Annotated in this window: 51 protein-coding genes and 3 pseudogenes (1 of these 54 cut by a window edge); 40 read left to right on the top strand and 14 right to left on the bottom strand. The window is 71.1% G+C overall.

From position 1 onward, the window contains the following. From ACWD3C_RS07175 to ACWD3C_RS07160, 4 genes are all read left to right on the top strand, one after another. Window positions 1-426 carry the 3' portion of a TetR/AcrR family transcriptional regulator gene (locus tag ACWD3C_RS07175; RefSeq protein ID WP_451140968.1) on the top strand. It extends 234 nt beyond the left edge of the window, so the window shows 426 of its 660 coding nt (coding positions 235-660); its start codon lies off the left edge, out of view; it ends in the stop codon at window positions 424-426. Between the two features lie 219 nt (window positions 427-645). Beyond that, complete coding sequence (locus tag ACWD3C_RS07170; RefSeq protein WP_451140966.1) at window positions 646-2,103, top strand: APC family permease; 1,458 nt, start codon at window positions 646-648, stop codon at window positions 2,101-2,103. Between the two features lie 295 nt (window positions 2,104-2,398). After that, complete coding sequence (locus ACWD3C_RS07165) at window positions 2,399-3,889, top strand: aldehyde dehydrogenase (RefSeq protein ID WP_451140964.1); 1,491 nt, start codon at window positions 2,399-2,401, stop codon at window positions 3,887-3,889. Next, complete coding sequence (locus ACWD3C_RS07160) at window positions 3,886-4,605, top strand: gamma-glutamyl-gamma-aminobutyrate hydrolase family protein (protein ID WP_451140962.1); 720 nt, start codon at window positions 3,886-3,888, stop codon at window positions 4,603-4,605. Before ACWD3C_RS07165 ends, ACWD3C_RS07160 begins: the two co-directional genes overlap by 4 nt. Window positions 4,606-4,623: 18 nt before the next feature. On the opposite strand, the gene ACWD3C_RS07155 is transcribed toward ACWD3C_RS07160, so the two are convergent. Continuing rightward, window positions 4,624-5,196 (bottom strand): MarR family winged helix-turn-helix transcriptional regulator, encoded by a 573-nt coding sequence (locus tag ACWD3C_RS07155; RefSeq protein ID WP_451140960.1) that lies wholly within the window; start codon window positions 5,194-5,196, stop codon window positions 4,624-4,626. A gap of 184 nt (window positions 5,197-5,380) precedes the next feature. Then, the gene (locus ACWD3C_RS07150) at window positions 5,381-6,406 is read right to left on the bottom strand and encodes a response regulator transcription factor (protein WP_451140958.1); all 1,026 of its coding nucleotides are present in this window, start codon (window positions 6,404-6,406) and stop codon (window positions 5,381-5,383) included. A 304-nt stretch (window positions 6,407-6,710) separates the two neighbouring features. Here ACWD3C_RS07150 and ACWD3C_RS07145 point away from each other — a divergent pair, with 304 nt between their 5' ends. From ACWD3C_RS07145 to ACWD3C_RS07125, 5 genes are read left to right on the top strand one after another with little or no spacing between them, the layout of a single operon-like run. Further along, on the top strand, window positions 6,711-7,745 hold the full coding sequence (locus ACWD3C_RS07145) for a sugar ABC transporter substrate-binding protein (RefSeq protein ID WP_451140956.1): 1,035 nt from the start codon (window positions 6,711-6,713) through the stop codon (window positions 7,743-7,745). 17 nt (window positions 7,746-7,762) lie between these two features. Beyond that, the gene (locus ACWD3C_RS07140) at window positions 7,763-9,700 is read left to right on the top strand and encodes a sugar ABC transporter ATP-binding protein (RefSeq protein WP_451140954.1); all 1,938 of its coding nucleotides are present in this window, start codon (window positions 7,763-7,765) and stop codon (window positions 9,698-9,700) included. Next, window positions 9,697-10,677, top strand: coding sequence for an ABC transporter permease (locus ACWD3C_RS07135; RefSeq protein ID WP_451140952.1), 981 nt, complete (start codon window positions 9,697-9,699; stop codon window positions 10,675-10,677). The genes ACWD3C_RS07140 and ACWD3C_RS07135 overlap by 4 nt, the downstream gene beginning before the upstream one ends. Window positions 10,678-10,719: 42 nt before the next feature. Further along, window positions 10,720-12,417: an amidohydrolase gene (locus ACWD3C_RS07130; RefSeq protein WP_451140950.1), complete on the top strand. Its 1,698-nt coding sequence runs from the start codon at window positions 10,720-10,722 to the stop codon at window positions 12,415-12,417. 33 nt (window positions 12,418-12,450) lie between these two features. Beyond that, entirely contained in the window at window positions 12,451-13,395 is a 945-nt protein-coding gene (locus ACWD3C_RS07125) for an LLM class flavin-dependent oxidoreductase (RefSeq protein WP_451140948.1), read from the top strand. 23 nt (window positions 13,396-13,418) lie between these two features. Here ACWD3C_RS07125 and ACWD3C_RS07120 read toward each other — a convergent pair whose 3' ends face one another. Continuing rightward, window positions 13,419-13,898: a hypothetical protein gene (locus ACWD3C_RS07120; RefSeq protein WP_451140946.1), complete on the bottom strand. Its 480-nt coding sequence runs from the start codon at window positions 13,896-13,898 to the stop codon at window positions 13,419-13,421. 267 nt (window positions 13,899-14,165) lie between these two features. Here ACWD3C_RS07120 and ACWD3C_RS07115 point away from each other — a divergent pair, with 267 nt between their 5' ends. The 3 genes from ACWD3C_RS07115 (at window position 14,166) to ACWD3C_RS07105 (ending at window position 15,968) form a co-directional block, all read left to right on the top strand. Continuing rightward, on the top strand, window positions 14,166-14,759 hold the full coding sequence (locus ACWD3C_RS07115; protein ID WP_451140944.1) for an RNA polymerase sigma factor: 594 nt from the start codon (window positions 14,166-14,168) through the stop codon (window positions 14,757-14,759). Between the two features lie 47 nt (window positions 14,760-14,806). Beyond that, window positions 14,807-15,076: an anti-sigma factor family protein gene (locus tag ACWD3C_RS07110; RefSeq protein WP_451140942.1), complete on the top strand. Its 270-nt coding sequence runs from the start codon at window positions 14,807-14,809 to the stop codon at window positions 15,074-15,076. 631 nt (window positions 15,077-15,707) lie between these two features. After that, window positions 15,708-15,968: an anti-sigma factor family protein gene (locus tag ACWD3C_RS07105; protein ID WP_451140940.1), complete on the top strand. Its 261-nt coding sequence runs from the start codon at window positions 15,708-15,710 to the stop codon at window positions 15,966-15,968. A gap of 88 nt (window positions 15,969-16,056) precedes the next feature. Here the strand turns inward: ACWD3C_RS07105 and ACWD3C_RS07100 are convergent, their stop codons facing one another. Next, window positions 16,057-16,302: a hypothetical protein gene (locus ACWD3C_RS07100; protein WP_451140938.1), complete on the bottom strand. Its 246-nt coding sequence runs from the start codon at window positions 16,300-16,302 to the stop codon at window positions 16,057-16,059. Window positions 16,303-16,420: 118 nt separating this feature from the next. Here ACWD3C_RS07100 and ACWD3C_RS07095 point away from each other — a divergent pair, with 118 nt between their 5' ends. Then, window positions 16,421-16,858 (top strand): RDD family protein, encoded by a 438-nt coding sequence (locus ACWD3C_RS07095; RefSeq protein WP_451140936.1) that lies wholly within the window; start codon window positions 16,421-16,423, stop codon window positions 16,856-16,858. A gap of 23 nt (window positions 16,859-16,881) precedes the next feature. On the opposite strand, the gene ACWD3C_RS07090 is transcribed toward ACWD3C_RS07095, so the two are convergent. Genes ACWD3C_RS07090 through ACWD3C_RS07080 form a run of 3 tightly spaced genes read right to left on the bottom strand, consistent with a single transcriptional unit; the run spans window position 16,882 to window position 17,994 of the window. After that, entirely contained in the window at window positions 16,882-17,238 is a 357-nt protein-coding gene (locus ACWD3C_RS07090; protein WP_451140934.1) for a hypothetical protein, read from the bottom strand. Continuing rightward, complete coding sequence (locus ACWD3C_RS07085; RefSeq protein WP_451140932.1) at window positions 17,235-17,639, bottom strand: hypothetical protein; 405 nt, start codon at window positions 17,637-17,639, stop codon at window positions 17,235-17,237. Before ACWD3C_RS07085 ends, ACWD3C_RS07090 begins: the two co-directional genes overlap by 4 nt. 40 nt (window positions 17,640-17,679) lie before the next feature. Further along, window positions 17,680-17,994, bottom strand: a complete 315-nt coding sequence (locus ACWD3C_RS07080) for an anti-sigma factor family protein (RefSeq protein ID WP_451140930.1) — start codon at window positions 17,992-17,994, stop codon at window positions 17,680-17,682. Window positions 17,995-18,078: 84 nt separating this feature from the next. Here ACWD3C_RS07080 and ACWD3C_RS07075 point away from each other — a divergent pair, with 84 nt between their 5' ends. From ACWD3C_RS07075 to ACWD3C_RS07050, 6 genes are all read left to right on the top strand, one after another. Further along, window positions 18,079-18,633, top strand: coding sequence for an RNA polymerase sigma factor (locus tag ACWD3C_RS07075; RefSeq protein ID WP_451140928.1), 555 nt, complete (start codon window positions 18,079-18,081; stop codon window positions 18,631-18,633). Continuing rightward, window positions 18,630-18,935 carry an anti-sigma factor family protein gene (locus tag ACWD3C_RS07070; protein ID WP_451140926.1) on the top strand — a complete coding sequence of 102 codons (306 nt, stop codon included), beginning with the start codon at window positions 18,630-18,632 and terminating at the stop codon, window positions 18,933-18,935. The genes ACWD3C_RS07075 and ACWD3C_RS07070 overlap by 4 nt, the downstream gene beginning before the upstream one ends. A 394-nt stretch (window positions 18,936-19,329) precedes the next feature. Further along, window positions 19,330-20,190, top strand: a complete 861-nt coding sequence (locus tag ACWD3C_RS07065; RefSeq protein ID WP_451140924.1) for a phosphatase PAP2 family protein — start codon at window positions 19,330-19,332, stop codon at window positions 20,188-20,190. A 153-nt stretch (window positions 20,191-20,343) separates the two neighbouring features. After that, window positions 20,344-21,024, top strand: coding sequence for a response regulator (locus ACWD3C_RS07060; RefSeq protein WP_451140922.1), 681 nt, complete (start codon window positions 20,344-20,346; stop codon window positions 21,022-21,024). Then, entirely contained in the window at window positions 21,021-23,327 is a 2,307-nt protein-coding gene (locus ACWD3C_RS07055) for a GAF domain-containing protein (RefSeq protein ID WP_451140920.1), read from the top strand. The genes ACWD3C_RS07060 and ACWD3C_RS07055 overlap by 4 nt, the downstream gene beginning before the upstream one ends. Window positions 23,328-23,620: 293 nt before the next feature. Next, window positions 23,621-25,501 carry a glycoside hydrolase family 15 protein gene (locus tag ACWD3C_RS07050; protein WP_451140918.1) on the top strand — a complete coding sequence of 627 codons (1,881 nt, stop codon included), beginning with the start codon at window positions 23,621-23,623 and terminating at the stop codon, window positions 25,499-25,501. Window positions 25,502-25,870: 369 nt separating this feature from the next. On the opposite strand, the gene ACWD3C_RS07045 is transcribed toward ACWD3C_RS07050, so the two are convergent. The 4 genes from ACWD3C_RS07045 to ACWD3C_RS07030 form a co-directional block, all read right to left on the bottom strand. After that, entirely contained in the window at window positions 25,871-27,154 is a 1,284-nt protein-coding gene (locus tag ACWD3C_RS07045) for a glycoside hydrolase family 5 protein (RefSeq protein WP_451140916.1), read from the bottom strand. Further along, window positions 27,151-27,516, bottom strand: coding sequence for a response regulator (locus ACWD3C_RS07040; RefSeq protein ID WP_451140914.1), 366 nt, complete (start codon window positions 27,514-27,516; stop codon window positions 27,151-27,153). Before ACWD3C_RS07040 ends, ACWD3C_RS07045 begins: the two co-directional genes overlap by 4 nt. Before the next feature lie 209 nt (window positions 27,517-27,725). Further along, entirely contained in the window at window positions 27,726-28,691 is a 966-nt protein-coding gene (locus ACWD3C_RS07035; RefSeq protein WP_451140912.1) for a glycoside hydrolase family 6 protein, read from the bottom strand. A gap of 106 nt (window positions 28,692-28,797) precedes the next feature. Next, entirely contained in the window at window positions 28,798-29,934 is a 1,137-nt protein-coding gene (locus tag ACWD3C_RS07030; RefSeq protein WP_451140910.1) for a S8 family serine peptidase, read from the bottom strand. 536 nt (window positions 29,935-30,470) lie between these two features. On the opposite strand from ACWD3C_RS07030, the gene ACWD3C_RS07025 reads away from it, so the two are divergent. The 7 genes from ACWD3C_RS07025 (at window position 30,471) to ACWD3C_RS06995 (ending at window position 38,419) form a co-directional block, all read left to right on the top strand. Then, on the top strand, window positions 30,471-30,830 hold the full coding sequence (locus ACWD3C_RS07025; protein ID WP_451140908.1) for a GtrA family protein: 360 nt from the start codon (window positions 30,471-30,473) through the stop codon (window positions 30,828-30,830). Next, a complete protein-coding gene (locus ACWD3C_RS07020; protein WP_451140906.1) occupies window positions 30,827-32,116 on the top strand; it encodes a glycosyltransferase in 1,290 nt (429 codons plus the stop codon). Before ACWD3C_RS07025 ends, ACWD3C_RS07020 begins: the two co-directional genes overlap by 4 nt. After that, window positions 32,106-33,782, top strand: coding sequence for an ArnT family glycosyltransferase (locus ACWD3C_RS07015; RefSeq protein ID WP_451140904.1), 1,677 nt, complete (start codon window positions 32,106-32,108; stop codon window positions 33,780-33,782). Before ACWD3C_RS07020 ends, ACWD3C_RS07015 begins: the two co-directional genes overlap by 11 nt. A 207-nt stretch (window positions 33,783-33,989) precedes the next feature. Further along, entirely contained in the window at window positions 33,990-35,300 is a 1,311-nt protein-coding gene (locus tag ACWD3C_RS07010; RefSeq protein WP_451140902.1) for a hypothetical protein, read from the top strand. A gap of 67 nt (window positions 35,301-35,367) precedes the next feature. Then, window positions 35,368-35,805 carry a hypothetical protein gene (locus ACWD3C_RS07005; RefSeq protein WP_451140900.1) on the top strand — a complete coding sequence of 146 codons (438 nt, stop codon included), beginning with the start codon at window positions 35,368-35,370 and terminating at the stop codon, window positions 35,803-35,805. Continuing rightward, window positions 35,802-37,721: a PAS domain S-box protein gene (locus ACWD3C_RS07000; protein ID WP_451140898.1), complete on the top strand. Its 1,920-nt coding sequence runs from the start codon at window positions 35,802-35,804 to the stop codon at window positions 37,719-37,721. Before ACWD3C_RS07005 ends, ACWD3C_RS07000 begins: the two co-directional genes overlap by 4 nt. Further along, entirely contained in the window at window positions 37,718-38,419 is a 702-nt protein-coding gene (locus tag ACWD3C_RS06995) for a response regulator (protein ID WP_451140896.1), read from the top strand. The genes ACWD3C_RS07000 and ACWD3C_RS06995 overlap by 4 nt, the downstream gene beginning before the upstream one ends. Before the next feature lie 241 nt (window positions 38,420-38,660). Here the strand turns inward: ACWD3C_RS06995 and merA are convergent, their stop codons facing one another. Beyond that, window positions 38,661-40,097, bottom strand: coding sequence for a mercury(II) reductase (gene merA, locus ACWD3C_RS06990; protein WP_451140894.1), 1,437 nt, complete (start codon window positions 40,095-40,097; stop codon window positions 38,661-38,663). A 131-nt stretch (window positions 40,098-40,228) separates the two neighbouring features. Between merA and ACWD3C_RS06985 the strand changes: the two genes are divergently transcribed. The 3 genes from ACWD3C_RS06985 (at window position 40,229) to ACWD3C_RS06975 (ending at window position 43,797) form a co-directional block, all read left to right on the top strand. Next, entirely contained in the window at window positions 40,229-40,600 is a 372-nt protein-coding gene (locus tag ACWD3C_RS06985) for an ArsR/SmtB family transcription factor (RefSeq protein ID WP_451140892.1), read from the top strand. Window positions 40,601-40,709: 109 nt separating this feature from the next. Continuing rightward, window positions 40,710-43,214 (top strand): heavy metal translocating P-type ATPase, encoded by a 2,505-nt coding sequence (locus ACWD3C_RS06980; RefSeq protein ID WP_451140890.1) that lies wholly within the window; start codon window positions 40,710-40,712, stop codon window positions 43,212-43,214. A 166-nt stretch (window positions 43,215-43,380) separates the two neighbouring features. Then, window positions 43,381-43,797 (top strand): heavy metal-responsive transcriptional regulator, encoded by a 417-nt coding sequence (locus ACWD3C_RS06975; protein ID WP_451140888.1) that lies wholly within the window; start codon window positions 43,381-43,383, stop codon window positions 43,795-43,797. Window positions 43,798-43,821: 24 nt separating this feature from the next. Here the strand turns inward: ACWD3C_RS06975 and ACWD3C_RS06970 are convergent. Continuing rightward, a pseudogene (locus ACWD3C_RS06970) lies at window positions 43,822-43,998 on the bottom strand (imidazole glycerol phosphate synthase subunit HisF); the annotation flags it as partial. Between the two features lie 76 nt (window positions 43,999-44,074). Here ACWD3C_RS06970 and ACWD3C_RS06965 point away from each other — a divergent pair. The 11 genes and pseudogenes from ACWD3C_RS06965 (at window position 44,075) to ACWD3C_RS06915 (ending at window position 55,051) form a co-directional block, all read left to right on the top strand. After that, window positions 44,075-45,208 carry a sensor histidine kinase gene (locus ACWD3C_RS06965; protein ID WP_451140886.1) on the top strand — a complete coding sequence of 378 codons (1,134 nt, stop codon included), beginning with the start codon at window positions 44,075-44,077 and terminating at the stop codon, window positions 45,206-45,208. 119 nt (window positions 45,209-45,327) lie between these two features. Beyond that, window positions 45,328-46,212 (top strand): ABC transporter ATP-binding protein, encoded by an 885-nt coding sequence (locus tag ACWD3C_RS06960; protein WP_451140884.1) that lies wholly within the window; start codon window positions 45,328-45,330, stop codon window positions 46,210-46,212. Further along, window positions 46,205-46,957, top strand: coding sequence for an ABC transporter permease (locus ACWD3C_RS06955; RefSeq protein WP_451140882.1), 753 nt, complete (start codon window positions 46,205-46,207; stop codon window positions 46,955-46,957). The genes ACWD3C_RS06960 and ACWD3C_RS06955 overlap by 8 nt, the downstream gene beginning before the upstream one ends. 114 nt (window positions 46,958-47,071) lie before the next feature. After that, a complete protein-coding gene (locus ACWD3C_RS06950) occupies window positions 47,072-47,200 on the top strand; it encodes an aborycin family tricyclic lasso peptide (RefSeq protein WP_451140880.1) in 129 nt (42 codons plus the stop codon). A 57-nt stretch (window positions 47,201-47,257) separates the two neighbouring features. Then, window positions 47,258-47,442, top strand: a pseudogene (locus tag ACWD3C_RS06945) (hypothetical protein); the annotation flags it as partial. 293 nt (window positions 47,443-47,735) lie between these two features. After that, complete coding sequence (locus ACWD3C_RS06940; RefSeq protein WP_451141106.1) at window positions 47,736-47,867, top strand: hypothetical protein; 132 nt, start codon at window positions 47,736-47,738, stop codon at window positions 47,865-47,867. Further along, window positions 47,864-48,913 carry an ABC transporter permease gene (locus tag ACWD3C_RS06935; protein WP_451140878.1) on the top strand — a complete coding sequence of 350 codons (1,050 nt, stop codon included), beginning with the start codon at window positions 47,864-47,866 and terminating at the stop codon, window positions 48,911-48,913. Before ACWD3C_RS06940 ends, ACWD3C_RS06935 begins: the two co-directional genes overlap by 4 nt. Before the next feature lie 141 nt (window positions 48,914-49,054). Continuing rightward, window positions 49,055-49,729: a response regulator gene (locus ACWD3C_RS06930; protein WP_451140876.1), complete on the top strand. Its 675-nt coding sequence runs from the start codon at window positions 49,055-49,057 to the stop codon at window positions 49,727-49,729. Window positions 49,730-49,748: 19 nt separating this feature from the next. Next, a pseudogene (locus ACWD3C_RS06925) lies at window positions 49,749-49,970 on the top strand (ISAzo13 family transposase); the annotation flags it as partial. A gap of 251 nt (window positions 49,971-50,221) precedes the next feature. Next, entirely contained in the window at window positions 50,222-51,898 is a 1,677-nt protein-coding gene (locus ACWD3C_RS06920) for an SWIM zinc finger family protein (protein ID WP_451140874.1), read from the top strand. A 780-nt stretch (window positions 51,899-52,678) separates the two neighbouring features. After that, a complete protein-coding gene (locus tag ACWD3C_RS06915) occupies window positions 52,679-55,051 on the top strand; it encodes an NB-ARC domain-containing protein (RefSeq protein ID WP_451140872.1) in 2,373 nt (790 codons plus the stop codon). Window positions 55,052-55,111: 60 nt separating this feature from the next. Here the strand turns inward: ACWD3C_RS06915 and ACWD3C_RS06910 are convergent, their stop codons facing one another. Continuing rightward, entirely contained in the window at window positions 55,112-56,440 is a 1,329-nt protein-coding gene (locus tag ACWD3C_RS06910) for a hypothetical protein (protein ID WP_451140870.1), read from the bottom strand. Window positions 56,441-56,566 lie beyond the last annotated feature (126 nt).

Genomic DNA, 56,566 nt, shown 5'->3' with positions numbered 1-56,566 from the left:
ACCTCGCTGAGCACCAGCGCGCTCGAACCGGGCACCGGCGAGGTCGCGGACTTCTCGGTGGGCCTGTCCGACATGGTCACGGAGGACCCGGGCACCCAGGCGTTCCAGTACGAGCTGCTGCTCGAAGCGCGCCGCAGGCCCGAGTTGCTGCCGCAGATCCGCGCCCTGTACGACGAGTACTTCGACGCCACCGAGCGCGAGCTGAACCGCATACTCCCCGGCGATGCGAACCGCGCCCTGACCCGGCTGGTCTTCGCCGCCCTCGACGGCCTCGTACTCCACCAGCTCGTCTTCGGTGAGCCCGAGAGCACCGACGCCGCCGTGGGGGAGCTGCGCTCACTGCTGCGGTCGCTCGCAGCCGACGGGGACGCGGACGGCAAGGGCACCGGGACCGTCGCCGGGGACGGCGCCGGGGCGCACGGCTGACGGGCTCCGTGCGGGTGGGCTCCGGGCGGTGTTGCACCGTGGCCGGGCGGTGTTGCACCGAGGGCGGGCCGCGTCTCGCCGAGGTCACGGACCCGTAAGGAACCGCACGTGCCGCGAGAAACCTCTCGCAGCCCCTTGTCAGACGGATAGTTCCAGCCCACTATGGGGCAACTCGTTTGGCCTGAAACGAAGCCCTCTCCCCTCTGGCAGGTGATTCGAGTGGACAGTCAGACGGCGGTCGGAAACCAGACCGCGGCCGACGCCTCCACCGCAGGCAAGCTCAAGCCCAACTCCCTCGGCGTCCTGGGCATCCTCTTCTTCGTTCTCTCCGCCCAGGCGCCGCTGACCGGCGTCGGCGGCGCCGTCCCGATCGCCGTCGGCATCGGAAACGGGCCCGGAGTGCCCGTCGCCTATCTCGCGGCCGGTCTGATCACCCTGCTGTTCGCGGTCGGCTACGTGGCCATGAGCCGGCACGTGGTGGACGCCGGTGCCTTCTACACGTACATCGGCAAGGGCCTGGGCAGGCCGCTCGGCATCGGCAGCGCCGGGGTCGCCCTGTTCGCCTACTGCGCGATCCAGGCCGCCATGTACGGGCTGTACGGGGCCATCGTGAGCGGTCTGGTCACCGGCCACACGGGCCTCGACCTGCCGTGGTGGGTCTGGGCGCTGGTCACCATGGCGGTCGTCCAGGTCCTGGGGGCCGCGGGGATCGAGATGGGCGCCAGAGTGCTGGCCGTCTTCGTCCTGGCGGAGTTCAGCATCCTGACCGCCTTCTCCCTGGTGACCTTCTTCAAGGGGGGCGGGCCGGAGGGGCTCGCCTTCACGGAGTCCTTCTCGCTGGGGGCCGCCCTGGAGGGGGCGCCGGGTGTGGCGCTGATGTTCGCCGTGGCGTCGATGGTCGGTTTCGAGGCCACGGCCATCTACGGCGAGGAGGCGCGTGAGCCCCGCAAGACGGTTCCCCGGGCCACGTATCTGGCCGTCGCCCTCGTCACCGGCTTCTTCGCCTTCACCTCATGGATGCTGATCTCCGCCCACGGTGCCTCGAAGGCCGGCGCGGCCGCCGGTGCGGCGCTGGAGAGCGGTGACTCGACGGCCTTCGTCTTCGCCCCGGTCGCCGCCCAGTTCGGGGCCTGGGTGAACGACGTCCTGCCGATCCTGCTGGCCACCTCGCTCTTCGCCGGCATTCTCGCCTTCCACAACTCCGCCAACCGCTATCTGTTCTCGCTCAGCCGCAACGGGCTCCTGCCCCGGAGGCTGTCGTCGATCAACCGCCGGCACTCGCCCGGCGTGGCCGGTCTCGTCCAGACGGGCATCGCCGCCCTGCTGGTGGTCCCCTTCGCGCTGGCCGGCAAGGACCCGGTGCTGACCCTGTTCTCCTGGTTCAGCTCGGTGGCGGTCCTGGGGATCATGCTGATGTACTTCCTGACCTCGGTCTCCGTGATCGCCTTCTTCCGGCGCGAGCGTCTGGACACCCGCCCCTGGAACACGCTGATCGCTCCGGCGCTGGGCGCACTCGGCGTCATCGGTGCGGTCTGGCTGATCGTCGCCAACTTCACCACCCTCATCGGAGGCGACCGGGCCACCGCCGTCTGGCTCGCACTCACCGTTCCGGCCGTTCTGATTCTGGGGGTCGCCGCCGCCCGGCTGACCCGTGGCAGGGCGACGGCCGACACCTGAGCTCCACCGCGCGAAGGGGCCTGGCGGGGGCCCGGCCGCTTCGCGCGGTGGGGGTGCCGGGCGGTAGGCGCAGCGGTCGTAGTGCCGAGGGGGAGGTCGTATCCGCGCTCGGTGAGCTGGTCTCCCGTCAGCGCGGGCTCTGTCGCATGCTCGTGCCGGATCACGAGTGCGTACGGCGATCGTACGGCCTCAAACGGCATGTCTGCTTCTGCGTCGGAGCCCTTGTGGCGCCCTCCTCGTCTACATATCGTTTGACTCCAAACATAATTTTGGTGCCGTGACCTGGAGGCCGCGCATGCTGGACATCACCCACGACGAGTGGCTGCGCCGTGCCAAGGCCCTGGAGGTGTCCGGCGCGCACCACATCGACGGTGCCGACGAACCCGGCTCAGGGGCGACGTACGCCGCCGTCTCGCCCCGCGACGGCCAGGTGCTGGCACAGGTCGCCGACGGCGGCGCCGCGGAGGTGGACGCGGCCGTCGCCGCCGCGCGGCGGGCCTTCGACTCCGGGCCGTGGCCGCGCCTGGCGCCCGCGGAGCGGGGCCGGGTCCTCGTCCGTCTCGCCGACCTCCTCGAAGAGCGGCGCGAGGAACTGGCGCTGGCCATCAGCCTGGAGATGGGCAAGCCCATCACGGACGCGTACGCCATCGAACTGCGCGCCGCGATCAGCACCTTCCGCTGGTACGGGCAACTGGCGGACAAGCTCACCGACGAGTCCCCGCACACCGCGCCGGACGCCCTCGCCCTGGTCACCCGGGAGCCGGCGGGGGTCGTCGGCGCGGTCGTGCCCTGGAACTTCCCGCTGACGCTGGCGAGTTGGAAGGTCGCCCCGGCGCTGGCCGCGGGCTGCACGGTCGTACTGAAGCCGTCGGAGAACTCCCCGCTGTCGGCCCTCCTGCTCGGCCGGATCGCCACCGCGGCCGGACTCCCGCCCGGCGCGCTCAACGTGGTGGGCGGCAACGGACCGGTGGCCGGACGCGCCCTCGGACTCCACCCCGACGTCGACGTCCTCGCCTTCACCGGCTCCACCGCCGTCGGCCGCCACTTCCTGCACTACGCCGCCGACTCCAACCTCAAACGGGTCTGGCTGGAGCTGGGCGGCAAGTCACCCAACATCGTCCTGCCCGACGCCCCCGACCTGGAGAAGGCCGCCGCCACCGCCGCCTGGGGCATCTTCTTCAACCAGGGCGAGATGTGCACCGCGCCCTCCCGGCTGCTGGTCCACTCCTCCGTCGCCGATCAGGTCACCGAGGCCGTCGTACGGCGGGCGAGGGAACTGCGCGTCGGCGACCCCCTCGACCCCGCCACCGAGATGGGCGCTCTGGCCGGTGAGAGCCACCTGGGCCGCGTACTGGAGCACATCGCCGCCGGCCGTGACGAGGGGGCACGGTTGCGCCACGGCGGCGGCCGCACCCTCACGGCCACCGGAGGCACGTATCTGGAGCCGACCGTCTTCGACCGGGTGGACCCGGGCATGCGGCTGGCCCGCGAGGAGATCTTCGGCCCCGTCCTGTCCGTGCTCGCCTTCGACGGCCTGGACGAGGCGGTACGACTGGCCAACGCGACCGAGTACGGCCTCGCCGCGGGCCTGTGGACCTCCGACCTGTCCACCGCCCACCAGGTGTCCCGGGCCCTGAAGGCCGGAACCGTCTGGGTCAACTGCTACGAGGAGGGCGACCTGACGGTGCCCTTCGGCGGCATGAAGCAGTCCGGCAACGGCCGCGACAAGTCCGTACACGCCATCGAGAAGTACACCGAGCTCAAGACGACCTGGATCCAGCTGTGACGACGTCCCCACGACCTCTGATCGCCGTCCCGGCCCGCTTCTCCGCCACCACGTCCGCCCTGCGCTACGCCGCCGAAGTCGGCGCCCGCGCGCTGATCGAGGCGGTGTGGCGGGCGGGCGGCGAACCGGCGACCATCCACCCGGCCGACCCCGCCGCCACCGACGTGTCCGCCCGCCTCGCCCGCTTCGACGGCGTCCTCCTTCCCGGCGGCGGCGACCTGGCCCCGCACCGCTACGGCGCCACCGACGCCCACGACAGCGTGTACGACGTCGACGACCTCCAGGACGCCTTCGACCTCGAAGTCGCCCGCCGGACACTGGACCTGGGCCTGCCCCTGCTCGCCATCTGCCGCGGCCTGCAGGTCGTCAACGTCGCCCTCGGCGGAACGCTGGAGCAGGACATGGGCGGACCGGAGCGCGAGCACCGCCATCTCGTGCACCCGGTGGCCGTCCGGCGCGGCACCCTGCTGGAGCGGGCGACAGGCGTGGAGAAGACGGACGTCTCCTGCTATCACCACCAGCGGGTGGACCGCACCGGAGCGGGTCTCGCGGTCACCGCACGCGCGGCGGACGGCACCGTGGAGGGGCTCGAACTCCCCGGTACCCCGGGCTGGTTCACGGCCGTTCAGTGGCACCCCGAGGACACCGCGCACGAGGACCCCGCCCAGCAGGGCCTGTTCGACGCCCTCGTACGCGCCGCCGGTGACGGACGCTGACCTGCCACCACCCGGAACTCAGTCCTTCGGCCGGCGTCCGCTGCGGCGCGGCGCCGGCGGGGCGCCGTCGAGGAGGGTGAGGCGGCGTTCCTCACCGTGCTCCTCGACCTGGAGCACCACCTGCCGCAGTGTCTCCGCGAGGCCCCGGCACTCCTCGGCACTGAGCCGCTCGGTGACGAAGGCTTCCTCGTCGTTGAACGCCGGGAACACCTGCCGCATCAGCGCCTCGCCCTCGTCGGTGAGGCTGAGCAGCACCAGCCTGCCGTCGGTGGGGTGCGGGGACCGCCGGACCAGGCCCCGCCGCTCCAGCGTCCGCGAGACCCCGGTGAGCGTCCCCTTCGAGATGCCCGCCTCCTCCGCCACATGCCGGGTCTCCGACTCGCCCCAGACCCAGACCACCCACAGCACCACGAAGGCCGTCCAGGTCAGATCGGCGCCGCGCAGGACGGAGTTCTCCAGGTGCTGCCGGACCGCCGAGGCGGCACGGTAGATGTTGGCGACTGCGGCCATCTGCTCCCGGCGCAGCGGAAAGCCACCGAGCTTGGCCGCGGCCAGCTTCTCGGCTTCGGCGATCGATCGTTGGCCGGGCATGGGCTCGCTCCTTCGACGCTTGAGGCGTGGTGCGCCGCGTCTCTGTGTTTCCCGGGTGTCGTTGTTCCCAGGTGTCGTTCGGAACCAAATTGTACGAAGCGCCGAGTGCCGCACGCCGGGCGGACGCCGGGCAGTACTCGGCTGCCTGCCTCAGCGGCTCGGCCGCCCAGAGGCTTCCGCCGGCTCAGCGCTCGACGAAGAACGCGAGGTGGTCCGGTGCCGGGCGGAGGAGGCCGTCGCGGACCGCGAGGGCGGTGGCCTCGGCGCGGGAGGCGGCGCCGGTCTTGCGGAGCATGTGCTCGATGTGGCTGTGCACGGTCCGCGGGGACAGGAACAGCGCCTGGGCGATGGCCCGGTTGGTCTGTCCCGTGGCCGCGCGGGTGAGCACCTCCAGCTCCCGCGGGCTGAGTCCGTACGGCAGTTCCGTGGGCGTCTCGTGGATCAGTACCGCGTCCGCCGTGATCCCCGGGCCCGGCCGGTGCCGGAGGAGGGCGACGCGGTACCAGGTGCCCTCCGTCGGCCACAGCAGCCGCACCCGGTGTCCGGCCGTCCCGGCGAAGGCGCGGAGCAGGCTGTGCACCTCCTCGTCCCGCAGCACCCGGGGACGTTCCCGGCCGGGCAGGTCGATCACCGCGTCAGCAGTCACGAGGCTCGCCCTGCCGTCCGCGGGGAGGTCGTGCCGGCCGGCGGCGCGGGCCACCGGGTCGGCGAGCGCCGCGAGGGCCGGCATGACGGAGGCGAGCAGGTGGCGCGCCTCGGCGTCGTAGGCGTCCGGCCTCTCCGTAGACAGGTGCACCAGGCCGACCAGGCGGTTGCCGTGCCGCAGGGCTCCGGTCACTCCGTCGCGGATCCCGGCCGGGCGGACCCGCTCGGCGTAGAACCAGCCCTGGCGGAAGCGCGGTCCGAACTCCTCCGGGTCCTCGGCGTCCGCGGAGATGGACGGCGGCAGCTCCCGCCGTACGACATTGCGGTACCACGGCGTCGTCACGAACTCCTCGGCCAGGGCCTGCGAGGTCTCGGCCGAGTAACCGATGCCCGCCAGCTGGCGGTGGGCGCCGGTCAGCGGGTCCAGCGCGAGCAGCGTGGCCGCGTCCAGGGGGAGGGCGTGGGCGAGTTCGCGCAGGGCCTCGTCGCAGGCCGAGGCGGTGTCGTGTTCGCGGGTGAGCATGCCGATGCGGGTGGCCGCCGCGATCTGGTGGTGGCTGAGCATTGCGAGCCTCCGGGGAGCGGCTCGGGACCACGATGGTCGTTTGGGCCCCAACGATAGGGGCGTGGTCCGTGCCGGACAAGGCGTTCACCGCTTCGTGACGCGATGGAGATCCCCCGCCGACGGGGGGAACACCGACGTAGGGAAGACCGACGTAGGGAAGACCGACCGGGGGGAACTCGCCGAGTCGGTATTTGTACGGATGGTGGAGCGGGGCGCCGAGGTCTTTCCTGTTCGGCACAGCCGGACCCAGTTCGGCACAGCCGGACGCCCGCCGGAAGCGGGCCCGCCCCTCGGAGAGCCCGCCATGAACACAAGCAGGTCCGCCGCCGTCCCCTCGGCCTCACGCAGACAGTTCCTCGCCTACTCCGGCGCCGCCGTCGCGGCCACCGCGCTCACCGCCGCCGGCTGCTCGGCGCCGCAGAGCGCGTCGACCTCGGCCGGTCCCTCCGCCTCGGTCGGCACGCGCCTGACGAAGATCGGCCTGGACTACCCGTTCACCCAACTCCCCCTCTACAGCACGCTCGTCAAGCTCTCCACCGCCGCCGCGAAGCAGCACGGCATCTCCCTGCTGACGACGAACGACGGGGCCAGCGCCGACACGCAGGCCACCAACCTCAACACGTGGGTCGCCCGGAAGGTGCCCGCGATCGTGTCGTTCCCCATGGTCTTCGAGGCCGCCGAACCGATCGCCAAGACGGCCCTGGACGCGGGGCTGATCTGGGTGACGTACGGCGGTTCGCTGGAGCACCAGAGCGCCGACATCCAGTTCAGCTTCCGCAAGGGCGGCACCCTGCTCGGTGAGGCGGCGGCCAAGTGGGCCGAGGAGAACCTCGGCGGAAAGGGCAAGATCGCCTTCCTCACCGACAGCACGATCGAGCTGGGCCGCGAGCGCACCAAGGGCATGGTCGACGCCTTCACCGAGCTGGCGCCCGGTGTGGACGTGGTCGCCCGGGAACAGGCCATCGACCCGGACACCGCGCTGGCGAAGTCCAACGCGATCCTCGCCAGACACCCCGACCTCAACATCATCCTCGGCGTTACGGACGCCGCCGCCTACGGCGGTTTCAAGGCGCTCCAGCAGGCGGGGCGGAAGAAGGACGACGCGAGGACCTTCGTCGGCGGGCAGGACGGCGCGGCGCCCTCCCTCCTCGCCATCAAACAGGGCACCTTCTACCGGGCCTCGGCCGCCCTGGCGCCCGACGACATCGCGAACGCCATCGTCGACGTGCCGCGCGCCGTCGCCGCGGGCAAGGCGAACCCCAGCGCCCAGGTGCCGATCTCCATGGTCGGCCCGGGAGACACCGCGACGATCGACGACCTGCTCGCCCAGAACGCCTGAACGCCTAGGGGCATGTCATGACACCGGTGAACCTGCGCATACGCGGGCTGAGCAAGTCCTTCGGCGGGGTGCGGGCCCTGGACGGCGTGGACCTGACCGTGCCGATGGGACAGGTCCACGCCTTGCTCGGCCACAACGGCGCCGGCAAGTCCACCCTCATCAAGTGCCTGGGCGGCGCCTTCCCGCCGGACGCGGGCACGATCGAGGTCGGCGGGAAGGCGTACACCCGGCTGAGCCCGCGCGAGTCGATCGACGCGGGCGTGGCGATCATCTTCCAGACGCTGAGCGTGGTCGACGCGCTCACGGTGACCGAGAACATCTTTCTCGGCCAGGAGTGGACCCGGTACGGCCGTATCGACCGGCGGGCGCAGGAGGAGGTCGCCGCCGGGCTGCTGAAGCGGGTCGCGGCCACCTGCTCGCCGCGTGACCGGGTGGGCGATCTGCCCATGGGACAGCGGCAGTTGGTGGAGATCGCCAAGGCGCTCAGCCGCAGCGCGTCCGTACTGGTGCTGGACGAGCCCACCGCGGCACTCTCCGGGGCCGAGCGCGACGCCCTGGCCGAGCGGGTCGAGGACCTGCGCACGCAGGGGCTCGCCATCGTGTACGTCACCCACCTGCTGTCGGAGGTGGAACGGCTCGCGGACGCGGTGACCGTGCTGCGGGACGGGCGGGTCACTCACCACTCGGCGGTCGCGGGGCACACGCGGCGCGAGCTGGTCGAGGCCATCGCGGGAAGGCCGCCGGGGGAGACGGGGGAGACGGGGGAGACGGGGGAGAGCCCCGGCGAGCACCCGCGCGAGTCCGGGGAGTCGGCTCCGCGCGAGTCCGGGCGGCTGGGTCCGCACGAGCGAGCCGCCGCGCCCGCGAGCGCGGGCGCGGGCGGGTCACCGGAGACCGTCCGCGAGCATCCGTACGAACCGGCAACGTACGAACCGGCCTCCCGCGAGCCGAGCGGGACACCCCCCGACCCCCGTCGAGACACCTGCCGGGACACCCGCCGAGGGGATACGCGCGAACCCGCACGGTCCGCCGGCCCTCCCCGTCTCGCCGTGGAGGCCCTGCGAGGTCCCGGCTTCGGGCCGGTGAGTCTCACGGTCGCCGAAGGGGAACACGTCGGTCTCTTCGGGCTCATCGGCTCCGGCCGTACGCGCATGCTGGAGACCCTGTTCGGCAGGCGCCGTGCCTCCGGCGGCACGATCCGCGTCGGCGACCGGACGGTGGCACCGACCCGGCCCGCCGAGGCGCTCGCCGCCGGGATCGCGCTCGTCCCGGCCGACCGGCGCGGACAGGGCCTGTTCCCGGTGCTGGGTGCGCAGGACAACGCGTTGCTGCCGTCGATCCGTCCCCTCGCCCGGTCCGGGATACGGGCGCTGGGCGCCGAGCGCCGTGTGTTCGGCGCGCTGGCCGAGGCCGTGGGGCTGCGACCGGCCCGGCCCCGGCTGCCCGCCGCCGCGTTCTCCGGAGGCAACCAGCAGAAACTCCTCCTCGGCCGGTGGATCAACGAGGCCCGGCACGTGGACGTCCTGCTGCTGGACGAGCCGACACAGGGCGTCGACGTCGGCGCCCGGCAGGAGATCTACCGGGTGGTGTCCTCGCTCGCCGCCGACCGTGGCACGGCCGTGCTGTTCGCGTCCAGTGACCCGGAGGAGGTCGTCGCACTCGCCGACCGCTGCCTGATCGTCGCCGCCGGTCACGTCGTCGGCGAACTGTCCGGCACCGAACTCACCGAACAGGCCCTGCTGTCGGCCGTCCATGACGCCGACACGGGCACCGGCGCGGGCGCTGGGGCCGACGCCGACAGAAGCACCGCGTCGGCCTCCGTACCGCACGCCGGTACCGACGGCGCCACCCCGAAGCCGCCCATGGGTGCCGACGGTGGCCCCGTCCCGCACCCGCACCCCGGCACCGACAGCGACGCCGCCACCGCGACCCCGCCCGCCGAAGGAGCAGCATGACCACCGCCGACGCCGTCCTCACCCGCCCCCGGGTCCTCGCCACGGGCGGACTGACCGCGATACGGCGCCAACCGCTCATCGCCGTGCTCACCACGATGGTGCTGGCGTTCCAGCTGTCCACGGGCAGTTTCCTCGCCCCGGCGAACCTGCGCGGCATCGCCACCGACGCCGCCACCCTCGCCATCGTCGCCGTACCGCTGGCCCTGCTGGTCATCAGCGGCTACCTCGACCTGTCGGTCGGCTCCACCCTCGCCCTCGGCGGGCTGGTCGCGGGCTGGCTGGCCGGGCAGGGGCAGTCACCCGTCGTCGCCGTCGTGGGCGCGCTGGCCGCCGGGGCGGCGGTGGGCGCGGTGAACGGCGTCCTGTGCTGCCACTTCGGCCTGTCGGCGTTCATCGTGACGCTCGGCATGCTGACCGCCGTACGAGGGCTGGCGCAGCAGCTCTTCCCGCTGCCGCTGAGCGGCTTCGGCACGGACTTCGCCTGGCTGGGCGGGGCGCGGATCGCCGGCATCGCCGCCCCGGTCGTCATCGCCGCGGCCGTACTCGCGGCGGGCGCCCTGTTCCTGGCGCTCACCCCGGCCGGACGGCACGTGTTCGCCATCGGCGTCAACCGGGAAGCCGCGCACCTGTCCGGCATCAACATCCGCCGTACGCCCTTCATGCTGTTCGTGGTCACGGGCATCGCGGCGGCCCTGGCCGGGGCCATCAAGGCGTCGGTCCTCGACAGTGTGGTGGCCGGGACCTCGGGCGCCGGGTTCGAACTGGCCGTGCTCACCGCCGTGCTGGTGGGCGGCGTCGCGCTGACCGGCGGCTCCGGCTCGATCCTCGGCGTCCTGCTCGGCGTGCTCTTCCTGGGTTGCCTGCAGAACGGCCTGACACTGCTGAACGTGCCCACCTTCTGGCAGCAGATGGCCCAGGGCACCGCCCTGGTGGCGGGCGCGGCACTGGCGTACTTCGCGCCCCGCGCGACGCGCTGACCGCTCCGTTCCCCCCGTTTCCCTCCGTCGAAAGAGGTCCCCGTGAGCGGCACCGCTCCCACCCTCGTCCTGACCGGCGGTCAGGTTCTCACCGTCGACCGCGACTTCACCGTCACCGAAGGCGTCGCCGTACGCGGCCGGGACATCCTCGCCACGGGCAGCGACGCCGAGATGCGCGCCCTGGCCGGCCCCGGCACCCGGGTCGTCGAACTCGGCGGCCGGACCGTCCTGCCCGGCCTCAACGACTCCCATCTGCACGGGGCGGCCTACGGGATGACGAAGCCGCCCTTCGCCATCGACGTCGGCCACCCCGCCGTGGGCTCGATCGCCGACATCGCCGCCGTGGTGCGACGGGAGGTACGGGCCGCCCGCCCCGGCGAGTGGATCGTCGGCCTCGGCTGGGACCCCGGCTATCTCGCGGAGTGCCTGGCCGACCCGCGCCGCTTCCCGCACCGCCGCGACCTGGACGCCGTCGCCCCGCACCACCCGGTCTGCCTGACGGACTTTTCCTCGCACATGGTGTGGGCCAACAGCGAGGCCCTGCGCCGGTGCGGCGTCGACGCGGGCAGCACACCCCCACCGGGCGGTGTCATCGACCGCGACGGCGACGGGGAGCCGACCGGCATCCTGCGCGAGGCGGCCCAGCGGCTCGTGCAGGCGGCCCTGCCCACGCCGACGATCGCCCAGCGCCGCCAGGCCATCCAGGGCGTGGTCCGCGAACTGCACGCACGCGGCATCACCAGCTACACCGAACCCGGCCTCGGCCCCGGCGGCACCGGAACCCTCTTCGGCGGCCTGAGCACCGACAACTGGACCGCGTACGCCGAACTCGCGGCGGCCGGTGAACTCGACGCCCGGGTCAGCGTCCTCCTGCTGCCCGCCCCCATGGGCGGCTCCGCCGACGACGTACGCAAGGGACTGGAAGAGCTGCGCCGCCCGGCGTCGGCGGACCCGCGCCGGCTGAACGCCATCGGCGTCAAGATCTTCGCGGACGGGGTGCCGCCGAACCGCACGGCCTGGATGAGCGAGCCGTACCCGGAGGGCGGCCACGGCGCGCTGTGTGTGCACGGCGACACTCCCGCACTCCAGGTGGAGGAGCTGCGCGAGATGATCGGGCTCGCGCACGAGGCCGGTTTCCAGCTCGGCGTGCACGTCACCGGCGACCGGGCCATCGACACGGTGGTGGACGCCTTCGTCGCCGCCAACGCGGCCGCGCCCCGACCCGACGCCCGCCACTACGTCATCCACGGCGACTTCATCGGCCCCGGCAGCCTGGCCGTGCTGGCCGAGCACGGCTACGGCGTGAACATGAACCCCGCCATCAAGTGGACCGTCTCGGACCTGATGGACGAGGTCGTCGGCCCGGAGCGCTCGGCCTACCAGTGGCCGGTACGGTCCGCGATCGAGGCCGGCGTCCGCGTGTGCGCCAGCTCCGACGCGCCGATCACGGAGCCCGACTGGAGGCAGGGCGTCGCCGCGATGATGCTGCGCGAGTCCAAGGCCAGCGGCCGGACGAGCGGCCCCGAGCAGCGCGTGACGCTCGCCGAGGCCCTGCGCGCCTACACCGCCACCCCGGCGTGGCAGGACTTCGCCGACGACTTCAAGGGCACGATCGAGCCGGGCAAGGCGGCGGACCTGTGCGTCCTGGACCGCCCGCTGCTCGCCCTCGACCCACACGACATCACCGACGTCCAGGTGGACCTCACCGTGTTCGACGGCCGCGTGGTCCACGAGCGCTGATCCCGTCACCAACGAGCCCCGAGGAGCCCCGAGATGGCACCCCACCCCCGCATGCTGCTCGTCCTGAGCGAGAACTGGACGCTGACCGGCGGCCGGGCCGACCTGCCCGCCGCCGTGCGCTGGGCCCGCGAGGCCGAGGACGCCGGCTTCGACGCGGTCATGGTCAGCGAACACATCGTCCTCGGCCCCGACGCGGCCGCAACCGGCATCATGGGCAACCCCCGCGCCTACGCCCTCCCCGGCAACCAGGACCCCCACACCCCCTGGCCCAACTCCCTCCTCCTGCTCGCCGCCATCGCCTCGGTCACCCAGCGGCTACGGCTCGCCGCCGCTGCCGTCCTCGCCCCGCTGCGGCACCCGCTGCTGCTCGCCCGCGAACTCGGCACCCTCGACCTGATCAGCGAGGGACGGCTGGTCGTCCAGCCCACGGTCAGCTGGAGCAGGGACGAGTACGACGCGCTGGGCGTGCCGTTCGGCAAGCGCGGCCGACTCCTCGACGAGCACCTGGCGATCTGGGCGAAGGCGTGGGGACCGTCGCCGATCTCCCACGACAGCGAGCACTACCCGTTCCGTGACGTGTACTTCGAGCCCAAGGCGTACCGCCCCGAGGGCCCTCGGCTGTGGTTCGGCGGCCAGCGGCTGCACGGCCCCGTCCTGCGCCGTCTCGTCGAGTACGGTCACGGCTTCCACCCGCTCGGCCGGCCGACTCCCCAGGACCTGCACACGCTGAAGGAGGCGATGGCCGCGGCCGGGCGGGACGTCGCCGACCTGGAGTTGATCGGCGGCACGCAGGCCGTCTTCCCCGACGACCACTCACCGGCCGACCTCGGCGCGGCCCTCGCCTCCCTGCCGGAACAGCTGGAGGAGGGCTTCACCACCTTCTGTATCAAGCCGAACCAGTTCATCGACGACCCGGACGGAGTCGGAGCGTTCTGCCGCGAGGTGATGCGACGCGTGGCGACGCTGACGCGGCACTGAGGGCATTCCTGCTGGTCGCGCTTTCATCCCTTCTGCCCCTGCTTGCCCATCACCTTTGCGATGCACGAGTAGGCCGGCCCGAGCAGCAGGCCGAAGACGAGGTGGGCGCCGAGGCTGGACCGGGTGACGGCGTTCCACTCGAAGACCGGCATGCCCATGTTCGCCGGCATGATCCACAGTGCGCCGAAGGCCCACCAGACCACGCCGTACACCAGCCCGAGTGCGACCCCGGGCATCATTTCCTGTGCCCAGTGGCCCAGGAGCGCGCCGAAGGCGAGTCCGGCGGAGAGCGCGACGGCGAGGTGGATCAGCCAGCCGGCGAAGGCGCTGTCGGAGCCGAGCAGTCCAGCCACCATCTTGATCATCGCGGTGTCCATCATCGGCTTGGACACCGACATCCAGATGCCCATGCCGATGCCGCCGACCAGGCCGGCCGCGGCGCCCCAGACCGCGTGTGCCGGAATGACCGCCGTTTTCGGGGAAACCTGCATCGTCGTTGTCATGTCATCCCTTTCCTTCCTCTCCTTCCTCTCCTTCGCGTCCGTCGACCTGGATACCGCTTCGGCTTCGACGCTATGAGCGGCACTCCTCCAGAAATGTGACCGCGCTTACATTGCTTACATTTCGGGTGTCTCGTCGGGTGTCTCGTCCGCTGTCTCGATCAGCCGGTTCAGGAGGAAGACCAGGTCCGCCGCGGTCTCCGCGGCGATCAGGTGCGCCTGTCTTGAGGACCCCGAGGGCGGATTCCCGCCTCCCAGGGGAAGAGTGGAATGCTGGCTCAGGAGCGAAGGGTTTCCGTCATCGTGGAGGAACGGCTGCCGCGCGCCCGGACGGAGCGGGCGGAGGAGTGCGCGGAGTGCGTGCTGCCCGAAGTGGAGACGCTGCTGCGGGTGGCGACGACGCTGACCGCGCGACCGGACCATGCCGAGGAACTGGTGCGGGACACCCTGTTGCGCGCGTATCAGACGTTCGACCGGTTCGACGGGCAGCAGCCTCGGGCCTGGCTGCTGACCCTCATGCACCAGGCAGACACCGACCGGCATCGCGCCCGCGGACCCCACCTGTTGGCTGGCGGGGATGCCGGTCCTGGCCACTCGTCGGCGGACACTTCCGGGCAGTCTGCGGAACCGCCCCTGGTCGGGCAGACGTTTCACGAGGTGGTGGACACCGCCCTGGCGGCTCTGCCGGTCAGGTACCGGCAGGTGGTACGCCTGGTGGACATCGACGGTCTGTCGTACGTGGAGGCGGCCGGGCTGCTGGGCATGAGCGAAGCGACCGTGACGAGCCGACTGCGCCGGGCGCGCAGGCGCATTCGCGCCCGGCTTGCGACGGCCGGGCTTCTGCCGGGACGAGGTGAACGGTGAGCATGTGGTCGAGGCGGAGACAGCCGGCCGAGCGCAGGATGAACTGTATGCAGGTGGCCCGGGTCCTGCAGGCGTACCTGGACGGGGAGACCGACGAGGTCACCGCTCGTCGGGTGGCGGTGCATCTGGAGGACTGCCGCCGCTGCGGACTGGAGGTCGCGACCTACCGGGAGATCAAGAACGCGCTCGCCCGCCAGGCCCAGCCGGATGCCGACGTGGTGGCCCGGTTGCGCGATTTCGGCCAGGCGTTGCTGCGCGACGGCGGACAGGGGGAAGGCGCCCGGGAGGATGAGGGGGAGCAGACGCCGGGGGCCTGAACGCCCAGCCCCCGGCCGGCAGGTTCGGGCGAGTCGGCGTGCCCGTGACGTGCCCGTTCCACGCGTGCTGCCCGTCCGGCCTGACCGGGCGTGGGCGTTATGGGCGCCCAGGCCGCACCCGGCGGTCTCGAATGGGGAGGTATCGCGTGTCATGTCTGCCGTCGATACCGCCGATGCCGCCGGACGCGGCGCTGTTGCAGGTGTTCCCGGCAGCAGGCACTGCACGACACGGTCAGTGTGTGCGCGGCGCGGCCACCGCGTCGGTCGCCGATACCCGTGCCGCCCCGTGCCGCCCCGTGCCGTTTCTGGAGGAGATGGAACGGAAGGGAATGAGGCGACGGAACGGAAGGGAATGTGGAAGCGCCGTCGGCGGGTTTCCGGGTTGGGAAGGCTGTCGCCAGGCGTCGAGGTCGGCTGTTGAGGCGGTGAGCGGGGCGCCGAGCGCGCCCAGGAGCCTGGGGCGGACCGCCCGGTTCCGGCGTGAGCGTGCCCGAGCGGTGGCCGTCCGTGCCCGCGGGCGCCGGAGTTGCCGTTCAGCGGGCGGTGATGTCGACGCGGCGGCCGGACCGGGACCGAGGCGAGGTGGACGATGAGGCTGTGGCCGAGACGACGGAGCACGGTGGAGCGGAGGATGGGCTGCGCCGAGGTGGTCCGCGTCCTGCAGGCCTATCTGGACGGGGAGGCGGACGAGGTCACCGCCCGCGGTGTGGCGGCGCATCTGGACGACTGCCGCGACTGCGGGCTGGAGGCCGACCTCTACCGCGAGATCAAGAACTCACTCGCCCGGCAGGAGCGGCCCGACACCCTGGCGCTGACGCGGCTGCGCGAGTTCGGGGAGTCCCTGCTGCACACCGGTCCGGCCGACGGGCACGATCGGATACCCGGTGGGTGAGCGCCCTCGCCCGCTGTCCGGAGGAAGACCGCGCACCGCCCCTCCCTCTCCCACGCGTCCGAGGAAACCCGGCGTGACGTCCCGGACGTCAGAGGATCCAGCTCAGCAGGCTGCCGAGGCCGTAGTGGACGGTCTCCTGCGCGCAGACGACGCCGGCGGCCATGCTCGGCCTGCGCCGTCCGACCCTCAACCGGTCCTGAAGGACTTCGAGCACGACGGCCTCGTACGGATCGGCTACCGGCGCGTCGACCTGCTGGCCCCCGACCCGGCTGCGCCGCCGGGTCGGGGGAGGCGTTCGACTGCCGGTGTTCCGGTGACTGCCGACGTCACCCACGCGGCTGCTCCAGGGAGCTACGGCAGCCGACGGCGTGGACCCTGGGGACACCGGATCACCGGCGTACCAGGAGGCACGATGGCTACGGCACTGCGCGCTCTTGAGGAGCCCGACACCGATGTCGTGGGGGGGGCGCATAGCGCAGTTCGTCCTGGACGCCCTGTTCTCGTCGCTCGTCGCGCTGCCGCTGGCACTGCTCCTCCACCTCGGCCGGCACAGCGACAGCGGCGGCACCGCCTGGGCGGTGCTTGGTGGACTCCTGTGCGGAGTGCTCACGCTGTACTGGTACTGGGTGCTGCGCCCGGTGAAGACCGGTCAGACCTGGAGCATGCGGCTGCTCGGCATCCGGATCGTCAGGGCTGACGGGGCACCGCTGACCACGAAGACGACTCTCCTGCGCGCACTGCTGCTGCTCGCCGACGGGCTGGCCTGTGGCCTGGTCGGCCTGATCGTCATGCTCCGCTCTCCGCAACGGCAGCGGTTGGGGGATGCGGTCGCGGGCGCTCTTGTGGTGCGTCACCGGAAACCGTTCGGCCGCAGCGACACAACACCTTGACCACACCTTGACCCCTGCGCCGATCAGAAAGTGATCACCTGGTAGCCGTCCGCGACGAGTCGGCGGATACTGGGGTGACCTTCATATTCGTCGAGCAAATGGACGTGCGCGGCGCGGGCGCTCTCCTCGGCTTCGAACGCCTTCGCACAGTAGTCGCAGGCACCCGTGACGACATCCGACACGGCCTCGTACACGCCGTGTGCCGGGTGCTCGGTGTCGGACAGTACGCCGGGCCACCTGGTGCCGGCGCCGTCGAAGACGAGCCGCACGTTGTCGCCGCCGTCCTTGAACTCCTTGGCGGCGACGAGGGCGTTGAAGGCCCTGCCGAGGTCGGCGTGGCTCTCGGTGTCGGCGAGGATGATGAGGGCGACGTTACTCATGATCGATCCTGTTCTTCCTGCTTTCCAGGTGCGGTGTGGCCGACCGGGATGGCCGACGTGGGTATGCGGGGTTGTGCGGGTAGGGGTACAAACGGGTGCGCGTACGCCTGGACGGCGAGGAACGCCCGCACCACGCTCACTCTGGTGTAGACCCACACCGAAGTGCGGGCCGTGGAGCGAGGGCGGGACAGGAACCACACCCCGGCGACCGCCTCACCCGCGATCGGCGCCCCGACGGTGACCGGCCATGTGCTGTGCAGCGCCCCGCCCGTGCCAGCGAGCCCGGCCCCGCCGGGGATCAGCGGTCCCGCGCAGCACCACATCATCCGTACGGCGGCGGCCACCGCCGTGAGCGCGCCGACGCTCTCACGGGGTTCGGACGCGGGGGTGTGAGTGGGCATGGTTCCTGTTCCTCGTCTCCGGGGTGCCGGGGACGCTTGGTCAGCCGCTCCGAGGTGTCCGAGGTGGGGGAGTGCGGGCCATGCGGTCGGCGAAGCGGCGTATCCGGACCTCGGCCAGCGAGGTCGGTGCCCGGTGCGGAGAGCCGCGTACCGACGCCTTCATGAGGCGCAGGGCCAGCAGTTCGCCACTGCAGGCCCAGCAGCGGGCGACATGGGCCGCGACGAGGGTGTGCCGCGCTCCGGTGAGCTGTCCGTCCGCGTACGCCCCGACCGCGCCGCGCAGCCGCAGATGGCGGAATTTCTCCCGGCACTCCGCCCAGAGGTGGCACGGTCGCGGGGCATTCTGCTTCGTCATGCACCGGAAACCCGCGTTAGGACGTACCTCATTCCGTGGAATGCTCCGGTTGTCCCGGGGGGTTTCCAGTCAGTGGGAGACACAGTGGCGCAGCCGCCGGAGGTGCGGGACAAGGCGTTCGCGGAGTTCGTGCTGCCCGAGGTGGAGGTGCTGCTGCGGGTGGCGATGACGCTGACCGCGCAGCCCGCCGACGCCGAGGACCTGGTGCAGGACACCTTGCTGCGCGCGTACAAGGCGATAGACCGGTTCGACGGCGAGCATCCGCGCGCCTGGCTGCTGACGATCATGCGCCGGGCGGAGATCAATCGGCACCGCCGCCGCAGGCCCTACCTCCTCGACGACCCGGACACCGACCTGGACCGGCTGACCTCGACCGGCATCGTGGCCTCGCCGGAGGAGTTGGTGGTCGGCGAGAGCTTCGACGAGGTGGTCGGCGCCGCACTGGCCGCTCTGCCGGACAAGCACCAGCAGGTCGTACGCCTGGTGGACATCGGCGGGCTCAGCTACGGAGAGGCCGCCGACGTGCTCGACGTACCCGAGGGGACCGTGATGAGCAGGCTGCACCGGGCCCGCAAGCGGATAAGGACCCAGCTCGCGGCGGCCGGACTCGCACCGAAGCCGAAGAGGAGCAAGATGTGATCGGGCATCGGGGCGGGGCGGCGCACCGCCGGATGAGGTGCATGGAAGTGGCCCGGGTGCTGCAGGCCTGCCTGGACGGCGAGGCCGACGAGGCCACCGCACGCCGTGTCGCCGCCCATGTGGAGGACTGCCGTCGCTGCGGTCTGGAGACCGCCGTCTATCGGGAGATCAAGAAGTCGCTGGCCCGCCAGGAGGTGCCGGACGAGAGCACCATGGCCCGTCTGCGCGCCTTCGGTGCCGCCCTGCTCACGGGGGAGCCCTCCGAGGCCTGCGACGAGTCGGCCGGACTCGGCGGCGCCTGAGGCGGCGTGTGTCCTCCGGCGGGTGCCGAGCACGTCGCCGGGCGGCCGGCCGAGGCCCGCCGCATCCCGGCCATGGCCGCGTACGCCGACGCCGCGCCGGACTGGGGCCGGTTGCGGCCCGGATGGCGGCCGCCACTGATCAGTGGGACATATTTGGCAAAAAGGGAATTCGGTGCAGAGTGAGCCGGGTTTCCCGTCCGCGTGCCGTTCGGTCGTGTCGTGTCCGGGCCCCTTGCCGGGGCGCGGCCTGAGTTCCCGAGGGGGCCGGGAGGACGACATGGGGATCATGGGGCTTCCGCTGAGGCGGGCGAGGCTGCCCGGAGTGCGCGGAGCCGCTCCGCCGTGCCGCCCCGTTCCACGCGGGCACCGACCGCCGGCGCGCCGGCGGCGTGCGGTGGCCCTCCTCCCCGTGGTGGTCGGGGGGTACGTGGCCGTCTTCGTGGCGGTGCTTACCCGGTCCCCCCTGGTGGAGTTCGACTGGCGTGTGGTGATGTGGCGGCCGTACAGGCAGTGGCCGCAGCTTCACGGCTTCCTGGACGTTCTCGTCGTCGCGGGGCAGCGGGGCCCGACCGCGACGGCGGCGCTGGCCTGGCTGGGATGGCGTTCCTGGCGGAGCAGGAACCCGCGCCCGCTGCTGGTCTTCCTGACGGCGCTGGTGCTGCTCAATGTGAGCGTCGGTGCGGTCAAGCTGGGCACCGGGCGTCTGGGGCCGCACTACGCGCAGGCCATCGGGTCCACCGAACTGTTCCGGGGCGGTTCCATCTTCCCGTCCGGCCATACGGCCAACAGTGTCGTCATCTGGGGCACGCTCGCGTACCTCGCCCAGCGTCATCGCAAGGCGGCGGCAGCCCTGGCCGCTCTGGCCGCCCTGGTGGTCGGCCTGACCACCGTCTACCTGGGCACCCACTGGTTCAGTGACGTGCTGGGCGGCTGGGCGGCCGGGGCTCTCGTGCTGCTGCTCCTGCCGTACTGCGAGCCGTTCGTCGGGCGTGTGGGCGTACGGATCGCGAAGCTCTGGGCGGGTCCGGGCGCGGATGCCGTGCGCCGGCCGGTGCCGGGGGCGGCAGGCGTCGGGGCGCCGGGCCGTGGGTGCGGCGGGCGGCATGGCGCGGCAGCTGCGTCCTCTTCCTCCGTTACGGCGGCGCCGGGCCCGTCGGCCCGTGCGTCGGCCTCGCGGCAGGCGGGCTCCGCTGCGGCTGCCCTCGCCTTCCATCCCCGGGTATGGAATGAGCGCGGGCCGCCCGAGGGTTTCTGATGTGTGTCGTAAATGCCCCACTATGTTCGCTGTGCGTCTGGACTCAGCGGAATGAACGCCTGGGGCGATGCCGACCGCGTCGGCCTCGGGGTGCGTACCGCGGGAGAGCCGTGGTGGGCGCCGTGAGCCGGTGCTCGACGACGGAGATCACCAGTGGCAGTTCATGTTCTGATCGCGGAGGATCACGCGATGGTCCGGCAAGGCCTGCGTGACTTCCTGAGCCTTGACGGTGACATAGCGGTGGCCGGTGAGACGACCAACGGCCGGGAGGCCGTGCGGTTGGCTCGGGAGCTGAGTCCGGATGTGGTGCTGATGGACCTGATGATGCCGGTCATGGACGGCATCGAGGCCACGGAGCAGATCCGCCGGGAACTGCCCGAGGTCAGGGTGGTGGCGCTGACCGGCGCGCTCGACGGGGCGACGGTGATGGCGGCGGTCCGGGCGGGCGCGACGGGCTTCCTGCTCAAGAACGCGGAGGCCGACGAGCTGCGGCACGCGGTGAAGGCCGCGGCGACCGGCCGGACGTACGTCTCCAGCCCCGCGGTCGCCCGCCTCGTGGACCAGGTCACCGGCGCGACCGGGCCCTCCCGTCTCACCGAGCGTGAGTCGGAGGTCCTGGTCATGCTCGCCCGTGGCAAGGCGAACAAGGAGATCGCACGCGAGCTGCGGATCGGGCAGCAGACCGTGAAGACGTACGTCAGTCACATCTTCGACAAACTCGGGGTGCACAGCCGGACGCAGGCTGTCGCGCACGCCATGCGGCTGGGGCTGGTGCCCTCCGGCGAACTCGGCCGTGGTCTCGTCGCGACGGACGAGTACCGGTGGTCGGCGTGACGGGCCTCCTTCCTCCCTCGATCCCGGGAGCGTCGGGCACGGCGCCGGACGCGGAGGTCGCCGGTCAGAGCGGGCAGCCGTCGACCGGGGACGGCGCCGCGGAGATGTTCCTCGTGCTGGATCCTCAAGGACGTGTCCTGAGCGCCGGCACGGGCACCACCCCGCTGGGCGATCACGGCCCGGCCGACCTGGTGGGGCGGCATGCCTCGCTCCTCTACCCGCCCCAGGACGTGGCATCGGGCGCTGTGTCCCGCGCGCTGGACGCTGCCGCGGGCCTCGGCACACACCGGGAGTGCGCCTGGCGTGTCCGCCGGGACGGGGTGCACTTCTGGGCCGAGACGGTGATCACGGCAGTCCGGGACGCGCAGACATGTCTGACGGGCTACTGCCTCGTCGTCCGCGACCTGAGCACCCGCTGGCGGCACGATCGGTGGCGGCGGGCCGTCGCCGAGGTCACCCGGCGCGTGGTCGACGGCTGCCCCGGGCCCGAGGCACTGGCGCTGGCCGTACGCCGCGTACGGGAGTCCACCGGTGCCGAGGCCGCCCGAGTGCTGGCACTGGACTGGGGCGACACACTCACCGTGTGCGCCGTGGACGGCGTCGAGGCCACGGCCTCACGAGAGGTCCTGATGCCGGGAGAGTCGGTGCTGTTGGACGAGGCGGTCCGCGCCGGACGCCCGCGGATCTTCTCCGACACCGACCACGAGCCCTCGACGCTGCGCGCGGCGCTGCGTGATGCCGGGCTGGCCTCGGTGATGAACGTGCCCCTGACGGTCCGCGAACGGGTCGTCGGGTTGCTGGAGGTGGCCAACCGGCGGGGCGGGCGCTGTTTCACCCCCGAGGATCTGCGGACCGTGGAACCCTTCACCGGCCCGGTCGGGCTGGCGGTCGAGCGGGCCCGCGCCGACGAGGACCTGGACCGGCTCGGCCGTCGGTCTCTGGTCGGGCAGGACACCATACGGCAGGCGTTGAACTCCGTTGCTGCCGGAGCGGTCACCCGCACCGGCGCCGTGCACTGCGTGGTCTACCTGCTGGAACCGGGGGCGGGGCTGCGCCCGGCCGGCGGCCACGGTGGTGACGGGCCGCTCTCCTTCGACTCGGCGGAACGCCCGGTCGCCCGTCCCGCGAGAGCGGCGATGGAGGCGATCACGACGGCGGCTCCGGTGATCAGGGGCGACGCGGAGGACGAAGACGCCGCGGAGGACGAGGACGACAGGGAGAACGGCGGCGACAGGGAGGGCGGAAGCGAGAGGGAGAACGGCGGCGACAGGGAGGGCGGAAGCGAGAGGGAGAACGGCGGCGACAGGGAGGGCGGAAGCGAGAGGGAGAACGGCGGCGACAAGGAGAACAGCGGCGACAAGGAGAACGGCGGCGACGGGGAGAGCGATGACACGGCGGCCGGGCGGGACCCGGAGTCCGCCGCGTCCGCCGCGGAAGCCGTTCACCTCCGGAAGCCGCCACGTCCGGGTTCCGGGGACGTGCTGGCCGCCCTGCCGCTGCTGTGCCGTGGGGAGGCGGTCGGCGCGCTGTGCTGCCGGTTTCCCCGCGGGTGGCACCCCGGCAACGGGGACCTCGGGTCGCTCCGGGCCCTCGCGTCCAGAGCCGCCGCCGCGGTGGAGACACAGCGGCTGTGGACCGTGGCCCGGGAGCAGTCGGCGCGTGAGGAGCGGCGGCGCCTCGCCCGCGAGCTGCACGACTCGCTCTGCCCGGCCCTGTACGGCATCGCCCTGCACGCGCGTACCGCTCGCGAACTCCTCGGCCGCGAGGGCCCCGGGGCGCACCGGCCGATCGACTCCGTCCTCCGGCTCGCCGACGCGGGACTGGGCGAGGTCCGGTCGATCCTGTGCCGGCTCAGCCCTGAGTCGCTGGAGACGGAGGGACTGGTCACCGCGCTGACCCGGTACCTGAGCCAGGTGCGCGTACGTCACGGAATCGCGACCGAGGCCAGGCTCGCGGGTGAGCCGGACGCGGCACCGGAATCCAAGCACGCGCTGTACCGGATCGCCCAGGAAGCGTTGCACAACGTCATCAAGCACGCCGCGGCGCGGCAGGTCCTGCTCCGCCTGTCCACCGACGTCGGCGCCGTCACGCTCGTGGTCACGGACGACGGCGTGGGCTTCGACACCGGCAGGTCCTTCCCAGGACATCTGGGCCTGCGCTCCATGCGGGAGCGGGCGCGGGAAGCGGGCGGCACCCTGGAGGTGGACAGCCGCCCCGGCCGGGGGACCCGGGTCCGGGCCACCGTCCCGGCGCGCTCGGCACCGGACCGTCCGTACGCCGACCGGCCGCCGACCGACCGGTGACCAATGCCGCACCGGCCCCTCCAGCCGGTCACCACTGGGCGGCCTTCCAGCCGGTCACCGCCGGGCGCGAGCGCCATCACCGATGCCGTCGGCGACGCCACCCGCTCCCACCGCTCGGATGTTCATATCGAGGCTCAGGTGATGGAATGTGCCCGCCGCACAGCGGGTTTCCTTCTCGTTCGGGCCGGTATTACTTCGCGTTTCAGGGAGATGCCGTGGCTGAGATCCCCGAATGGACGAAGCCCCCCGTTTCCGCAGCGGTCCCACCCAGCCCCACGGTGAACGGACATCCAGTGGCCTCGCCCGTACCTGTCGTCACGGCGGGTACGGAGGCGAGGCCGATAGCGGACTACGCGCTGCTGTCCGACTGCCAGGGCGCGGCGCTGGTGGCGCGTGACGGGTCGGTGGACTGGCTGTGCCTGCCCCGCTTCGACTCCGCGTCCGTGTTCGCGCGGCTGCTGGACCGCTCCGCCGGGCACTGGTGGATCCGCCCGGTGGGGATCTACACCGTCCGCCGGGAGTATGTGGACACGACGATGGTGCTCCGCACCGAGTTCCGGACCGACACCGGCACCGTCGTGGTGACCGATGCGCTGGCCGTGGGGGCGTGCGAGAGCGGCCGGATGCTGGGCCGCGAGGTGCCGCACGCATTGCTGCGCGTGGTGGAGTGCACGCAAGGGTCGGTCAGGATGGCGGTGGAGTTCGCCCCGCGGCCGCAGTACGGCTCGGTCCGCCCGCTGCTGGCACCGGCCGACGGTGGGCTGCTGTGCGCGTTCGACTCCGGATCGCTCCTGCTCTCCTCACCGGTGCCCCTGCCGGGACGGGCCACAGCCCGCGGGCAACTGGCGCTGAGCGCGGGGGAGCGGGCGGGCTTCGCCCTGCGGTACGCCCCTCTCGGCGGCCGGCGCGAGCTGTGGTCGCAGGACAGGATCGAGCAGGCCCTGCGGACCACCCTGGACGCCTGGCGGTCCTGGGCCGCGCTGAACCAGCGGTACGAGGGACCCTGGCGCGACGCGGTACACCTGAGCGGCCGGGTGCTCCAGGCGCTCACGTTCGCCCCGACCGGCGCGATCGTGGCGGCTCCCACCACGTCACTGCCGGAGGCCGTGGGCGGGGAGCGCAACTGGGACTACCGCTTCTCCTGGGTGCGGGACGCCTCCTTCACCCTGCACGCGCTGTCGGTGGCCGCCTGCCCGGGCGAGGCGGAGGCGTTCTTCTCCTGGATGGCGCGGACCGCCTCCGCCGAGGGTCCCGCGGACGGCCAGCCGCTGCAGGTGCTGTACGGGGTCGGCGGTGAGCGGGAACTGACCGAGCGCACACTCGGCCATCTGACCGGGTGGGGCGGCAGCCGGCCCGTGCGCATCGGCAACGACGCGTGGCGCCAGCGCCAACTCGACATCTACGGTGAGCTGCTGGACGCCGCGTATCGGCTGCGCGGCCTGCTGAACCGGCTGGACGGGTACGGCCGGCGGTTTCTGACGAGCCTGGCCGACGCCGCCGCGGCGCACTGGTCCGAGCTGGACCACAGCATCTGGGAGGTCCGGGGCCGTCCGCAGCACTTCGTCTACTCCAAGCTCATGTGCTGGGTGGCGCTGGATCGCGCCATCGCCCTGGCCGACGAACTCGACGCCGCCGCCCGGGTGCCCGACTGGACCTCGTCCCGCGCCGAGATCCGTGCGGCGATCGAGGAGCACGGCTGGAGCCGGAGGGCCGGAGCCTACAGTCAGGCGTTCGGCTCCGACCTGCTGGACGCCTCCGCGCTGATGCTGCCGATCACCGGGTTCATCACGCCGGACGATCCTCGGACGCGTGCCACGGTCGCCGTGATCGGGGAGCGGCTGACCGACCCGAGCGGGCTGGTCCACCGCTGTCAGCGCATCGACGACGGGCTGGCGGGCGAGGAGGGGGCCTTCCTGATGTGCACGTTCTGGCTCGCCCACGCCCTCGCCCTGATGGGGGAGGTGGCTCAGGCGCGGGAGGTCTTCGAGCGGGCCGCCGCGTGCGCCAATGACGTCGGGCTGCTGGCGGAGGAAGCGGGCCCGGTGGAGGGGCAGCTGCTGGGCAACTTCCCGCAGGCGCTCAGCCACATCGGCCTGGTCAACGCGGCCTGGGCGATCGGCCGGGCGGAGGCGCCAGGTGCGGCTGACGGCCGAGCACAGTGGAGGGGGCGCTGAGAGCCTGTGTCATTCCCCGGCCGGGCGCCCGCCGCCTGGCACGCACTCCCCCCCACTGCCTTAAGGGCGTGGGGGGGGGGGACCCCAGCCGCGTTGCCGAAAGGCCCCAGTAGCTCCTCCCCACGCTCGACTTCGCTCGCGCGGGGGCACCCCCATCGAGGACCTTCCGGCGCCTTGCGATCGCACGCTCCCCCACTCTCGGCTTCGCTCGCGCGGGGGACCCCTGTGACGACGTGCGCTGATCCGGCCGGGGATATGACACAGGCTCTGAACACGGCGGAGGGGCCGCGGACACGTGCGGTGTCCGCGGCCCCTCCGCTCCCATCACTGCCTGCACGGGCTCCCGGTCGCCGGGGCGCGCCCATGGGATCAGGTCGTCTTCTTCTCCGCGGCCTTCGCGTCCAGGTTGGCCCCCGGCAGCGGCGACAGGTACGTGGAGACCAGCGCCTTCTTGTCCGGGTCCACGGTCGTCCAGTCGTCCTTCAGGACACCGCCGGTGTCACCCGAGTTGGGGTTCCAGCACCAGTACGTGTAGCTGATGCCGTTCTTCTTCAGGTACTGCATCAGGCTCTTCTGCCAGACGGCCTCGGTGCTCTTGCCCGAGCTCTCCCTGCCGCCGAACTCACCGAGCAGCACAGGAGCGGTGTCGCTCTTCTTCAGGTAGCCCCAGTGCTTGTCCCAGAAGGCGGGCATGTTGGCGGGGAAGTTCTTCTCCTGGAACCAGTTCTGGTTGTAGACGCCGGGCCCGTAGTCGTGCGCGGAGTACACCACCTTGCCGGCCTCCTTGAGCTTCACCGGGTGCTCCTTCGCCCCCCGCAGCTCGCCGCCCCACCAGGTCGACTCGTCCTCGAACTTGTCGTTGCCCTCGACGAAGATCAGCCAGTCCGGGTTGACCGAGTGGATCGTGTTGCCGGCCTTCTCGGCGGCCATCTTCCAGTCGGTCTTGGGGTTGCCGTCGCCCCAGGTGGCCTGGCCCCGCGGCTCGTTGTGCAGGTCGGCGCCGATGACCTTGTCGTTGTCCTTGTACCGCTTCGCCAGCATCTTCCAGTCGGCCAGCCACTGGCTCTCGCTGAGCCTGTCGGTGTACCACAGCTCGCTCTGGCCGTACTGGTCCGGGCGGTGCTGGTCGAGGATGACCATCATGCCGTGCTCGGTGGCGCTCTCGATCACCCGGTCCATGATCTCAAGGCCGTTGAGTCCCCTGAGCTCGGGGTTCTTCTTGTAGTCGATGCCGTTGGGCTTGCTCTTGGCGTCGAACAGTTCGTTGGAGTACGGCAGCCGGAGCGTGTTGAACCCGGTGTCGACCATCTGCTCGACCATCGAGTCCAGGTTGCGCTTCCACAGGCCGTGGGGCGCGAACGTACCGGTCTCCAGGCCGAACCAGTTGACGCCGGTCAGGACCACCGTCTCGCCGTCGGCGTCCACGATGTCGCCCCCGTCGGTGTGCAGCGGGCCGTGCACCCCGGAGGCCCCGGAGGCCCCGGATTCCCCGGCGGAGTCCCCTGTGAACGCGGTGACGGTTCCGCCGATGGCGGCCACCGCGACGGCCACCGCGGCGACACCGACCTTCAGCCGGCGCGACCGGGGGCCGCGCTGCTTCTCCTCGGGCGCGGACGTGGCCGGGTCGGTGTGGTTTTCCTTGGGGGAATTCATTCGCTGAGACTCCTGAGGAATTCGGGTGCGGCGGTCTTGAGAATGCTGATGGGGGGTGTTTTCGCCGACGATTCCGAGCACTCCTTGTGCGGTTCCGAGTGCGGTTCCGTGGCTGCGGAGATAAGGACGAGCAAAGCCATGGGAAAGAGTTCGCCGAGCCGGTGGCCGAACTGGTGGGACCGCCAGTCCGGTGTGTCCGCGTCCATCAGGACCACGTCCGGGCTCGCGTCGCTGACCAGCGATATCGCCTCGGCGGCGGTGGCCACGGCTCCCACGAGCTCACAGCCCGGCTCCTCCTCCACAAGATCGGCGAGAGCCGCCATTACCTGCGGATGAGGCTCCACGACAAGAACTCTTTTCACGGGCGGCGGACTCCTTCGGGCTTTTTGCTGCCATGCCCAAGAGATTAGAAAAGGAGCCGTGGTCAAATCGCCGTACGACCGAGCGAATTCCGCGCACGCCAATCGGCCGAATTCGGGCTACCTCAGTTGAGGTAGCCCGAATTCGGCCGATTAGTTAGCTATTTCTCTTTATGCGTGGTGTGGTGGCGGAACCCCGGTCCCCGGTCGTCTCACCGGGCGAGAAGGTAGGCGTACTGCGCGTCGAACGTCCCCGCGGCGGCGGCGCAGCCGTCGGTCTGGCCCGGCGGCTTCACCCACAGGTAGGCGTCGACACCGGGGACGCCGGTGACGGCGGTGGGGGCGTGGCCCAGACGGCGGCCCGGTGGGTCGCAGGCGGCGCGGTGGCCCTGTGCCGGCCCGGCCCCGTTGCGGCTGGTGTCGATCACCATGCCCAGCGGGGGGTGCTCCAGGTCCCGGAGCACGGAGAGGCCGTAGCGGACCTCGTCATGGGTGGCGTTGAAGTTCGACACGTTCAGGGCGATGCCGTCCCCGTATCGCGTGGCCCCGGCGTCCCGGAGGCGGTCGGCCATGGTCCGGGCGGGATGCCAGCCGGAGTTGCCCGCGTCGTAGTACACCGAGGCCCGCGGGGCGTCGCGGTGCATCACACTGCCCGCGTGGGACAGGGCCGCGAACCGCTCCTTCCGTTGCCGGGGACCGAGGCAGTCGGCGAGCGCGAGGGCGTCCGGTTCGAGGATCACCACCGCGCGTCCCGGGCCGATGCCCCGGGCGAAGCCCTCGATCCAGTCACGGTAGGCGGCGAGACCCCCGGCGCCGCCGGTGCTGTGGCCGGAGCAGTCGCGGCGGGGCACGGCGTAGGCGACCAGGACCGGCAGCGTGCCCTGGGCCCGGGCCGCGTCGACCACCGCGCGTACCTGGCCCGCCACCTTCCGCGGATCCGGGTCGGTGAACCAGGACGCCTGCGGCTGGGAGACGATGCGCTCCCGGATGACCGTCGCCCGGGGGTCCCCGGTGTGTTCGCGTACCCACTGGGCGGCCGGGGCATCGGGCGCGCTGTAGAAGCGGGTGGACGCGGGGAAGCGGGGCTGCGGCAGGGCGGCATGGGGGTGCGAGTCCGAGAGGGGCGGGGCGGCGGTCACCCCCATGGCGACTGTCACCAGGAGGCCGAGAGCGGACATCAGAGCCGTAAGACGCACCCCCCACGGACGCGGACGCGCGCGCCCCGGGGCCGGTGTTCCGGGGCGCGCGCGGTCATGGGCAGGGGCGATGACGCCGCCCCCGCTGTCACTCGTCGTCCGAGGGAGACACACTGCGTCGGATCAGCAACCAGGCCACGACGGCCAGTACAACCAGCCCCGCCGTCGTGGCTGCCAGCACCAGTATCGGGCCCGTGTCCGAAGACCGGGCGGCGTCGCGCTCCTCCGTCTCCACCACCTGGTCGGCGGACAGCGCCTCCGGGGACGGGGACGCGCTGTCCGCGAGCGCCGCCGCCGGGGCGACGAGCCCGAAGCCGTACCGGGCGTCCCGGCCCGCCGGTCCCTTGTCGGTGGCGGTGGTCGTGAGCTTTTCCGTGACCCGGTCGACCGTCCAGTTCGGGTGCCGGGCGCGCAGCAGCGCGGCGGAGGCTGCCACCCAGGAAGCCGCGTACGCCGTGCTGGAGCCGGTCCAGTAGTCGTCGTTCCGGGCAGTGGTCAGGATGTCGACACCCGGCGCTGCCAGATCCACGTCCTTGCCGTGGCGGGAGTCCGGCCAGACGGCGCCCTTCTTGTCGGTGGCGGCGACCGTGAGGACTCCCGGGTACGCGGTCGGGTAGGTCGCCGCGTTGCCGGTCCCGCCGTTGTCACCCGCACCGGCCACGACCAGGGCGTCCTTTTTGGCCGCGAACTCGACCGCGGTCTGCAGGGCGTCGGACGGGCGGGGGAAGGAGACGGTGACGACGATGACCTGGGCTCCCCGGCGCGCGGCATTCATGATCTCCCTCGCGGTCGCCGCGGACAGGGCCGTGTCGTCGCGGTAGACCCGGGAGGGGAGCACGCGTGCCCCCGGGGCCAGCCCGTACATGCCGTCGCCTTTGTAGTTGCGGCCGGTTCCGGCGATGATGCCCGCCGCATGGGTGCCCTGCACTGCCGCGGTGCCCTCGTCGCGCGTGCCCTCGACGGTGGTTCTGCCGAAGAGCACGCGTCCTGTGAGATCAGGGTGGGAGGCGTCCACTCCGGTGCCGATCACCGCGACCGTCACCCCCTCGCCCCTGCTGAAGTCCCAGGCCTGTTCGGCCTTGAGCGCGGTCAGTGCCCACTCGGACTCGCGGAGGGACCCGTCGTCCGCCGGAGCGGCGGCACCCGCCGCGGTGACGACGAGCGTCATCGCAGCGATGACGGCTCCCGCGCGTCGGGCGAGCACGGTGCCCGAACGACCTGTCATAGCGACGCACCTACCCCTGGTGTCGGTGGGACATGAGAGGTGGGACATGAGACCGCCAAAGAGGGGCGGTCCGAACGTTCCGGCCGCACGCTTCGAACTGGAGCGCCGGGCCGGGACACCCCTGGTCGCACCATGGTCTGCGGCCGATATGAGGCATTGCACCCGCGAATGGGGGAGAGAGCTCTCCCCTCTTCGGGGGAGAGAGCGGGAACCGGTCGATCCCACGCCCGGGACCAGCGTTCGCCTCCCCCAAATGGGGGAACGGCAGGGGTCCCCCGAAGGCGGGACCTTCACTCACCCGTTCACGTGATGTTCGCGACTGCTCATGAGCGCACGCTGACGTATGTGCGCCCCGTCGGGCGGGGCCGACGGGTGTTCTCTCGCTTGGAGGAGCCGCGATGCACCACTTCCGGACTGAGACCGTGCACACGGGCGAGCCGCGGACACAGAGACAAGTCTCCCGGGATTCCGCGTTGTCCGCGGCCCCGGTCGGCGGGACCGGAGGACTTGCCGCGAGCCGGATACTGAGATTCGCCGTGGTCGGCGGAGTGGGCACGGTGGTGAACACAGGAGCCCTGTACGTCCTTCACCGGCTGCTGAGCGTGCCGCTCGTCCCTGCCTCGGTCGTCGCCGTCGAACTCGCCGTGGTCCACAACTACCTGATCAACGACCGGTGGACCTTCAGGACGCGTGTCCTTTCGATGAGGCGATTCGTCCGGTTCAACGTGTCCATGCTCGCCGGCCTCGCGGTCAACGTGCTTGTCCTGTGGGCTCTGGTGTACGGCGGAAGCCACCTCGTGGCGGCGAACCTGTTCGCCATCGGTGCCGCCTTCGCGGTCAACTACGCCTCCAGCACGCTCTGGGTGTGGGGCCGGAACCGGGGGAGGAACCGATGACTCTCCTGTACGCCGGACTGGCCCTGGTCTCCGTTCTGCTCACCGTGCAGTCGGCCCACGTGCTCTACCTGATGCTCTACACCTGGGACGAGCCGGAGGCCGAGCAGCGGGCGAAGGCGCCGGAGGAGTTCCTGCCGCCGCGGCTGTCCTTCAGCGTCATGCTGCCTGCCCGGCACGAGGAGGACGTCATCCAGACCACCATCGACCGGGTGGTGCGCGCCGACTATCCGGCGGACCTGCTGGAGGTCTTCGTGATCTGCTCGGCGGACGACACCGGCACGATCGACAAGGCCGAGGAGAAGATCGCCGAACTCGGCCGGGAGGGGCTGCACAACGTCGAGGTCGTCGTCTTCGACGACAAGCCCGTCAACAAGCCGCACGGGCTCAACGCGGCCCTGCCGCACACGAGTCACGACGTGGTGACCATCTTCGACGCCGAGGACGACATCCACCCCGCGATCTTCAACCTGGTCAACACGGTGATGGTCCAGGACGGGGTCAACGTGGTCCAGTCCGGTGTGCAGCTGATGAACTATCAGTCCACCTGGTACTCCGCGCTGAACGTCCTGGAGTACTTCTTCTGGTTCAAAAGCCGCCTGCACTACCACGCGCGCTGCGGCTCCATCCCGCTCGGCGGCAACACGGTGTTCTTCAAGCGCGAGTTGCTGGTGCGCCTCGGCGGCTGGGACGAGCACAACCTCACCGAGGACGCGGACCTGGGCCTGAGGGTGTCCGCGGCGGGGGAGCGGGTGCGGGTGGTGTACGACGACCGCTATGTGACCAAGGAGGAGACGCCGCCGACGCTGGGGCACTTCATCCGGCAGCGCACCCGGTGGAGCCAGGGGTTCATGCAGACCCTGAGCAAGGGCACCTGGAAGCGGATGCCCACCCGCAAGCAGCGGTGGCTGGCCTTCTACGTGCTGGCCTTTCCGCACGGGCAGGCGCTGCTGGGCATCTATCTGCTGGTCTCCCTCGGCATGATCGTCCTGTTGAAGGTGCCGGTGCTGGTCGCGCTCGTCTCCTACCTGCCCGTGCTGATGCTCGCGGCACACTTCGTGACCCAGGCGGTCGGCCTGTACGAGTTCACCGACGCCCACGGCCTCCGGGCCACCCCGAAGGCCGTCCTGCGCATGGCCCTCGCCTGGTACCCGTACCAACTGGTCCTCGCCTACGCCGCGGTACGCGCCATGCGGCGCCAGCTGACCGGCCGTAACGACTGGGAGAAGACGCAGCACGTCGGCGCCCACCGGGCCGAGACACCGGGAGCGGACTCCCATGCCGCGTGAGACGAGGCCCCAACTGGTCGTGGTCCACGACGGGGACCGCGCGCCGACCGGTCCGGTCCCGGCGCCCGGCGAACGGCCCCCGCAGCCAGTCATCACGGTGGGCACGTTCCCCCCGCTCGGGCGGCGCGGGAGGGTCGCGCTGGGTGCCGCCGTGTTCACCGGACTCCTCACGCACGGCTGGCACCTGTTCCAGTACCCGCTGTACCTCACCGACGAGGGCATCTACATGCAGCGGGCGTGGTCGCTGCTGCGGCAGACCAGGCTGTCGCCGTACACCTACGACTACGACCACGCGCCCGGCGGCTGGATCCAGATCGCCGGCTTCGCCTTCCCGCTGCCGGGTCAGTTCGAGACCTTCGGCAACGCGATCAACACCGGCCGTTTCCTGATGCTGCTGGTGCACCTCGCCGGCGTCATGCTGCTCTTCGAGATCGTCCGGCGGCTGACCGGCAGCGTCCTGGCCGCGTCCGTGGCCGCGTTCTTCTACAACGTCTCGCCGCTCGCCGTCTACTACCAGCGGCAGGTCCTGCTGGACAACCTCATGATGTTCTGGGTGCTGCTGAGCCTGTACCTGCTGCTGGGCCGCGACCTGAGAATCCGGCACGCGCTGGGCGCCGGGACCGCGTTGGGGATCGCGCTGATCACCAAGGAGAACGCGCTCTTCTTCGCGCCCGCGCTGGTGTATCTGCTGCACCACCGGGTGAAGGGCTCCACCCAGCGCCGGTTCGCCACGTCGCTCTGGCCGTTCGCGTTGACGATCCCCGTCGGTGCCTACGTCCTCTACGCGGTGCTGAAGAACGAGCTCCTGCCCAGTGGCCTGGACTTCGACCTGGACAACCCGCCGGCCGACCACGTCTCACTGCTCTACACCCTGTGGTGGCAGGTCAACCGCAACCAGGGCTCCCTGCTCAGCGAAGGCAGCTTCCTGTACGCCAGCTGGATCCCGAAGGACGGGCTGTTCCTGCTTCTCGGCGTGCTCGCCATGTCGGTCAGCCTGTACCTGGGCTTCAGGGACCGGCGGCGCAACATCGCCCTCCTCGTCGTCGGCGCGCTCTCCGTCGCCTACACCTTCTATCTCGTGCGTGGCAGCGTGCTGCTGGACTTCTACGTCGCGCCGGTGGTCCCGCTGTTCGCGATGAACATCGGCGTGGTGGCCGATCGGCTGCTCGGGCGGCTGCGTCCCCTGCTGCGGATCGCGGTGGCCGCGGTGGCCGGGGCTCTCCTCTTGCTCGCACCGGCCACCGACTACCTCCTGACGGTCAACACAGAGGGACGCGTGGCCGTCGCGGACCAGTACCACCCGAAGCTGAATCTGACCCACATGCAGGAGCAACAGGTCACCTGGATACGGGAGAACGTCCCTTCGGACGCGCGGATCATCATGGACGACGACCTGTGGAGCGAACTCCACGATGTCCCGCCTTTCTACCCGTTCGCGCATTCCCATTGGATCGCGTCCGCCGACCCCGACGTGCGCGACAAACTCTTCGGCAAGAAATGGCAGAACATTGACTACATCATCATATCCAATCAGATGCGGCGAGCCATGGAGCTGAACAACGGTGACGGCCGCGAGGACTGGATCCTGACGGCGCTGAAGAACGCGAAGAAGGTGTGGGAGATCAAACAGGGCGACATCAACCTGCAGATCTACCGGGTCGGATAGTCCCGGGCCGAGGAGGTGAACACCATGGCTGCGAACTCGGAGCACTCGGAGAACTCAGAGAACCCGGAAGAAAGGGAAAAGCGAATTCCGGAGCCTGTGCAGAATGCGGGCGGTGCGGTTCCCGGGGGAACGGACGACGCACCTTCCGGGGGCGGGGCGTCGCCCCCTCAGGGACCGAAGAAGCGGTTCACCTGGAAAAATTTCCTGATGGTCGCGATAGCGCTCGTGGTCGTCGGGTCGCTCGTCCAGGTGATCGCCAGGAGTGGCGGATTCGGCGGCGCGCTCAGCACCACTGGCGACAACCCCGGGAAAAAGAGCGCGACCCGGGAGATCGAGAAGCCCAAGAAGCCGAAGACGGTCGATCTGGGGAAGCGGAAGATCCCCCGGGAGTCCGGCCCGATCATCGTGGTCAACCCCGGTCTGGTCACACCCGGAGGCAAGGCCACAATCGAGGGCGCGGGATTCGACGCCAAGTCCACCGTGGACCTGCTGCTGAAGACCTCGGCGAAGCAGAGCGAGGGCAAGGGCATCGCCACGGCGAAGACCGACAAGTCCGGGACGATCAACACGCAGATCACCGTGCCCCAGAACGTCAGCAAGGGCGCCATCCTGGTCGCACAGCAGCGCAACGCCGACAACGTGGCCGAGGCCGAGCTCATCGCGGGCGGCGTGGTCGGTTCCGTGAAGATCAACAAAGCGGTGGGCAAGCCGGGGGACTCGGTGTCGCTGAACATCCGCGGCTTCGGGGCGGGGGAGCGGATCGATGTCTTCTGGGGCCGGGTCGGCGGCACCCCGGACGCCACCCTGACCGCCGACGGATCCGGAGGCATCGGCCGGGCGGACGTCAAGGTCGGCGTCGCCCCGACCGGCACCAGCACACTGATCCTGGTCGGTAAGAAGAGCAAGACCACGGCCACCGCGTCCTTCCAGATCCTGGGCCTGTACCCCTCGCTCAAGTCGTCGCCGTACGCCCTGAAGGCAGGCCAGCAGATCAGCGTGTCCGCCGGCGGATTCGCCCCCGAGGAACGCGTCCTCTTCTACATCAACAGCGCCAGTGGCGTCCCGGCCTTCGCCTCGAACGCCGACGCCAATGGGAACGTCGGATCCGTGGCCTTCGAGGTGCCGTTCGGCCTGGAGGGCGAGCAGAACATCACCGCGATCGGCGACCGGACCCGGGCCGTGGTGCGCGCCGGCTTCCAGGTGACGCCCTACACGCCGAGCGCCGAGCCGAGCACGTACTCGGGCAGGGCCGGTACGTCCGTGAGCTTCTACGTCGAAGGCTTCGCCGCGAACGAGACCGTGACCCTCTACGCCGGCGGCGAGGACGGCGGCGAGAAGAAGATCACGACGTTCCAGGTCGACGCCAAGGGCGTGGCGGAGGCCGTCGGCTCCTACCAGATCACCACGGCGGACGAGGGCGGTGTGGCCTTCAAGCTCGTCGGCAGCAAGAGCGGCGGCGAGGCCAAGGCAGGAGTCAACGCGGCCGAGCAGGATGGAGAGCAGGGCCAGGGGCAGTAGGCCGGGTGGGCCGGGCCGAATGAGCGGTTCTCGCGCCGCAGAGCGACAGACACGGGAGGAGCGCACCATGAGTGTCGTCTTCGGGCCCAACAGCCGACGGGTCCTGCAGTTTCTCACCCACATCGAGGACCTGTCGCCGCAGGAGATCGATCGGGTGGCCGGTCTGTGGCGGCAGACCTCCAGCCAGACCCGCGCCGAGGCGTGGGCGGAGGTCCGGCGCACCACCACCGATGAGGAGCGCTACCGCATCCTCGTGGCGGCGTCGGTGGCCCGCCGAGCGGCCCTGGACCAGGCGCAGAGCCACCACCGGCACGACTGGGCCTTCTGGGCGGCGGTCTGGGACGCGGTGATGGCGATCGCCGTCTGCGACCGGATCGGCGGCCACTACGACGTCCTGATCGCCCCGGTCGCCGCCGTCATGCCGTCCCTGGCCGTGTGCCGGCGCGACCAGCTCGGCACCCGCCACCTGCCGGACGCCGTGCTCGGAGGGAGCGGTCGGCCATGAACGGCGACCGGATCCCCGTCGCCGTGGCCGACAACGACGCCGAGGTCCGGGAAGCACTCGCGGACCTGGTCGACTCGCACCCGTCCTACGACCTCGTGGGCGTGGCCGTCGACCACGAGCAGACCGTCTCGGTGGTGAGCCAGACGCAGCCGCGGGTCCTGATCATGGATGTGCAGATGCCCAGGGGCGACGCCCCCGGCACCATCCGCACCCTCCGCGAACGCGCCCCGGGCACCAGGGTTCTGGCCCTGTCGGCCCACGGCGACCGGGCGACGGTGATGGATGTGCTCGTCGCCGGGGCCGGCGGCTACCTGGTCAAGGGCACACCGGCACTGGAGATCCTGGAGGCGGTCAGCCGAGCGGCCCGTGGCCAGTTCAGCATGTCGGCCGAGCTTGCCGAGGCCTGCCTGGAGCCGCTGGGACGACCTTCGAGGCCATCGGTACCCGGTACGGGAACCCCGGCCGAACGGATCGACGAGAAGGCATTTCTGGACCTGCTCGAACAGGCCCCGTGCGGCGTACTCGTCACAGGGCCCCACGACCGAGTCGAACTCGCCAACGCACAGGCCCGGCGCATGTTCGGCTACAGCACCGCCGAACTGCGCGGCAGACGGCTGCGGGACCTGCTGCCCGAACACCCCGGCGCCCAGGCGGCGGCCGGGCAGCTGATCGCACCGGCGTCGGCGACACCGGGGCTGCGCAGGGACGGTTCCGAGTTCCCCGCCCGGATCGGCGGCGGCCGGCTGCGGGCCGGGCGTCCCCGTTACGTGGTGTACGTGACGGACCTCAGCGAGGCGTCCGCGACCGGTGACGGGCTGCGCCAGCTCGTCGAGTCGTCCCCGGACGCGATGATGGTCGTGGACTCCGGGGGCCGCGTCCGGCAGGCCAGCCCCCGCGCCGAGACCCTGTTCGGATACAGCCGTGAGCAATTGCTCGGCATGCTCGTGGAGACGCTGCTGCCCGACCAGCCGCTGATCGTGTCGTTGCGGGACTGGACCGACCCGCGCCAGGAACCGGCGGGGCACAGCGTGGAACTGGTCGGCCGGCGCCAGGACGCCAAGCAGTTCCCGGCCGACGTCAGCGTCAGCCCGCTGCGCACACCGGAGGGCGTGTTCGCCGTCCTGACCGTCCGGGACATCACCGAGGTGCAGCGCGCGCAGTTCGTCCTGGAACGCAGCCTGGAATTCCTGGAGGGAACCGACCGGGACCGGCAGGCTCTGCTCAGCCATCTCATCCACGCCCAGGAGGAGGAACGCAAGCGTATCGCCGCCGACATCCATGACGACACCATCCAGGTCGTCACCGCCGCGGGCCTGCGCCTCCAACAGCTGCGGAGGCGGCTCACGGACCCCCGGGACATACAGGTGATGGACAAGCTGGACGAGACCCTGAAGCTGTCGCTCAGCCGCCTGCGGCATCTGATTTTCGACCTGCGGCCGTCCAGCCTGGAGCAGGGCAGCCTGGCCGCCGCCCTGGAGACCTTCCTGGAGCGGATGCGCGCCGACACCGGCACGCGCTACACGTTCGAGGACAGAGTGGTCTCCACGCTGCCCGTGGAGACCATGGTGCTCGTCTACCGGACCGCCCAGGAAGCCCTGATGAACGTGCGCAAGCATGCCCGCGCGAAGCTGGTCCGCGTGCAACTGCTGGGCGTGGACGACGGCTGCCTGATGCGGATCGTCGACGACGGCGTGGGCTACGACCCCCTCGAAGTGGAGTCCCGGCCGGGCCACCTCGGCCTCACCCTCATCCACGAGCGCGCCCAGATGGCGGGAGGCTGGAGCCGCGTCGAGAGCGAGCCGGGGGCCGGTACCACCGTCGAGTTCTGGGTGCCGCTCACGAACGCCCCGCCGTCGGCCACGGGACCGGAGCCGGAGGAGAACGGTGCCTCCCCGCCGAAGGACACCGAGCCGTGAACAGCCCGCCCGACCTCGTCAACGTGCTGCTCGTCGAGGACCACCGGGCCGTCGCGGAGGGGCTGTGGGCGCTGCTCGACGAGTACGACGACCTGACCGTGGTCGGCTGGGCCGACCGGGTCGCCGAAGCCGCCCCGATGACGGAGCAGCTCGCCCCGCGGGTGGCGCTGATCGACTACCGGCTGCCCGACGGCACCGGCGCCGAGGCGGCGGCCCGCATCCGCGCCCACGACCCCACCGTCGCGGTCGTCTTCCTCAGCGCCGACACCAGCGACGCCGCCCTGCTGGCCGCGGTCGAGGCGGGCGCGAGCGGATATCTGCTGAAGTCGGCGGGCGGCGACGAGATCGCCCGGGCCATCCGCGCGGCGGCGGCGGGCGAGACCCTCATCCCCGCCCGCACCCTCATGGAGGTCCTCGCCCGCCACCGCGAGACCACCCGCGTCTCCGCCTGGCAGACGGAACGCCTGAACAGCCTTACCGCCCGTGAGCAGGAGATCCTCGCCCTCATGAGCCAGGGCCTGGACAACCGGGCCATCGCCGACCGCCTCACCATCAGCTACGCCACCGTACGCACCCACGTACGCGGAATCCTGGAGAAACTGGACGCACGATCGCAGCTGGAGGCGGTCGCCAAGGCCGCCGACTGGGGGTTCCGCCCAGCGCAGCCCGGTCTGGCACCGGAGTCCGACGGACCCTGACGGCCCGTGGGCGTCGGGGAACGGGGCGTCCATGGGGGGAGTCCGGCGTCGTGCGACGGGGAGGGAAGGAACAGGAAGCGGGCGGCGGCCGCGGCCGCCCGCCGCCGGCACCGCCGGCCTGCCGATTGACGGTCACGCCGGTGCGGCGGGACAACTCGCCGACGGTCATCGTGCGCCCGCGCTACGCGGACCGGCTGGTGTCCATGAGTGCCTCCGTATCGTCTCGTCGCCGGCGGCCGGCTCAGCCCGCGCAGCAGGAGAGCCTGGCGACATCGGCGGTGAAGGTCTGGGCGGCGAGCTTGAGGGCCTCGGCCATGGTCAGGTACGGGGCCCAGGTGCGGGCGAGCTGGTCGACGGTCATCCCTGCCGTGATCGCGTAGACCGCGGCGGTGATGACGTCTCCGGCGCCGTCGGCGATCACGTGGACGCCGAGCACGCGGCCGGTGTCGGCGTTCGTGACCAGCTTGACCAGGCCTCGGGTGTCCCGGTCGGCCAGCGCCCGCGATACGTACCGAAGGGGCAGGGTGCGGCACCGGCAGGGGATGCCCCGCTCGGCGGCCTGCGCGTCGGTCAGGCCGACCGCGGCGATGGCGGGGCTGGTGAAGGTGACGCGGGGGAGGGCGGTGTAGTCCAGGGTGCGGCCGGCCGCGGTGAGGGCGTTGTCGGCGGCCAGGGTGCCCTGGGCGGCGGCCACGTACACGAACTGCGGGCCTCCGGTGACGTCACCCGCGGCCCAGACCCGCTCGTTCGTGGTGCGCTGGTGGCCGTCGACGACGACTTCTCCGCGCCCGGCGGTCCGCACGCCCACCGTGCCGAGGTTCAGCCCCGCGGTGGCCGGGCGGCGGCCGGTGGCGATCAGCAGCCGCTCGGCACGCAGTTCGATCTCCTCGCCGCCGTGGTGGGCGGTGAGGGTGTAGCCGTACTCGTCATGTCGGACGGCGGCGAGGGCCGTGCCGGTGTGCACGGCGATGCCTTCTTGGGCGAAGACCTCCTCGATCACGGCGGAGACTTCGGGTTCCTCGAACGGGGCTGGCCGCTCCAGCGCCTCGACGACACTTACGCGGGTGCCGAGGCGGGCGAAGAGCTGGGCCTGTTCCAGGCCGACCGCGTTGCCGCCGGCCACCACCATCGACTCCGGCAGCGTGTCGAGCTGCATCGCCGTGGTGGAGGTCAGGTAGCCGGCCTCGGCCAGGCCCGGCACGGGCGGCGCCCACGGGGCGGAGCCGGTGGCGATCAGGTAGTGCGCGGCCTCGATCCGTCGGGTGCCGCCGACGTCCAGGGCGACGTCCAGCGCCGCTGCGTCGGTGCTCCCGGCGAACGCGGCGGTGCCGTGCACGATCTCCCAGCCGTGGTCGGCGGCGAGACCGGTGTACTTCTCCGCCCGCAGCCGCTCGACCAGGGCGTCCTTGCCGCCGATCAGGCCCGGGAACCCAACCGGGAGCTCGGCCGGGGCCAGGCCGGGGAAACGTCCGGCGGCGGCAGCGGTGTGACGGGACTCGGCGGCGGCCAGCAGGGCCTTGGACGGCACACAGCCGACGTTGACGCAGGTGCCGCCGGTGGTGCCGCGCTCGATCATCACCACCCGCTTGCCCCGGCCCGTGGCGGCGATGGCGGCGGCGAAGCCGGCCGAGCCGGAGCCGATGACTGCCAGGTCGTAGCCCGAGGGTGTCGTGGTCACGGCGCTGCCTCCTCGTGCGGGGCCCGGGATTCCAGGCCGCTGCGAGCCGCTACTATCCGCCTAGCCGAATAGTTAATCGTCACCGTACTATATGGACACGCGAATAGCTCCAGTTGTGGAAGGCCATCCGCATGCCCCAACACCTCAACACCGCCACCCCGGCCACCGACGAGGTCCCCTGTACCCACCTGGACACGGTCGCGAAGTTCTTCCGCGCCCTGTCCGACCCGACCCGGCTGAAGCTGCTGGAGTTCATCCTGCGCGGCGAGCGCACCTCCGCCGACTGCGTCGAACACGCCGGAATCTCCCAGCCCCGCGTCTCCGTCCACCTGTCCTGCCTCGTGGACTGCGGCTACGTGACGGCCCGCCGGGACGGCAAGAAGCTGCGCTACTCCGTCGGCGACCCCCGCGTCGCGGACCTGGTCGTACTCGCCCGGTCCCTGGCCGCGGACAACGCCACCGCCCTGACCTGCTGCACCCGCATCCCCGACAACCAGGGCTGACGAGCAAGCCGACCGGCCAGGACTCCTCCGCCTGCCGCTTGACCTTCCACCCGGATGGAAGGTGCACGGTGAGGGTGTACCGGAGCGCAAGCCCTCGGAGGTCCTTTCGATGAGCACCACATCACCGCGGGACACCGGCCAGGCACCCGCGACGTGGGACTGGCTGACCGCCGCCCCGCCCACCGACGAGCAGGGGTTGGCGCGTCTGCGGGTGAAGCTGGGCCGGATGCACTGCTCCTTCTGCGTAGGCACCGTCACCAAGGCCCTGGCCCGCCTGGACGGGGTGGAGAACGTGTCGGTGTCCCTGGCGCACGAGGAAGGCCTGATCACCTACGCCCCCGACAGGATCACCGCCCCACAGATCGTGGACACGCTGCGGGAGATCGGCTATTCGGTGCGCGATCCGCGCAAGGCGGCCGGATACGACGCCGGGGAGGCCGAACTCGCCGACGAGCGCGCCCGGTTCCTGGTGGGGCTGGGTACGACGGCGGTCACGCTGGCGCTGATGGCGGCGAAGTGGGCCGGTGCCCCGCTCACCGTCACACTCGCCGGGCACACCCGGCCGATGGGGCCGTGGATCATCCTGGGGCTGGCACTGGCGACGACGCTGGTGGTGGCCCGTCCGATCCTGGTGATGGCCTGGCAGTCGCTGCGGCGCGGCATCCTCAACCAGCATGTGCTGCTGGAGGCCGGTGCTTTCGGCGGACTCGTCGGGGGTCTGATCGGGCTGTTCGTCGCGCCCGCCACGTTTCCGCCCGGGGACTTCCTGTCCGTGGCGGTGTTCATCACCACCTATCACCTGCTGTCGGGCTATGCCTCGTCGCTGGTGCGCACCCGCTCCACCAGGGCGGTGCGGGCCCTGCTGGAGTTGCAGCCGGACACCGCCCGCGTCGTCCGTGACGGGACGGAGACGGAGGTGCCCGTCGAACAGGTGCGCGTCGGCGAGACCGTCCGGGTGCGGCCGGGTGAACGGGTGCCGCTGGACGGCCGCGTCGTCTCCGGCCGCGCCGTGGTGGACGAGTCGATGGTCACCGGTGAGCCCGTACCGGCCGAGAAGCGTGCCGGGGACGAGGTGACCGGCGGCTCGGTCAACTCCACCGGCCGGCTGACCTTCGAGGTCACCCGCACCGGCGAGGACACCTTCCTGGCCCAGGTGGCCCGGCACATCGAGGAGGCCCGTGCGCTCAAGCCGGGCATCATCCAGCTGGTCGACCGGATCCTCGCCGTCTACGTACCCGCCGTCCTCGCGTTCGCCACCCTCGCGGTGCTGGTGTGGACCGTGGGCGCCTGGGCCGCGACCGGGCACCTCGACGTCACACGGGCCGTCTTCGCCGCGCTCGCGGTGCTGGTCCTGGGCTACCCGTGTGCGCTGGGCATGGCCACACCGCTGGCGATGATGCGCGGCGGTGGCATGGCCGCCGAGCGGGGCATCCTGATGCGCTCCGGCGAGGCGTTCCAGGTCTTCGGCGAGATCACCCGGGCCGTGCTGGACAAGACCGGCACCCTCACCCGCGGAAGGCCCACCGTCGCCGCCCTGGTGCCCGTCGACGCCGTCGGCCGGGACGAGCTGCTGACCGTCGCGGCGGCGGCCGAGTCGGCCTCGGAGCACCCGCTGGCCCGCGCCGTCGTCGACGCGGCACTGGAACGCGGCCTCGGCCTCCCCGAGGCCGAGCACTTCGCGTCGGTCACCGGGCAGGGCGTCGTCGCACGCGTCGACGGTGCGAGCGTACGGGTGGGCAGGCCCGACTGGACCGGCGTCGACCTCGTCGACCTCGACGGGCTCGACGGGCTCGACGGGCTCGCGGGTGAGCGGGAGCGGATGGAGTCCGCCGCGCAGACGGTGATCGCCGTGGTCCGCGACGAGCGGCTGCTCGGACTGGTCGCCGTTGCGGACGAGCTCAAGCCGGACGCCGCCGAGACCGTCGCCAGGCTGCGTACGGCGGGCATCGAGCCGGTGACGCTCACCGGCGACAACCCCCGTACCGCCGCTGCCGTGGCCGCGTCCGTCGGCGTCCGCGACTGGCGGGCCGGGCTGCTGCCGGACCAGAAGGCGGACGCCGTACGCGAACTCCAGGCCGACGGACACCGGGTGCTCATGGTCGGCGACGGCATCAACGACGCCCCGGCCCTCACCCAGGCCGACATCGGCATCGCCATCGGCGCCGGCACCGACATCGCCATCGAGTCCAGCGACATCGTGCTCGTCGGCGACCGGCTCACCGCCGTCGCCGACGCCCGCGACATCGGCGTGGGGTCGTTCCGCAAGACCAAGCAGAACCTCGCTGTCGCCTTCGCCTTCAACGGCATCGGCGTACCGCTCGCGGTCACCGGCCTGGTCGGCCCGGTCTGGGCCATGGTCGCGATGATCGCCTCGGTCTCCGCCGTGCTCGCCAACTCCTTCGGCACCCGGTTGCGTCCCGCGGCCCTGTGGGCGTTCACCCGATGGCTCGGCCGCCAGGCCCACGCCCTCACCACTCTGCTGCGCCCTTCCGTGCTACGGCACCTGGCCCGGCGTACGGCCACCGCGGACCACCTGGGCATCGTGGCCGCGGCCGTGGCGACCGGGATCGCCTTCACGCTGACCGGCGGTCAACCGATCCTGCCCGGTCGGTGATGGGGAGAGAGCATGACGAAGGCCCTCACGTCGAAGGACGTCGAAGGACGTCGAAGGACGTCGAAGGACGTCGAAGGACGTCGAAGGACGTCGAAGGACGTCGAAGAACATCGGCGTCCTGAGGGAGAAGAACGTTGGCGTCCCAAGGGAAAGGAGGACCGCAGCCATGCGCATCGGTGAACTCGCCGCCCAACTCGGGCTCAACCCCAAGACCATCCGTTTCTACGAAGCGGGCGGCCTGCTGCCCGAACCCGAGCGCACCCCCTCCGGATACCGGACCTACACCCGCGCCGACGCCGAACGGATCACCTTCATCAAAACCGCACAACGCCTCGGGATGAGCCTGGACGAGATCCGAGAAGTCCTCGCCTTCCGCGACCGCGGGCAACCCCCCTGCCCGTACGTCCGCCAGACCCTGCGCGCCCAGGTCGCCGGCATCGACCACCGCATCGCCGAACTGGTCCGCCTGCGCGACCAACTCCTCGCCCTGGACGCGAAAACCAAAAACCTCGCCGAGGACACCGGCTGCTACTGCGGCATCATCGAACACGCCCAGCCCGGCACACCCCGACAGACCACGTGACCACCACGCCGAGACCGGGACCCGGCCGTCCGGTGCACCCGTCCGGTCCACACACGGCTGCGTGATCGGGCGGCGGAGTATCGCGGCGGCCCGGTGGGCCCATTCCACGGCGTCGATGCCAGTACCGCGACGGCCACCGTGGGTGGTGACCTCGAAGCTCCCGGACGGAGTCCTGCGCGCGTCCACCGAATGGACCTGCACCGGACCCAGGCCGCCGCAGAAGGCCGTCACACGAACACATTGGACGCACCGCGAACCGAACGAATACGTTCCAGGCATGGGTGATGTCCCTCGTCGGCGCTTGGTCATGCTCGATGTACTGGCTGCACTCGGGTTCGCGCTGCTCCCGCAGGTGTCGCTGCTGAGGCCGGCCGTCAGCGGCGAGGTGAGCGGCAGCACCGTATGGCTGCTGTCGCTGAGCACCGCGCTGCCGCTGGTCGTCCGGCGGCTGTGGCCCGTGCCGGTCTTCGGGTTCGTTCTGACCGCCGCCTGCGTGGCGTTGGCCGTCGGTGTCGGACCGACCCCGTTCCTCGCCACCGCGTACGCCCTGTACATGGTGGCCACGACGAGGAGGGGGCAGCCAGGGCTGTCCGCGGTTCTCATCGCTGGGCTGTGCGCGGTGGGGGCAGCCCTGCTCACGGTGACGGGAGGGCAGAGCTACCAGGGCGGGACCAAGGTCGTGCAGGTCCTGTTCGGGCTGCTGGTCCTCGGCGCCACCTGGGCGGCGGGGGCGGCCGTCAGGGAACGGCGGGAGAGCGTGCTGCGCGCCCTCGAACATGCGGCCGAGCAGGCGAAGGCCGAGGAACGCCTCCGTATCGCCCGTGACATCCACGACGTCGTCACGCACAGCGTGGGCCTGATCGCGATCAAGGCCGGTGTCGCCAACCACGTGGTCGCCACCCACCCCGAGGAGGCGCGGGAAGCCCTGACGGTGATCGAGGATGTCAGCCGCAGGGCGCTGCGCGACATGCGGGCCACCCTCAAGGCGCTGCGCCGGGAGCAGGGGGGCGGCGCTCAGGACCTCCGGCCGGTTCTCGGGCTGTCGGACCTGCCCGCTCTGGTCCGGACGGCCGAGGCGGCCGGTGTACGCGTCGACCTGCGGTCCCGGTGCGCGGAGGAACCTCCGGACGGTGTCGCGCTGTCCGCGTTCCGGGTCGTCCAGGAGGCGCTGACCAACGTCATCAAGCACGCCGCGCCGACCCGCTGTCGGGTTCACCTCACCGCTGAGCAGGGCACGTTGACGATCGACGTGGCCGACGAGGGCGCCGGGCCCGGGCAACGGCCGACCGTGCCCGGCGGCGGAATGGGCCTCGTCGGAATGAAGGAGCGGATCACCGCACACGGCGGCACCCTCAGCGCCGGACGGCAGCCGGGCGGCGGTTTCCAGGTCCTGGCGACGCTGCCGTACTGAGCCGGACTCATTCGCAAGTATGGCGTCGGCCCGCGAAGCCCGTCCGGCAATCCCGACCCGGGACCGATGCGGCCGACGGGACGCCCGACGAGACTCACCATGTGATTGACGTCCAGAACTTGACCAAGCGGTATGGGCAGAACACCGTCGTGGGCGGCCTCACCTTCACGGTGCGGCCAGGGGCCGTCACCGGATTCCTGGGCCCCAACGGAGCCGGGAAGTCCACGACGATGCGGATGATGCTCGGCCTCACCCGCCCGGACACCGGATCCGCAAGCATCGACGGCCGCGGCTATCACGAACTCAGGTACCCCGCCCGACATGTGGGTGCCCTGCTGGAGACGTCGGCCCCGCATCGCAGCCTGACCGCCGCCGACCACTTGCTGTGGCTCGCGCAGAGCAACCGGATCGCCCGGCAAAGGGTCGGAGCGGTCCTTGAGATGGTCGGTCTGACGGGGGCGGCCCGGCGTCGGATCGGCACGTTCTCCCTCGGCATGGGCCGGCGGCTCGGCCTGGCCGCGGCCCTGCTCGGCGACCCGCCCGTGCTGGTGCTCGACGAGCCGGTCAACGGCCTCGACACAGAGGGAATCCGGTGGCTGCGCGAACTGCTGCGCTCGATGGCCGCCGAAGGCCGGACCGTCCTCGTCTCCAGTCACCTGATGACCGAGATGTCCATGGTCGCGGACCACCTGATCGTCATCAGCCGCGGGCAGCTCATCGCGGAGACCAGCATGTCGGACCTCATCCAACGCCATGGACGGACGTACGTACGCGTGCGGACACCGGAACCGCTGCGGCTCAACAGGGAACTGGAACAGAAGGGCGCCTCGCTGAGGCTCGCACCGGACGGCAGCCTGGAAGTCGACGGCATGTCGACGGCCGAGATCAGCCGGCTGGCCGCGGCGGGCGGGTTCCCGCTCGAAGAGCTGAGCACCCACACGGGATCCCTTGAGGACACCTTCCTCAAGATCATCGGCAACGGAGGAAGCAGCACCCATGTCTGAGACGGTCGCGGCCATCCGGGCTGAGTTCACCAAGCTGCGAGGGGTCCGCGGCACGTTCATCGCACTGCTGCTGTTCGTCCCCCTCAGCGTCCTTGTCGCCGCCTTGGGCGGCTGGTCCGCGAAGGGCGCGATCGAATCCGACAACCCCGGGCTCCGCTCCGACTTCACCCCTGAGCAGGCCGGCCTGGACGGCATCCTCTACGGGCAACTCTCCCTGATCGTGTTCGGCGTGCTCATCGTCTCCAGCGAGTACGTGTCGGGCATGATGCGGGTCTCCCTGCTCGCCGTGCCTCGGCGCGGTCGGCTCTACGCGGCGAAGATGGCCGTCACCGCTGCCGCCGCCGTGGCCATCGCGATCCCCGTCACCGTCGTCGGCTACCTGATCACCCAGCTCGCCCTCGGACTCCACGGCGCCTCGATCGACGCGAGCGGTGTCCCTCGCGCCCTGGCCGGCGCGGTGGTCTACCTGACACTGATGAGCCTGTTCGCGGCGGGTATCGCCGCGATGGCCCGCAGCGCCATCGTCCCGCTGGCCATTCTGCTCCCGATGGTGCTCGCCGGGTCGCAGATCCTGTCCGTCGTCGGAGCGACGAAGGAGGCGGTGCGGTACTTCCCCGACCGGGCCGGCACGCAGATGCTCACTGTCGACTCGCACGACGCGTTCACGGGATTCGCGGTGCTGCTCGTGTGGACCGTGGCGGCGCTGGCCTTCGGCTACCTCCGGCACAGCCGCTGGGACGCATGACGGGACTCGCCTGACGCATGTGCCCCATGCCCGTGGGACAGGCCGCCCCGCAGTTTCCCAGACAGGTCACGGGCCGAACAGGTCGGCCCGAACGATCTGACACTGGGAGGAACCATGTCCGCGATCTACGAGGCCCCCGCCCTCCAGGAAGTCGGCGACTTCGACGAGCTCACCAAGTGCCTCGGCATCGGAAGCTGCCAGGACTTCGCCGGCTGCGGCTACGCCGTCGTCTGCTTCTTCTGACCAAACCGGCCCCTGTGCGCCTCGGGCGCACCGGCACCGCCCGGGGAACGAGGCGACATGGGATTCGTAGTTCTTCCGGACTGCCCGGCCGGTGCCCAGCTGGCTGCGGACCTGCGGGCGACACACCGGATCGACCACGCGTCGGGGCGCCCCTGGATTGTGGGTGACTGGCCCCAGGACGAGGTCACCGTGGTCGCAGCGGCACGCGGCGGATGGTGCTGCTGGGCCACACCCGGCTGGACGAGACGGCCACGACGGCCACGACGGCCACGACGGCCACGACGGCCACGACGGCCACGACGGTCACGACGGTCACGACGGTCACGACGGTCACGACGGTCACGACGGTCACGACGGTCACGACGGTCACGACGGTCACGACGGTCACGACGGCCACGACGGTCACGACGGCCGCGCTCGGCCGGATGCGCTCGCTCCACGACGTGGACACGGTCGCGTCCCGGCTGCCGGGGCTCTTTCCCTCCGGCTCCCGAACGGCGCCACCCTGGTGCCGCGGCTCTGCACCGACCTGGGCTTGGCCGTGCACTCGGTGACCATCACCTCGCCGACGCTCGACGACGTCTTCCTGCACCACACCGGGTCCGCCATCAGGGAGAGCGGGACGAGAGCCCGCACACTCGGCAACCTCGGGGAGGGACTGCGATGAGCCGGGTCGACACCGTGCCGGCCGCGCCCGGCGGCAAGGCGGCCACGGCCGACCAGCCGCCCGCCGACCAGCCGCCCGCCGACCAGCCGCCCGCCGACCGGCCGGGGAACGCCCTCAGGCCGTACGCGCTGCTCTGGCGGCGGGAGATGACACGGCTGCGGCGCAACCCGACACGCCTCGCCATGGGGCTGGTGACGCCACTGTTGTTCCTCGTCGTCCTCGGCACCGGCCTCGACGCGGCGTCCTCCGGCCTCGGCAAGGCGCAGTTGAACGACTACCGGTCCTACCTGTTCCCCGGCGTGCTGGTCATGTCCGTGCGGACCCCGGCGATCGCGGTGGGGATCTCGCTCGTGTGGGACCGCCGGCTCGGCGTGCTCCGCCAGATGCTCGTCGCGCCGTTCCCGCGGTCCAGCATCGTGCTGTGCCTCGCGCTGGGCGGTGGCGGAGCCACCACGGGCGCGGTCTACGGCCTCATGCTCCTGTCGGTCGGAGGCATCGCGAGCATCCAGTACACGCCGATGCTGCTGGTCGTGCTGCTGGAGATACTGCTCGTCCCGCTGATGTTCACCGCGCTCGGGCTGCTCGCCGCGGTCACGATCCGGCAGGTCGACACCTTCCAGATCGTGGTGAACCTGAGCATGATGCCGCTGATGTTCTTCTCCGGCGCGATGTTTCCACCGAACGGGCTGCCGGGCTGGCTCGACACCGTGGTCAAGCTGAATCCGCTCACGTACGGCATCGACGCGCGAACAGCTCACACCGGGACAGTACTTCGCCGAACTCAGCGCCCACGGCCGTCGGCTGTTCGCCCCGCACCGCCCGTACTGGCAGCCCCTCGTGCCGGTGCTCACGTTCGACGACGGCGCGCTCATCGGCGCCCGCCTCCACCCGATCGAACTGGGTTTCGGCCAGTCCGTTCACCGCCGGGGCCGCCCGCGTGTGGCGGGCCCTGTCGACGCCAAGGACATCCTCACCGACTTCGCCCGGCTCGCGGAGCTACGGCGACACCGTCACGGTCGGGGACACGGGGACGGGTGAGTTGGTGATCGGCGGGTCGTGACATCTGCGGGACGCCTCGCCTTGTCTGCTTTGTCTCGACAGCTCCTGGAAGCAAAGCAGTTGAGAAAACGGAACTGCTAAAGTCGCGGACTCGATTGCCCCGATGAGCAGCGTGCGAGGAATGCGGAATGGCTGAGGCGGTCCGGGTGCTGATCGCGGACGATCAGGCGCTGTTGCGCGGGAGCTTCCGTGTCCTCATCGATTCGACACCCGGAATGGAGGCGATAGGCGAGGCGGGGGACGGCGCCCGGGCAGTGGAACTCGCCCGGGAACTCAAACCGGACGTCGTCCTGATGGATCTGCGCATGCCCGTCATGGACGGCATCGCGGCCACGCGGGAGATCTGCTCCGACGAGACGATGACCGGTGTACGGGTACTGGCCCTCACGATGTTCGACATGGACGAGTACGTCTACCCGGCCCTTCAGGCGGGTGCGAGCGGATTCATGCTGAAGGACGCCTCGCCCTCCGACCTGGTCGCAGGCATTCGCGTCATCGCTACCGGCGAGGGTGTACTGGCACCCACCGTCACGCGCCGCCTCATTGCGAACTTCTCCCGCAGTGACGAAACGGCTCGATCGGCCCCGCGGCTCGTCGGGCTCACCAAGCGCGAACAGGAGGTGCTCGTGCTGATCGCGAACGGATTGTCGAACGCCGAGATCTCCCAGCAACTGGTGATCAGCCTGCCAACCGTGAAGACCCATGTGAGCAGCCTCCTCTCCAAGCTGCATGCCCGCGACCGCGCCCAACTGGTCATCATCGCCTATGAAAGCGGCCTCGCCGAGCGCGGGATGCCGACCTGAGTGCGCGAAGAGAATCTGCCGGACGACGGTTCGCGAAGGCGTGTTCGAGCTGGAGGCCGGTGAAGCGCCGCTGGGGCGGGTACGCCGTCCCGGCGGTGGGCGGAAGAAGGCCGCGGGCGTTGACCCGGGGCTGCGGCCCACACCGCCGGCACTGGTGGAGCCGGACGTGCGCGGGGATCCGATGTCGCTGCTGCGGTGGACGACGAACTCGCCCCGGAGTCTCGCGGCCGAGCTGACCCGCATCCGGCAGGCCGGGCGCCTGACGGAGCCGGTGGGCTGCGAGAGCCAGAGCCTCGGGTGAGTCACGGTCCTCGGGGGCAGCCGAGGACCGTGAACTCCACGAGCCCCGGAGAGGCGCGCATGACCGGCCGACCACCCCTGGCACTGGTCGAGTCGAAGGTCGAACCCACCGAAGTCATCATCGGCTCGCACCCTCGACCCCTAGGCTGGCGGAGCATCAACTGCACCATCGCAGCAGGGCGGAAGAGAATCATGCGTGGTCTCACCGAGGCGAACCTCAAGACGCTGGCCGGTGGCCGTTCCTTCGAGCGCGGCCTCGGGTATCTCGACGCGGTGTCCGGGGTCGAGGTCGGTGACGGCTGGGTCACCGCGAGCGTGCACGGCACGGAGCGGTACGAGGTGGAGCTGGCCCTGGACGGGCCCGGCGGGCTGTCCGGCGAGTGTGACTGCCCGTACGGCCTGGAGGGCAACTTCTGCAAGCACCTGGTCGCCCTCGGCCTGACCGTGCTGGCCCAGCGGGAGAGCCTGCCGCGGCAGCGGAAGGCGGCCCGGGAGCGCGCGCAGGACTTCGACGGGTGGCTGTCCGGCCTGTCCAAGGACGAGTTGCTCGCCCTGCTGCGGGAACAGATCGACGAGGACCGGCAGTTGCGGCGGCGTCTGGAGCTGCGGGCCGCGAGCGCGCGCGGGGACCTTGCCGCGGTCCGGTCCCGTGTCCGTGATCTGCTCGACATCGGTCCCTTCGCGCAGTACGGGTACGTCGAGTACGCCGATGCCCGCGCCTACGCCGACCAGGCCGGGCAGGCGGTGTCTGCGATCGGCGCGCTGACCGGCTCGGGCCGGGCCGCCGACGCGATCGTCCTGGCGCGGGAGGCGATGCGGCTGCTGGCCGAGGCGGTGGAGAGCGTCGACGATTCCGACGGCCGGCTCGGGCAGGTCGGTGCCGACCTCGCCGACGCCCACCTCGACGCGTGCCGCGCGGCACGTCCCGGCCCTGAGGAACTGGCGCGCTGGCTGGTCGGTCATGCGCTCGGCGACATCGACGAGGGTCTTACCGACATCGATCCGCTCGACTACGAGGACGTCCTCGGTGAAGAGGGGATGGGCGTCCTGCGGAGGCTGGCGGTCGAGGCCTGGCGGCGCAACCGCCGCGGCTGGGCGGAGAAGTACCTGATGGAGCGTCTGGCCAAGGCGGGCGGCGATGTCGACGCGGTGATCGCCGTACACGCCGCCGATCTCTCACCGAACGGCCACACGCATCTGGTCATCGCCCGCGAGCTGGAGGCCGCCGGGCGTCCCGACGAGGCACTGGGCTGGGCGGAGCGCGGTATCCGGGACGCCCGAGACCTCTCGGCCGTCGACACCGCCCTCGTCGACCATCTCTGCGACCGCTATGCGCAGGCGGGCCGGCTCACCGACGCCGTGGCCGTGCGCCGCGACCATTTCGGTGCCCGCCGCTCCCTGCTCGCGTACCAGCAGCTGCGGGCCGCCGCACGGGCCGCGGACTGCTGGCCGGCCGAGCGTGAGGGAGCCCTTGCCCTGCTGCGTGCCGACGCGAGGCGGCGGCAACAGGGCTGGTACGGCGGCCCTGTCCTGGTGGACGCCCTGCTCGACGACGAGGACGTCGACGCCGCCTGGCAGGCGGCCACGGAAACCGGCGCCGACGACCGGCAGTGGCTCACCCTCGCCGACCAGGCCCGTGCCGACCGTCCCGCCGACGCGCTCAGCGTCTACCTCCGCCTGGCCGAGCCGCTCACCCAGCAGACCGGCAACACGGTCTACGCCCAACTTGTCGGCCTGCTGCTGAGCATCCGCGACTGCCACCGCCGGCTGGGCACACCGGAGGAGTTCACCGCGTACGTCACCGCCCTGCGCGCCGCCCAGAAACGCAAGCGGAACCTGATGCGCCTCATGGACGAAAACGGTCTGTGAACCGGACGGCGCCACGGCGGCCCACCAGGCCCACCGGGCCCGCCCGGCCCACCTGCGCCATCCGGCACACCTGGCCCACACTGCCCTCGCGCCCCTGCCGCCGGATGGTGCCCTTTCACATGGCCGGAGCCCCGGCCAGTAGGCCGAATCGTCAGCTCCGCGGCGCCCGGGGCACCGGGACGAGGGCGGACGCCCGCCAGTGCGATCACGATCTCGCCGAGCAGTTCCGCAGTCTTGGCGGACTGCGCGGCGGAAGGCCTGGTGAGGAGACCGTGGGCGGTCGGCAGGTGCGTCGCGGCCTCCGTCAGCCGCCCGTCGTGGTACAGCATCCCGGCACGGGTATGCAGGAGCCCGGCCCTCGTCTCGACCGGCGTGAGGTTCGGCCAGTACGGTGTGCACGCAGAACAGCAGATTCAGCGCGAGCTCGGCCAGGCGGTGTGGGGTGTCGCGGGTCCGCCGATACGCACGGACGGCAGCGGCAGCTCGGAGTTGGTCCATTGGGGCTGCTCGCTGCAGAACGGCACGCACCGGTCACTCGGTGGACGTGCTGCTCAAGATCTACGCGAAGTGCATCGACGGCAAGATATCCGAGCCGGTGGCAAGCCCGCTCCCACCGAGCCGGACCGCGCCTGCCACCGTGATGTCCCTGGCACCAGACCTGTTGGGGTACCGCACAGCCTTCCCGTTGAGTGAGGAGAGCTGCACGCCGTGTTGCTTCAACCGCCTGCGCATGCCCACGCGTGATCCCTACGGTAAAGGGACGATGGATCGGGATCGTTCGTGGGGAGTGCAGTGGAGCCGGAGATCGCCGCGCTTGCGGTTGTCGCAGCCAGCAGTCTGGTCGGGGCCGTCGTCCAGGACTCCTGGACGTGGGCGAAGGGCAGGGTGTTGGCTCTGTTCGGCAGGGGAACCCGCGAGGAGGATTCGGACGTCGAGGACCAGTTGGCGCAGGCCCGCCACCGGGTGAGGGACGCCCAGGTGGCCGGCGACGAGGACGCGGTCGTTGCGATCACGGATGAGTGGGCCGGTCGCCTGCAGGACCTGCTCGCCGAACGCCCCGGCGCCGTCCCGGTGGTGCGTGAGATCGTCGGTGAGGCCCTGACGAGAGGAAACCCCGCGGCTGCGTCCTCGGCTCTTCTCCACTACGTCAACAACGCGGCTCTCTTCCGGGCCATGGACGGCTACTGGCACACGTGCCGGGAGGCCTGCGCTGTCACAGCCGTCTTTCTCAGCGGCGTACCGGGAGTGGGCAAGCGCAGCACGGCACGTCAGTGGATCCACTCCCACCGGGACGTCCTGACCGGAGAAGTTCTCCAGGCCGACCTCGGGTTGTGCGGTGGCCGGATCGCCGACCCTGCGGCGATCCTGGAACGGTGGCTCGATGAACTCGATGTGCCGAGAGCGGACCGGTCGGCCGAAGTCCCGGCCATGGCGCAACTGGTGCGTCGGCATCTGCGTGACCGGCCAGTGGTCTTCCTGCTGGAGAACGTCACGACGACCCGCCAGGTCCGGGACCTGCTGACAGGCCAGCCGTACGGCGTTGTCCTGATGACGGGACAGGAAGCACCGCATGGCCTCCACAACGTCCTGGATTTTCTACCGCTCCAGGTTCCGCTCCTGCACGACGAACACGCCTTGCAACTTCTCGTCAAGGTGAGCCGTACCACTGAGGATCCAGCCAAACTCGAACCGATCGTTCGGCACGTGGGAGGCCTGCCATTGGCACTGCGCCTCATCGCCGGACAGCTGAAAACGCCGGTTCCGGGCGTTCTGGAGGACATCACCGCCCGGCTCGCCGACCGCAGGACGCGACAGGAGCTGCTGGACGTGGGCGACACGAATCCACTGCCCGAAGCCCTCGAATTCGCCTACCAGCGCATGGCCCTGCGGACGGCGCAGCTCTACCGCCGCCTGGGCCTGTTGATGAGGGAGGACTTCCAGCTGGACACCGTGTACGCGCTCGCCCCGGAATGGGACCTGTCGGAGGTTCGCACGGCGCTGAACGCCCTCGTCTCGGGCGGCCTGGTCGAGCACCGGGGCCTCGACACGTATCGTCTGCCCGCCCTCATCCACGACCACGCCTCGATCGTCGCGGAGCGCGACGAGAGTGAGAGTGCACGCGACGCGGTGCGGCAACGGATCGCGCACCACTTCCTGCGGATCGCCGAGCGGGGCGAGGAGACCCTGTCCCCGCGATGGCGTCACGACCCCATGAATGCCTATACGGCGGATACGGTTCCCACGGCGGAGGAGCAGGCGGACACCCTGCGTGAGCTGACCCGGCGTCAGTCAGGCATCTTCGCCGCTGTGCGGCTGGCGGCCGAGTCCGGACTTCACATGGAGGCCTGGCGGTTGAGCCAGGCCACATGGACGTTCTGCCTCAGGACGGGAAGGCACACCGAGTGGATCGAGTCACGCCGAATCGGCCTCGCCTCCGCACTGGAGACCGGTGACACGATGGCGGTGGCCCGCATGTCCTACGAGCTGGGATTCGCGCATCTCGACCGCTGGAACGTCGAGGAGAACGATCCGAGCCTGTCCCGGGAGCACTTTGAGCAGGCGCTGAGCCTGGTGAAGCCGGGCCGGCCCGACCGGAGCGAAGGAGAGCGGCGCACGGAGTCCAGCATCCTGGAGGGCCTGGCGCTGCTCGAACGGAAGCTGAAGCGGCCCGAGCGCGCGATCGGCCTGCTTGCCCGGGCCCGAGCCGCACTGGAGGGGATCGACCATCCGCGTGGTCATGCCCTCCTCACCTTTCACATGGGCCGTACGTATACGGCGCTGAAGCGCCACGACGACGCCGAACGCGAACTTCTGCGCGCCACTCAGGAGTTCGAGGAACTCCCGGCCGGGCCGGACCGCTTCAATATCGCCAAGACCCAGCTGCATCTCGCGGAGGACCGCCATGCGCGTGGTCGACTGCGTGAAGCTGTCGAAGCGCTGGACTCCGCGGTGGAGGGCATGAAGAAAGCAGCCTCCGCGTACTACGCCGCGGAGGCCCTCCTGCTGCGGGGCGACGTCCGTCTGGGGCTGGGCGAGCGCAGCCGCGCCGTTGACGACTGGACGTCGGCCATCGCGCTCTACAGGGAAGCGGGCAGCAGCCGGGAGGACGACGCCCGACAGCGCCTGGAAAGGGAGGACGGAGAGCAGACATAGGGAGAGCAGACATAGGAAGACGAACGGGCGGAGGCCGGCCTGCCCCTGCCCGAAGCAGGCTCAGACAACGACCAGATCCAGCAGCCCCGGGGTTGGCAGGTCGCCCGCGCGAACGACAATCCGCTCGGGCGCCGTCCTGCGGGAGCGGGCCGTCTTGACGGTGCCGTCCCGAGTCGCCCACACGTAGATTGCTGACGCCGCCAGAGCGAAGGTCGCCCAGCCAGGACGCTCCCGCCAGCTCGCCCGCACACGACTCCCGTCGGGGAACAGGGCCAGGCATCCGTCCCCCTCGGTCTCCGCGGCGACCAGCCCGCAGCCGGAGAACTCCGCGGCGTAGGCGCACCACGGGTCGTTCTCCGGGTCGGCCGTGCGCCCCCGCGGAACCAGGAGCACGTCGGCGGCACGAGGCCATCGGCGGTCCGGGTCGTCGCGGTCGGCGGCCAGGTGTGCCGAGGCGATGTGCCGGCCGGGCCCGTGCTGTCGCGCGGCGGGGAAGCGGCGGACGGTGACTTCGCCGTCGGCCGCTACCTGGTGGTCGTCCGTGATGGAAACGGTGACGAACATGGGCGCCTCATGGGGAACATGGCGGGCGCCGGGACCGGATGGCTGCACCGGTACGGGTATCGTGGACACGGCCGCGGGATGGTCGGGCTCGTCCAGTCGCAGCCAGGAGTAGAACAGTCGGCGCAGCAGCTCGTTGGCGCGTCCCGGTTCCGATGTGACGGTCTGCCCGACCGCTCGTAGCTCCGGATCGCTTTGCTGCCCGACCACGGCGGCGAGTTGTTGCTGCAAGGGACGGGTGGCGGACAGGCGGGGCAATAGTCGGCCCAGCCTTTCCATGGGGGATCCCGGCGCCACTTTCGATTCCTCAAAGGTGCCGAGAATGCAGGGAATTCCTAGTGAAATTCCGTACATGGTCAATGATCCGTGGTCTCCCAAGAGGAAATCGGTCGCGCAGAGAGCGGCTTTCCATGTGGCGGTCTCCGGAGCAGGCAGGAGCAGACCGGAATCCAGGAACGGGGCGAGCCAGCTGTGCAGCTGCCACAAGCCGTGGCCGTGCCAGGCATTCGGATGGACGGCCGCGAGCACACGGAATTCGTCGACAGGAAGTTCGGCCAGTGCGCGGCGGAGAACTTCGGCGTGCGGTGAGCCCAGGACCGAACCGCCACCCCATGTCGAGGAGACAACCACGAGCCGCTGACCCGGCAGCAGCCCCAGGGCTTGGCGGTAGTTCTCGCGGAAGGGCAGGCCGGCACGCAGCTGGTCGATACATGGATCGCCTGCCACAACGGCGGCGGGCAGCGCCTGGGGACAGCTCAGCGCAAGCCGGTCGAGCTGCTCCTTGTGGGAGAGGACGATCGCTGACGGGACGACAACCCCGTCGCGCATGAGCCACTCCTCCGTAAGCCCAAAGGCTCCCGGCTCCCGGCTCCCGGCTCCCGGCTCCCGGCTCCCGGCTCCCGGCTCCCGGCTCCCGGCTCCCGGCTCCCGGCTCCCGGCTCCCGGCTCCCGGCT

The sequence above is a fragment of the Streptomyces sp. NPDC002845 genome (assembly GCF_053591955.1).
This window is presented reverse-complemented; position numbering and strand designations above follow the sequence as displayed.

What these genes read in the sequence shown, in the direction of transcription:
- ACWD3C_RS07165 (WP_451140964.1), top strand. Translation starts at nt 2,399, where the DNA reads ATGCTGGACATCACCCACGACGAGTGGCTGCGCCGTGCCAAGGCCCTG.
- ACWD3C_RS07155 (WP_451140960.1), bottom strand. Translation starts at nt 5,196, where the DNA reads ATGCCCGGCCAACGATCGATCGCCGAAGCCGAGAAGCTGGCCGCGGCC.
- ACWD3C_RS07150 (WP_451140958.1), bottom strand. Translation starts at nt 6,406, where the DNA reads ATGCTCAGCCACCACCAGATCGCGGCGGCCACCCGCATCGGCATGCTC.
- ACWD3C_RS07145 (WP_451140956.1), top strand. Translation starts at nt 6,711, where the DNA reads ATGAACACAAGCAGGTCCGCCGCCGTCCCCTCGGCCTCACGCAGACAG.
- ACWD3C_RS07140 (WP_451140954.1), top strand. Translation starts at nt 7,763, where the DNA reads ATGACACCGGTGAACCTGCGCATACGCGGGCTGAGCAAGTCCTTCGGC.
- ACWD3C_RS07135 (WP_451140952.1), top strand. Translation starts at nt 9,697, where the DNA reads ATGACCACCGCCGACGCCGTCCTCACCCGCCCCCGGGTCCTCGCCACG.
- ACWD3C_RS07125 (WP_451140948.1), top strand. Translation starts at nt 12,451, where the DNA reads ATGGCACCCCACCCCCGCATGCTGCTCGTCCTGAGCGAGAACTGGACG.
- ACWD3C_RS07120 (WP_451140946.1), bottom strand. Translation starts at nt 13,898, where the DNA reads ATGACAACGACGATGCAGGTTTCCCCGAAAACGGCGGTCATTCCGGCA.
- ACWD3C_RS07115 (WP_451140944.1), top strand. Translation starts at nt 14,166, where the DNA reads ATGCTGGCTCAGGAGCGAAGGGTTTCCGTCATCGTGGAGGAACGGCTG.
- ACWD3C_RS07110 (WP_451140942.1), top strand. Translation starts at nt 14,807, where the DNA reads ATGCAGGTGGCCCGGGTCCTGCAGGCGTACCTGGACGGGGAGACCGAC.
- ACWD3C_RS07105 (WP_451140940.1), top strand. Translation starts at nt 15,708, where the DNA reads ATGGGCTGCGCCGAGGTGGTCCGCGTCCTGCAGGCCTATCTGGACGGG.
- ACWD3C_RS07095 (WP_451140936.1), top strand. Translation starts at nt 16,421, where the DNA reads ATGTCGTGGGGGGGGCGCATAGCGCAGTTCGTCCTGGACGCCCTGTTC.
- ACWD3C_RS07090 (WP_451140934.1), bottom strand. Translation starts at nt 17,238, where the DNA reads ATGAGTAACGTCGCCCTCATCATCCTCGCCGACACCGAGAGCCACGCC.
- ACWD3C_RS07085 (WP_451140932.1), bottom strand. Translation starts at nt 17,639, where the DNA reads ATGCCCACTCACACCCCCGCGTCCGAACCCCGTGAGAGCGTCGGCGCG.
- ACWD3C_RS07080 (WP_451140930.1), bottom strand. Translation starts at nt 17,994, where the DNA reads ATGACGAAGCAGAATGCCCCGCGACCGTGCCACCTCTGGGCGGAGTGC.
- ACWD3C_RS07045 (WP_451140916.1), bottom strand. Translation starts at nt 27,154, where the DNA reads ATGAATTCCCCCAAGGAAAACCACACCGACCCGGCCACGTCCGCGCCC.
- ACWD3C_RS07035 (WP_451140912.1), bottom strand. Translation starts at nt 28,691, where the DNA reads ATGTCCGCTCTCGGCCTCCTGGTGACAGTCGCCATGGGGGTGACCGCC.
- ACWD3C_RS07030 (WP_451140910.1), bottom strand. Translation starts at nt 29,934, where the DNA reads ATGACAGGTCGTTCGGGCACCGTGCTCGCCCGACGCGCGGGAGCCGTC.
- ACWD3C_RS07020 (WP_451140906.1), top strand. Translation starts at nt 30,827, where the DNA reads ATGACTCTCCTGTACGCCGGACTGGCCCTGGTCTCCGTTCTGCTCACC.
- ACWD3C_RS07015 (WP_451140904.1), top strand. Translation starts at nt 32,106, where the DNA reads ATGCCGCGTGAGACGAGGCCCCAACTGGTCGTGGTCCACGACGGGGAC.
- ACWD3C_RS07010 (WP_451140902.1), top strand. Translation starts at nt 33,990, where the DNA reads ATGGTCGCGATAGCGCTCGTGGTCGTCGGGTCGCTCGTCCAGGTGATC.
- ACWD3C_RS07005 (WP_451140900.1), top strand. Translation starts at nt 35,368, where the DNA reads ATGAGTGTCGTCTTCGGGCCCAACAGCCGACGGGTCCTGCAGTTTCTC.
- ACWD3C_RS07000 (WP_451140898.1), top strand. Translation starts at nt 35,802, where the DNA reads ATGAACGGCGACCGGATCCCCGTCGCCGTGGCCGACAACGACGCCGAG.
- ACWD3C_RS06985 (WP_451140892.1), top strand. Translation starts at nt 40,229, where the DNA reads ATGCCCCAACACCTCAACACCGCCACCCCGGCCACCGACGAGGTCCCC.
- ACWD3C_RS06980 (WP_451140890.1), top strand. Translation starts at nt 40,710, where the DNA reads ATGAGCACCACATCACCGCGGGACACCGGCCAGGCACCCGCGACGTGG.
- ACWD3C_RS06975 (WP_451140888.1), top strand. Translation starts at nt 43,381, where the DNA reads ATGCGCATCGGTGAACTCGCCGCCCAACTCGGGCTCAACCCCAAGACC.
- ACWD3C_RS06965 (WP_451140886.1), top strand. Translation starts at nt 44,075, where the DNA reads ATGGGTGATGTCCCTCGTCGGCGCTTGGTCATGCTCGATGTACTGGCT.
- ACWD3C_RS06955 (WP_451140882.1), top strand. Translation starts at nt 46,205, where the DNA reads ATGTCTGAGACGGTCGCGGCCATCCGGGCTGAGTTCACCAAGCTGCGA.
- ACWD3C_RS06950 (WP_451140880.1), top strand. Translation starts at nt 47,072, where the DNA reads ATGTCCGCGATCTACGAGGCCCCCGCCCTCCAGGAAGTCGGCGACTTC.
- ACWD3C_RS06935 (WP_451140878.1), top strand. Translation starts at nt 47,864, where the DNA reads ATGAGCCGGGTCGACACCGTGCCGGCCGCGCCCGGCGGCAAGGCGGCC.
- ACWD3C_RS06930 (WP_451140876.1), top strand. Translation starts at nt 49,055, where the DNA reads ATGGCTGAGGCGGTCCGGGTGCTGATCGCGGACGATCAGGCGCTGTTG.
- ACWD3C_RS06920 (WP_451140874.1), top strand. Translation starts at nt 50,222, where the DNA reads ATGCGTGGTCTCACCGAGGCGAACCTCAAGACGCTGGCCGGTGGCCGT.
- ACWD3C_RS06910 (WP_451140870.1), bottom strand. Translation starts at nt 56,440, where the DNA reads ATGCGCGACGGGGTTGTCGTCCCGTCAGCGATCGTCCTCTCCCACAAG.